The following is a 57,671-nucleotide window of genomic DNA, read 5'->3' on the forward strand; positions in this document are numbered from 1 at the left end:
AATCAAAAAACTCCTAAAAATAAAGTATATTATTAGCTTTTTTTGTATAATTAAATCTTATATAGCATAACAAATATAAATGTCTAAAATTATTGGAAAGATATAATAAAAAATATAAAATATAACCAGTAAGATAGTAATTATAAATTTTGTAACCTTTAACTTCTATTATAGTTCCATTGGAGGGGAATTATTTGAAAAATTTTATTAAAAATGTAGTTGTAGTGGCAGTTGTAGCTTTTATACTTCAGCTTATCTGGGAATATGTACAGTGTGATATATTCTATACGATGGATGAATCAACTAACCATACAAGGTTAATGTTTAGTGCTACATTTGGAGACATGATGATGAGTGTAGTTTTATATGGATTATTGGCTTTTGTAAATAAAGATGTTAATTGGATTTTGAAAAAGTGGAATAGACATGACTATATAATTACTACATTATATGCTTTGTTTTTAAGTTTCTATTTTGAAATAAGTGCACTATATAATAATAGGTGGGGATATAATGAGGAAACAATGCCACTATTCCCCAACACAAATATTGCATTAGTACCTGTTATTCAGCTTATAGTACTCTTTCCTATAATTTTTATAATTAGTAGAAAAATACTAAGGCGGTTAAACAAGTAAAAACATATAATTTTTAAGAGAAAATGGACAGGAGGATTAAAATACCTCTCTGTCCATTTTTTATTTTATTTATATATTGATTTATTTATAGATTTATCAATACTATAGTTTAGAGATTTTAGAAAATGTAAAGGCAAGCTTAATATCAAAAAAAATGAATAATTAAATAGAATCTAAGTTTAAGTATACATTATCATACTTATTATTAAAATAAATCCAAATATTAAGTGTAATTTATTTGTTATTGGGACAAGTCCCTTTTTTGCCTCTTTTATCTTTCTATAGCTTTTTACTGCAAGTGGTATTGTTATAAAGGTTGTAAGTGAAATTATTGGAAGCATTGATAATATTACATATATAGCAACTAGTAAGTATGACAAAATTATAAGGCTAAGATAGAGTTTTTTTCCATTGATAAAACCAATTCTTACTGTAAGGGTTTTTATATTAAGCCTTTTATCTCTTTCATAATCCCTTAACTCATTACTTAGCATTAATACAGGTATTAAAAGACTTACTGGCATTCCTAAAAGTATTGGTCTTAAAGAAAAACTATCTGAAAAAACAACATAACTACCATATACCATCAAAGGTCCCATTAAAATAAAAGATAATACAGTTCCTAGGCCCCTTCTTTTATAAACAATAGGCTCACCTGTGTAGGAATAGCCTCCTATAATTCCCATAATACCTATTAATAATAATTTTCTACTTGATATATAAACTAGATAAATCCCTATAAGTGCAGTTAATCCAAAGCATGCTATTCCTAATAAAAATATAAATATGTCAAATCTTGTTCGCATTTTGCCTAAAAATTTATATTTTACATTACTTTGTTCTCTATACTTGTATTCACATTCAAAGAAGTCATTAATTAAGTTTGTGGCAGTTTGAACTAGAATTCCAGCAATAGTAACTAAAAAAATCTTCCATAAATCCATTGTAACTGAACCAGTTTTAAACAAATATCCATCCATATGTGCTATAATAATTCCTAAGGTTGTTGAATAAATAGCTAAGGTTAAAGATAGAGGTCGGGTTGCTATAAAAACATCTTTAATATTTTTTTTATTTATTAAATTTTTAACTTGTGATTTTGTAATTATGGCCATGTTTACCCTCCGAAATTAAATTTTATGTCGGTTTATAGATAAATTTTTTCATAAATAGATATTCATGTCAAGAAGCACTATAGAATATTTACAGTAATTAGTACAACATTCTATAGATTGACAAAAAATACTAAAACCATATAAAATATTGTTAGTCTTATTTTGGAAAATTTTTAACAAAACTAAAAGGGGATGATCTATATGAAGAAAGCATTAAAAAGACTTTCTATTTTATTCTTACTAGTATCATTATTGGCAGGATGTGCTACAAATCAAGCATCAGAAAAGGAATTAAATTTAAAGATTGGATTAATGCCTGCCGTTGATTCTGCACCAATATTTTTAGCCCAAGAGAAGGGTTATTTTGAGGAAGAAGGATTAAATGTTGATATACAAGTTTTTAATAATGCGGTTAATAGGCAAACAGCCCTTCAAGCTGGGGAATTAGATGGTGCTATGACAGACCTTATATCTTTTATTAATAATATTAATAATGGTTTTGATGTTAAGGTTGTATCTAGTACAGATGGAAGCTTTCCTATTTTAGCAAATGAAGGATATGAAAAGAAAGATGTTAAAAAGGTAGGACTTATGGAAATAAGTGTTTCTAATTATTTAACTGATGAGTTTATAGGAGATAAGTATGAAATAGAAAAGATTTTTATTCCAAAGATTCCTGCAAGGCTAGAAATGGTTAAAAAGGGTAAACTTGATATGGCTGTAATTCCAGAACCTTTAGCATCAATGGGAGAATTAGATGGATTAAAGAAACTAGTTTTTGAAAGTAAAGACGGTTACACACCAGATGCTATGATTTTTACAGGAAAGGCTATTTCTGAAAAACAAGAGGCAATTAAAAGGTTTTATAAAGCATATAACAAGGCTGTAGAAGATATTGCAAAGGATGATTCAGTGGCAAGGGAAGTATTAATAAATAAACTAAATTTAAAGCCAGTAATTAAAGATAAGATTGTTTTACCTGACTATAAAAAGGCAAGGGTTCCAAGTAAGGAGTATATGGAAAAGGTAATTAATTGGGTTGAAAAGGTTCAAGAAATTGAGGTAAAAGTAAGCTATGAAGATATGATTGAGAGGAAGCTGGTTGAATAATGATAGAAATTGAGGATTTAAATATTAGATACGGCAATTTTATTGCTATAGATAATTTAAATCTAAATGTTGAAAAGTATTCAAGTTGTGCAATAATAGGACCTTCAGGATGTGGTAAAACTACACTTTTATATGCAGTTGCTGGGATACTAAAGCCATCTAGTGGATTAATAAAGATAAATGGTGAAAAGATTAAGGGTAATAGGAAATCAACAGGTATTATTCTTCAAAATTATGGGTTACTTCCTTGGAAAACTGTATGGGACAATGTTGCTTTAGGATTAAAAATAAGGAAAGCTAATAGAGAAACAATTAATAAAAAGGTTACTAATATATTAAAAAAATTAGACTTAGAAGATTTAAAGGATAAATATCCAGTCCAATTAAGTGGTGGACAAAGGCAGAGGGTAGCTATTGCTAGGACTCTAACAATTGAACCTGACTTATTACTTATGGATGAGCCCTTTTCTTCTTTAGATGCAATATCAAGGGAAAGCCTTCAGGACTTATTATTAAGGTTATATAAGGAAAATAAAATGACAATGGTAATAGTTACCCATAATATTGAAGAGGCAGTATTTTTAGGACATAAAATAGTTATTATGGCTAAAAGGGAAGGAAAGATTAAAAAGGTAATAGAAAATCCCTATTTTGGAGATGAAGAGTTTAGAAATAGAGTTGATTTTTATAAGATATGTAGAGAAGTTAGGAACCTTATGGAAAAGGATGAAACATAATGAAAGGGATAAAGACTAAAAATTATAGTACATTGTATGGGATGATGGTAATATTAGCGGTATGGTATACTTTGGATTTAATTATAGATTCGTCAATTATCCCAAGTCCCTATGAAACCTTTAAAAGATTTGTAGAGCTAATAAAAAATGGAGAATTACTAATTCATGTAGGGGTTAGTATTTATAGAATTGCTTTTGCAACTATTATTTCTTTAGTTTTAGGTGTGTCATTAGGTTTATTTCTAGGAATGCACGAAAAGTATGATGAATTAGTTTCACCTATTATATATCTTTTATATCCAATTCCTAAAGTTGCTTTTTTACCTGTGTTTATGATTCTATTTGGTATAGGGAATACTTCAAAAATAGTTCTTATTATTGGAATAATCTTTTTTCAAATACTTGTTACAACTAGGGATGCCATCAAAGGGTTAAGTAAAGAACTTTTTTATTCTGTTAAATCCTTAGGTGCAAATAAGATACAGATGTATAGACATTTGATTTTCCCAGCAGTTTTACCTAAGGTCCTTACAGCATTGAGATTAAGTGTAGGAACTAGTATTGCTGTACTTTTCTTTGCTGAAAACTTTGCTACACACTATGGGATAGGGTATTTTATTTTAGACAGATGGACTAGAGTAAGCTATACTGAAATGTTTGCAGGCATCTTAGCAGTAAGCTTACTTGGACTAATATTATTTAAGTTGATAGATTTTATGGAAAAAAGGCTTTGTAAATGGATTGTGTTAGAAAAGGTGAAGGACGGATCTGTTTCTGATAAATGGTAAAAACTGGTGAAAAACAGAACCGTCCCCATTTGCATAAGTTGAAAATAATGTCGAATGCTAGTCGATATACATTTTTTCATAATATTCTTCTAGCATTCTCTTTATGCTAAACATATCCTTTGTACTTAAAATACTGTTTTTCATCATTTCTACCCATTTTTCTCTATTCTCATAATATGTTGGAATAACTTCATTTAATAATACATTATAAAGGGCCTTTAAATCATGAGAATCCTGTTTTTCTACATTTTTGGTTTGGAAACCATCACCAAACTGCCAACCATTTACTCCATGTTCACAGGCTTCAGGCCACCAACCATCTAATATACTTAGGTTTAATACACCATTCATTGCAGCCTTCATACCTGAAGTACCACTTGCTTCCTTTGGTCTTCTAGGATTATTAAGCCATACATCACAACCTCTAGTAAGCATTTTACCTATATTCATATCGTAGTTTTCTAAGAATACTACTGACTTAGGGTACTTTTTAGACATTTTTACTATGTTTTGGACTATTGTTTTCCCTACATCATCTAGTGGATGGGCCTTACCAGAGAATATAATTTGAATTTTTCTTTCTTCTAATAGAGGAGTAATTATTTCCTTATTTTTAAATATAAAATCCCCTCTTTTATATGGAGCAGCCCTCCTTGCAAAGCCTATTAATAACTTATTAGGCTCTAATCTAACACCAGTTTTTTCTCTTACAAATTCAATTAGTTCATTCTTATTTCTACAGTGTGTTTCCCATATATTCTCGCCCTTTTCTGCAGCCTCAATCATCTTTTCATCTACCCAAGTTGGTAGATGCACACCATTTGTTATACCAATAATATCTGATCTTTCATCTACATGTTTCCACATCTTATTTGCTGTATCACAATGAAGTTTAGAAACAGCATTTGATACTCTAGAAAGTCTAAGACCTGCAACTGTCATATTAAATGGAGAACCACCTATTTTAATCATTTGTTCTAAAGTTAGACCATTATTTGCACCCATATACATAAGTCTATCCAAATAGTGGGATTCATTACCTTCAACAACCGGGGTATGGGTAGTAAAGACTATTTCTTTCTTAGTTTTTTCAAATGCCTCTTCAAAAGACATTCCATTATACATTTTTTCTCTTATAAGTTCAAAGCCAGCAAATACAGCATGGCCTTCATTAAAGTGATATACGTCAATATCTATTCCCAATGCCCTTAATGCTCTTATACCTCCAATTCCTAGAACCATTTCTTGAGCAACCCTATCTTCACCAAAGCCACCATAAAGATTACTTGTAATACCTGTATCTTCATTTTCAGGTATGTCTGTATCAAGTAGATATAATTGGTTATTTCCAAACTTATCAACTTTCCAAACTTTACACATTACATCCCTTTGGCGAATTTTTACTGGTACTTTAATACCTGTGTCTTCTAAAAAATCATAATCATAATTCCGATAGGTATCATATGGCTTTCCATCATTTCCGATTAATTGGTCTGTATAGCCTTGTCTCCATTTAATTCCAATACCAACTATAGGATAGTCATAGTCTTTAGCTCCTTTAAGGTAGTCACCAGCTAAAATTCCAAGACCACCAGCATAGATTTTAAAGGAAGATTCTAGGCCATACTCCATGCAGAAGTATGCCACCTTAGGAAGTTTTTTTAACTTTTTCACATATATCCCCCCATTTAATTAATCTACTTATTAAGTTTTACTATTACTTTGCCGTCTTTAGGAAGTAAATAGTTTTCATCATAAACTCTTATATTAAAGTTTTGTCCTTTTTCTTGTTTTATAATAACTTCTTTTTTAGTAACCGTAATTTTTAACAGGTGACCCCTAAATAGGATTTTAAAGGAATATTTATTCCAGTTATCTGGTATAAAAGGCTTAAAGCTTAGTGTATTATTTTTTACTTTCATTCCACCGAAACCTTCAACTATTGCCATCCATGTACCAGCCATACTTGTTATGTGAAGACCATCATCAGTATCCTTGTTTATATTATCTAGGTCTAGTCTTGCAGTTCTTAGGTATAATTCATATGCTTTATCTTTATAACCAATTTCAGAGGCTATAACTGAATGAACACAAGGTGATAGGGAAGATTCATGAACAGTCCTTGGTTCATAGAAATCAAAGTTTCTCTTTTTAGTCTCTATATCGAATCTATCACTTAAAAAGTATAGTCCTTGGATAACATCTGCCTGTTTTATGAAACATGAACGAAGAATCCTATCCCAAGACCAGTTTTGATTAAGGGGAAGTTCATCCTTCGGAATATCTTCTACAACCTTTAATTCTTTATCCATATATCCATCCTGTTGTTCAAAAACATCTAATGATTCAACATATGGATAATACATTTTATTTATAATATCTTTCCATTTATTAAGTTCTTCTTCTGTTAAATTAAGCTTATTAACCAATTTATTGTATTTTTCTGGATATTCTGTCTCTAGCAATTCTTTTACTTTTAAAGTATATTCTAAATTCCATGAAGCCATTGTGTTAGTATACCAATTATTATTAACATTATTTTCATATTCATTTGGTCCAGTTACACCAAGGATCATGTATTTATCTTTACGGGGATTATATGTTACTCTATCAGCCCAATATCTACTAGTTTCTACTAATACTTCAAAACCATAATCTGCTAGATAATTCTTATCACCTGTATATCTTACGTAGTTAAAAATAGCATAGGAAATAGCAGCATTTCTGTGTATTTCTTCAAAGGTTATTTCCCATTCATTATGACATTCTTCACCAGTCATGGTTACCATAGGGTATAGGGCACCCTTCATACCAAGTTTTTTAGCATTTTCCTTTGCTTTTTCTAGATGTTTGTATCTGTAAAGTAAAAGGTTTTTTGCAACTTGTTCTCCACGTGTACTTAAATAGAAATTAAAACAAAAAGCTTCTGTATCCCAATAGGTACTACCACCATATTTTTCACCGGTAAATCCCTTTGGTCCAATATTGAGCCTTGGGTCATCACCTAAGTAAGTTTGGTTTAATTGGAATATATTAAATCTTATGCCTTGCTGGGCTTTAGTATCACCTTCAATTACTATATCGCTCTCTTCCCATAGTTTATCCCATGCTTTAGAATGTTCATGGAATAATTTTTCAAACCCTTTATTGTAGGCATTTTCTACTTTCTCTAATGCCTTATCCTTAATTTTATCAGTTGGATAATCCCTATTAGTTGTTACAGAAATATATTTATAAAGGGTAGTTGTTTTATCTTTTTTAGCTATAAGGGTTATTTTATTACCTACATATTTTTTCTTTTCAATAGTTTCAACATCAACTTCAGTTTTATCATCTTGTATTACAGAATATTTCATTGCAGTTGAGACATAAAAATTAAGCTTTTTAGTTTTAACAGTTAAATATCCTTTATATTTTTCTACCCATTTATCTATTTCTACCCAAAATTTTTCATTATAATTAGAATCTTCATTAGATACATAACCATCTAGATAGGGAATAAAGGTAACTTTTGCATCATGTCCTATAGGGGTAACACTATAGGATATAGCTGCAATCTCCTTATCTGCAATACTTAAAAATCTCTTTACTTCAATTTTCGTTTCACGATTTTTAGAGTCAATAATAGTAAAGGTACGTAAAAGGTATCCATGCTTCATATTAAGGATACGTTTAAAATCTTTAACCTTTGTTTTAGCAAGGTCTACCTTCTCACCATTTATATAAAGATCGATTCCAATAAAATTTGTTGCATTTATGACCTTTGCATAGTATTCTGGATAGCCTACCTTCCACCATCCAACCTTTGTTTTATCTGGATAATAAACTCCTGCAATATATGTTCCTTGAAGGGAGTTACCTGAATAGCTTTCTTCAAAATTTCCCCTAATTCCCATATGACCATTACCTAAACTCATAACACTTTCATAAATACGATTATCTTCTGGATGAAGGCCTTCTTCGATAATGTTCCATTCATCAACTTTAAAATACTGTTTCATAGTAACACCTACCTTATAAATATTTGATATTATTTAATACAACATGAATGCAAACGGTTGCACAACTAATAAAATAAAAATAATTATATACAAAAAATATTAACTCTTTTCTTATATTATAACAGAAAAGTTTGAAAATTTTGATAACAACTAGAAATTTAATGAAAAATTTGATTTTTTCTTCCAGAAGTATTACAATAAAAAGTGAGTAATCACTCAATTATCCCTGGAGGTGAAATTATGGGACCGAGCAAGAAAGCACAAAAAACAAAGGAGCGTATTTTAAAGGCAGCCATTGAAATTTTTTCTGAGAAAGGATATTCGGCTGCAAGAACAAGTGAAATTGCTAAAAAAGCTGGTGTAGCTGAGGGGACAATCTTTAGGTATTTCCCGAAGAAAAAGGATTTACTCCATGAAATAGTTTTAGAAGCTATAGATACTTTCGGTGAGATAATAGCTTTATCATCACTTAAAAAGGTGGTAGAAGAAAATAAAGAAAAATCACTTGAAGAGTTTCTAAAGGCTATAGTATTAGACAGGGTTAAAATTTTTAATAATTATTTTAATCTTGCTAAAGTAGTTTTTTATGAAATGCAGTTTCATGAAGATGTAAGAAAAATGTTTGTTGATAAAATAGCAAAAAAGGCTGTAAATCTAGGTAAGGAGATATTTGGTGAAAGACAAGAAATGGGTGATTTAAAGGATATTGACCTACTTATTGCTGCAAGGTCATTTATGGGAATGGTTTTTATTATGCTTATTCAAAAACAGTTTTTACCTGAAGTAAGTACAACGAATGATTTTGAAAAAGAAATTGAAACAGTAATAGATATATTTTTAAATGGGGTAAAGAAAAGGGATTGATTTATCACTTTGGAGGTGTTTTTATGAATAAGAAAGGAATACTTTTAATTATTGTGACTATATTAATTTTAAGTGGATGTACTAATACAGAAAATAAAAAGCTTGTTTATACAGGTTTTGTTGAAGCTGAAGAAATAAATATTCCCTCTGAAATTGGTGGAGTTATTAAAAGGGTTTTAGTGAAAGAAGGTCAGAATATAGAAAAGGGAACTACTATAGCAGAAATTGATACAACAAGTCTAGAAATACAGTTAAAACAGCTTAAGGCTCAATTAAAGTCTGCTAAAGCACAGCTTGAAGAACTAAAAGAGGGAACAAGAAGTGAAGAAATAGATTTAGCGAGGACAAACCTAGAAAATGCAAAAGTAGTTTTAGATGGAGCTAAAAAGAATTATGAGTATAGATTAGAGAGGCTAGAAAAAATTGAAAAGATGTATAAAGAAAATGGTGCATCAGAACAACAGGTAAAGGATGCTAAGGCCCTAGTAGATGAAGCCTATACAAAAATGAAGAGTGCAGAGAAAAATTATTATTCTGCTAAATCAAGACTAGATTTACTACTAAAGGGACCAAGGGGTCAAAAAATAAAGGCAGCTGAAGGAAAGGTTGAAGGTATTATAGCTCAAATAGAGCTTTTAGAGTATCAAATATCTAAGGGAAAAATAAAGTCTCCTATAAATGGGACTGTGGAAAATATAAATTTTAATAAGGGTGAACTCATACCTAAGGGAGGCAACATAGCAAGTGTTATAGATTTAGATAACCTATGGGTAAAGGTTTATATACCTGAAAAATATCTTCATAGGGTATCACTTGGAGATGAGTTAAATCTTTATTCTAATCATTTAAAAGATGAAGAAATTAAGGGAAAAATTATATATATTTCTAATGAAGCTGAGTTTACTCCTAAAAATGTTGAATCTAAAGAAAATAAAGAGGAAATGGTATTTGAAGTAAAGGTAGAAATAAATGACAAAAAAAGAGTCTTAAAGCCTGGAATGTTAGTGGATGTAAGACTGGATGGTGGTAAGTAATGAAAACTGAATATTCAATCATAACCGAGAATTTAACAAAAAAGTTTGATGATTTTACTGCTGTTGATGGAATAAACCTAAAAATAAGAAAAGGTCAAATTTATGGATTATTGGGACCTAATGGTGCTGGAAAATCTACTACCATAAGAATGATTTGTGGAGTTTTAACTCCAACAAAGGGTAAAGGAGAAGTACTAGGACTAGACCTTTATAGCCAAGCTGAGGATATAAGGCAAAATATAGGATATATGTCCCAACGTTTTAGTCTATATGAAGATTTAACTGTTTTAGAAAATTTATCATTTTATGCTAGTATATATTCATTAACTAGAGGAGAAAAGAAAGAGAGAATAGCAGAACTAATAAAAATGGCAGGTTTAGAGGGAAAAGAAAAGAGGTTAGCAGGGCAATTATCAGGGGGATGGAAGCAAAGACTAGCCTTAGGTTGTGCCCTAATTCATAAACCTAAATTACTTATACTTGATGAACCAACTGCTGGAGTAGACCCAGTATCAAGAAGAATTTTTTGGGAACTAATATATCAACTGGCAAATCAAGGTATTACAATACTTGTTACAACCCATTATATGGATGAAGCTGAAAGCTGTGATGAGGTATCATTTATATTTAAAGGTAAGATTTTAGCAAAGGGAACACCAGAGGAACTTATAGAAAGTAAAAATGCAAATAATTTAGAAGATGTCTTTATAAGTTATGTTGAGGAACAAACAGGGCAGAAGGTTAAAACATCATTTAATGACATGCGATTTATCTGTAACAGGAAAGAAGGTAGAAAAAAATGAGTTTTGGAAGACTAATAACAATAGTCAAAAAAGAGTTTATCCATATTAAAAGGGATAAATCAAGCCTTGGTATAGCAATTATGATGCCCTTAGTTTTTATATTAATATTTGGTTACGCTGTAAATACTGATGTAGAACATATTAAGATGGCTATTCTAGATCAGGATAAAACTTTAGAAAGTAGGGAGCTTATTCAAAAATTTGCAAGCTCTAATTATTTCCAACCTAAAATTTATGTAGATAATATATCAGAAATTGAAAGACTTCTAGATAAGGGAAATGTAAAAACAGGACTTATAATTCCACCTAATTTTTCAAAGGATTTTAAAAGAGGGAAATCCCCTATGGTTCAATTAATCGTAGATGGAACTGATCCTACAATTGCTAGAACTGCACTGCAAAGTGGTGTTTTAACTGGTAAAATGTACTCTATTAAAAAACATGAAAGCATTGCAAATAAGAAGGGAAATATACTACAAGGTATTCAAGAAATAGATGTAAGAACTAGGGTATGGTATAACCCTAACTTAGAGAGTAATAAATTTACTATTCCTGGTCTTATAGGACTTATTATGCAAAATGTAACTGTAATGCTTACGGCATTTGCATTAGTTAGGGAAAAGGAAAGGGGTACAATAGAACAGTTAATAGTAACTCCTATTAGATCAGTGGAGCTTATAATAGGAAAAATGATACCATATATAGTTATAGGTTCAGTAGACTTTCTCATAGCATTATTTTTAGGAACATATTGGTTTAATGTTCCCATAAGGGGAAATATATTACTTTTAATATTATTAGGTTTTGGTTTTGTTATCTGTGCCCTTGCAATAGGTATGCTTATATCTACTGTTGCTAGTAACCAACTTCAGGCAATGCAGATGACAATAATGATTATTCTTCCAAGTGTCTTACTTTCTGGATTTATCTTTCCAAGGGAGTCAATGCCCTTAATAATTCAAAAGGCAGGATACCTAATACCATTAACATATTTTCTTGAAATATTAAGGGGTATTATCCTAAAGGGAATAGGTATAGATTATTTATTGAAAGAGATAATAATTCTTATAATTATGGGAACATTATTGCTTACTATAGCCTCAATAAGGTTTAAGAAAAAATTAGATTAGATAATATAAAATTGAAATTAAAAGAGGCACATTTTGATGTGCCTTTATTTAGTTTCATAAAAAAGAAAACTTTTTGAAATGATTGAACATTATTCCATAATAAGATATAATATTCGTGTGTCGAAATATTTTTCAGGTTATAGTGGTATTTAAAGGGGGAATTCCATGCTCAGTAAATTTATTTCATATTATAAAAAGCATTCAAAGCTTTTTATAATAGATATAATTTGTGCCTTTTTTATAGCAGCCTTTGATTTAGTATTTCCTATAATGTCAAGGGAAGTTGTAGATAATGTAATACCAAGTGGAAAGATTAGAACCCTTTATATTTTTATAGTAGTTTTAGTAATTTTATATATTTTAAGGGCTATATTTAATTATGTAGTTGATTACTGGGGACATGTTATGGGAACCAGAATGGAATATGACATGAGAAGGGATTTATTCACACATTTACAAACACTTGATGTACATTATTTTGACAACACTAAAACTGGATACATAATGTCTAGGATAGTAAATGACCTTAGAGATATATCTGAGCTTGCTCACCATGGACCAGAAGATATCTTTTTATCCTCTATTATGTTAGTAGGTTCCTTTTTAATACTAATAAGAATTGAATGGAGACTTACTCTAGTAATATTTGCCTTTGTGCCTATAATTATATGGTTTGCAATAAAGAAGAATAGAAAAATGCATAAGGCATTTAGAAGTGTAAGAAAGAAGATTGCAAAGGTAAATGCACAGGTGGAAAACAGTATATCTGGAATAAGGGTAGCAAAATCCTTTACAAATGAAATATATGAGAGACAGAAATTTGATGAGGGAAATAGGGAGTTTAAAAATGCTAGGGAATTTGCATTTAAATCTATGGCAGAATTTTTTACAGGGGTTCATTTTTTACTAAATATACTAAATGTAGTTGTACTAGGCTTGGGAGGATATTTTGTATATAAGAATGTTATAAAGGTAGGAGAATTATTGGCATATATTTTATATGTAAACTTTTTTATGCAGCCTATTAGAAGACTTACCTTCTTTGCTCAACAGTATCAGGCTGGTATGACAGGTTTTGAAAGATTTTGTGAAATAATGAGTATAAAACCTAGAATAGTAGATAAGAAAGATGCAGTAGACCTAAAGGATGTAAAGGGTAGAATTGAATTTAAGAATGTTTCTTTCAGCTATAAGGATGATAAAAATACTGTTTTATCAAATATTAATCTTACTGTAGAGGAAGGAAAAACATTGGCCTTAGTTGGACCTTCCGGAGCTGGAAAGACTACCTTATGTCATTTACTACCAAGATTTTATGAGGTAGATGAAGGAGAAATTACAATAGATGACATAAATATTAAAGATATTACTATTAAATCATTGAGAAAAAATGTAGGATTGGTCCAACAGGATGTATTTTTATTTACTGGAACTGTTAAAGAAAATATTTTATATGGAAATCCTAATGCTACAGATGAGGAAATTATTGAAGCTGCTAAAAATGCAGATATACATGATTTTATAATGAGTCTTCCAAATGGATATGATACATATATTGGTGAAAAGGGAATAAAATTATCCGGTGGTCAAAAACAAAGAATTTCTATAGCAAGGGTTTTTCTAAAAAATCCACCTATTTTAATACTAGATGAAGCAACGTCAGCCTTAGATAATGAAACAGAAATTAAGATTCAAAAGGCTCTAGAAAGGCTTTCTAAGGGTAGAACAACTATTGTAATCGCCCATAGGCTATCTACAGTTAAAAATGCAGATGAAATTGTTGTATTAAGTAATAAGGGTATAATTGAAAGGGGTAACCATGAAAAATTAATTGAGGAAGATGGATTATATGCAAAACTGTATAAAGCCCAATTTAAAGGATATATTCCTGATGAAATAGATTAATTTTTGTGTCAAAATCCTCCCTCTTTCATAAGATGATATTGTAGGGAATTATATGAAAGGGGGATAAAGATGTTAGAATATCCACAATTGTACTATGATGTTTATCCTAGAGTTAGATCATGTGTAGATAGACATAATTACCCAGGTAATCCTGATATGTATCCATATCCCAATAGAGAACAATTAGATACAATGGTTAATGAAGTATATGATGAAATGATTGAAGAGTATCCAGAAATTGACAATGATCCAGGTGAAAGAAGACGCCCTAGATCACAGCAAAGACCATTTTTTGGTAGAAGAAGAATATTTAGAGATTTAATAGGTGTACTACTTATACAAGAGCTATTAAGAAGGAGAAGATATCCCTATGGATACTATAGAGGATATCCAGGCTATCCATATGGTTACTTATATGATTATCCAGGATATGATTACTATTAAAAATATGCCCACAAAAGGTGGGCATAAATTTTTTTATATTAACAATTATTTCCTTTACAAACCTTAAGGCATTGGGCACATCCCTTTAAAGCATAGGGCATACATCTATAAAGATGGAATGTATTGTTTTCAAAGGCATTTGCCGGACATGATTTAATGCACTCTTCACATTCTGTACAGTGTTTTTCAGAAGTTTGTAATATAAGAGTATTTTCTGTTTTAAAAGGTGCATTAGTAAATATGGCTGCATATAGAAGACCTGAACCGTATTTTTTGTTTACAACTAATCCATTTCTTCCCCATTCTCCTAAACCAGCTGATACTACAAGGGGTCTAAAATCACCATATATTGATAAAATAGTTTTATAATTAGTTATATATCCTTCTCGTTTTAATTCTTTAGCAATCATATCTTGTACATTTTTGCTAATAAAATAGACTTCTCCTAATTTTTTAGTTAGGGTAATAGGAAAATTAAAAAACCATTTATCTGAATATTCAAAACCCATTATTATTACAGGTTCTGTTCTTCTAATTTTAGTATATCCAACTAATAAAGCCCCATTATTTAGGGCCTTTTTTGTTATATATCTCTGTAAATCTGTAGTATCCAAAAGAACCCCTCCAAAGCTGAAAGTATAAGATAAGTTTTTGTTAAAATAATAAAAATATTCATATATTAATTTTTAGGCCTTTATAGTAAAAATTAAGTTAATTTCTCTATGACTATGGATTAATTGAAGAATTTTTAGTAAAATGTAAATAAGAAAACCTTTTTAAGGATGTGCTGCTATGAAAAATATTGTAAAGTATTTTTCTTTTAGTGACAAAAAATTGTTTTATATTTTTAATGGTACTCTTAAATGTAAGCTTCTTGATATTATTATGCCCTATATAACAAAATTAGGTGGTGCATTTTTTACAATAGTTTCTGTTTTATTATTAATAGTACTTGGAAAAGATAAAGTAAGAATTATTGGTTTTGAGTCTTTAACTTCACTGACGGCAAGTCATCTATTAGTTCAAATTTTAAAACGTACTATTTCAAGGATTAGACCATACGATATCCTTAAGAATATAAATACCTTTAATATAACCCTAGAGGACTATTCATTCCCTTCAGGCCATACTACAGCAATATTTTCAATTGCCATTGTATTATCACTTAATATTCCTAGTTTTATGATACCGGCAATTTTTATAGCAACTCTAGTAGGTTTTTCAAGGATATATCTAGGAGTTCACTATCCATCGGATGTTGTGGTGGGAATAATATTAGGTAGCATGACATCAATATTAACCCATTCTACTTTTGTTAATTATGTAATATAAAAACCAGACAGATAATCTGTCTGGTTTTTATATTACATTTATATTTTGAACCTAAACATTTTCTCTTTAGTTTCTTGGGCTATATTTAGTAATTTTTCAGATGTGGAATAAATTTCTCTAACTGATTCAGTAACTTCTTCAATTAAGGAAGTTGTTTGGCTTATAGAACTTTGAATTTTATTTGAAGTATCTGAGATTTCATCCATGGATGTAGAAGCTTCAGAAATAGATGATGCTTGCTCTTCATTAGAAGAGGATATCTCTTGTATCATATTATCAACTTTTTCAACCTCTTCTGTTACTTCCTCTAGTATTTCATAGGAGTTTTTAGAAATGCCTTCTATTTTATCTAAGACTTTATCAAAGCTTTCTATTTCTCCACTTAGGGTTGAAATTTCAGACTGTATTGAGCCAACAACTGCTTCAATTTCATTTATTGATGATGCTGTATTTTCTGCTAGTTCTCTTATTTCTTCTGCTACAACTGCAAATCCCTTTCCATGTTCACCAGCACGGGAGCTCTCAATCATAGCATTTAATGCTAAAATAGATGTCTGTTCTGCTATTTTGTTTATAGTGTCAACTATAATACCTATTTTATCAAATCTACCCTCAAGATTATTAAAAACCTCTTCAATATTATCGAAGGATTTTTTTAGATTAACAATTTCACTTACTATATTATTAAATGCATTTTTACCTTTATGGGTTGTATCACTTGTATTATTGGAATATGCGGCTATTTCTTGGGAGGATGCTGTAATTTCTTGACCTATTTCATTTAATCTTGACAGTTTATTGTTTATATCTTCTATTAAATTGTTTGTATTAGCCATATCCATATTAATATGCTCAGATTTTTCTGCAATCCCATCCATACTTTCAGTAATAGTATTAATATTTCTTTCTATACTATTTGCAATATTATTTAAACTTTCAGTTGATTTAGTAGTATCTTTTACCATACTTGAGATACTATCTACCATTAAATTAATACCTTGACCTAATGCAGTAATTTCATCACCTTTTTCAATAGGAAGCCTTTTACTTAAATCCCCCTCTGCAATTTTTTCTGTAAATTGGATTAATTCTTTTATTCTACTTAATATTAATTTTCTTACTATTATAACTGTTACAATCGTTAATACTATCATGTTCATAAATGAACTTAGATATATCCCAAGTTTTATACTAAAAAAGCTAAGTTTACTTATGTACTTGTTTATAAAATTTGCTATAAAAGGTGTAAAAAATTGAGCTATTACAATCCAGAAAATAAACTTATATACAATTGATTTTCCAAAGTTTAAATTAGTAAGTTGCTTAAAGCTTTTAATTTTACTTATTTCATCCTTCATTATTTGCCTCCTTTTCAGTAATAGTTAATTTTACCATGTTAACAGTTCCCATTTTATAACCAAAATATCTATTTTTCAAGGGTTTTAGAGGATAATAACAAAAATTTTACATAAAATTTCCCCTAGCATAACACTAGGGGAAAAAATTACATAATATTAAAGTATTTCTATTTAGAAAAAAGGTATGAACTTATATCCTGCCAATTTCCTTTTAACATTTCTTGATATTTACCATAGAATAAATCCTTATGTTCTTCTTCCCACTCAGCAAGTCCTTCTAAGAAGCTTTTAACAGCTTCATTTTCTACTTCCTTAGCAGCATTTTTGTAGAATTCTGCAAAATCATTTTCTATTAAATAGGCTATACGCATAACTGTTAAATCATATAAGTACTCATCATCTAATATTGAATTATCTGCAAATATTTTTGGACTTTTTACATAATGTTCTTCATCTATAACCCATGAAATTACCTCTAAATCCTTTTTAGCATCTAACTCATTAAGTTTTTTCTCAAGTAAGTTGTAATGGTCCTGTTCAATATTAACCAATTCATCAAAAAGTTCTTTTACTGATTCATTTTTTACCTTATCCCTGTAATGACTGTAAAAGTTAACCCCCTGTTTTTCCATCTTTTGAGCAAACTTGAGTATTTGAACTATCTTTTCAACATTACCCATAAAAAACCCCCTTTTTATTATCTTAAGTTTTTTATACCCTAGTAAAACGATAATAAAAGTAAAAATAGATTAATTTTAAAAATAAGTGGTATATATAAGATAAGTTAAAAATTAAAAAGGGGGCGTGGATATGCGTTATAATAAATTTTTAAAAGAAAGAATTTCTGTAAGGGAGTATAAGGATAAAAAAATAGATGACAATTTAAAAGAAAACATAAAAGAAAATATTAATCTTATACACAAGAAATGCCGTGACAATAATATAAAATTAAGCTTTTTAGAAGATGGTAATAAAATATATGAAAAATTAGAAGGTAAAGCAGGATATTCGGGAGTTATGATAAAAAGTCCCTATTATATTGGACTTGAAATAAAAGAAAAAGACTATAAGACACTAATAAGTTCAGCCTATTTTACAGAATCATTAATAACTGAAATAGAAAATTTAGGATTAGGAACATGTTGGATTGATGTTAATGATGTTTCTGATGAAATAAAGAAAGAATTATTTTCATCTATCCATTTAAAATACTTAATTTCTATAGGATATCCTAAACATAAAATAAAACAGATGGACTCACCTAAGGAATTTGATTACTTAGGTAAAAGGTGGATTGTAGGTAAAAGACCTGCAGGTTCTTCTCCAACTAGTAGTAGGCTTTCTGTAGAAGAAATTGTATATAAAGAAAAATGGGGAAATAAAATTGGTACAAATGAACTAGAAAATAGGGGATTATTAGATTTATTCTATTATGTAAGATATACACCATCCCATCTAAATAAGCAACCATGGAGATTTATTTTAGAAAATAATAAAATAGTTTTAAATACTATAGAACCTAAGGATAAGAAAAATTTTATAGACTTAGGGATTATGATGTATTATTTCGAGAATATAGCAAAGGAAATGGGGATTACAGGCAACTGGAAATTATTAGATATAAATAGTGAAAATGTAGAAGATAAGGATTATATTGCTATAGGAGAATTTAAAATTTAGTTTTAAAAGATAAATATGTATGATACAATATAAATTGTTTTAAATTAACCTCAAGTAGGATACTACTTGGGGATTTTTTTGTGTTATTTATCTAATTTAATGGTATAATAAATTTATAATTATTTTAAATGGATAATTATTTTCTTTTAAGAATGGAGTGATTTTAATGGAAACTTTATTAAAGGTTTTAAAAGAGAAGGGATACAAGATAACTCCACAACGTATAGCTATTTACAGGGTATTAAATAACACTAAAGAACATCCAAGTGCAGAAATTATATATAAGAAACTTGAAAAGGAATTTCCAACAATGAGTTTAGCAACTATATATAAAACACTTGAAATATTTAAAAAGTCTGGTTTAGTACAGGAATTAAATGTTGGAGAAAATAGCTTTAGATATGATGCAAATGTAAAGGACCATCCTCATATAATATGTTTAAAATGTAATAAAGTTGATGACTTACCAGAGAATTTATTTACCCATCTTAAAGATGAAGTAGGGAAAGTTTCTGACTATAAGGTCCTTAGTAAGCAATTATATTTTTATGGCTATTGTCCTGTCTGTAAAGGTGAGTAAGGTTTCACTTGTAATAATAAATAAATATATAGTACTTGCTACCTAATTTAATCTTATTTAGTAATATAATGTCGAAACTGGTTGCATAAGATTAGTAACTAATTTAAAATAATAATAGTCACTATACAATATATATGTATAGAAAAAGGGATACACCACAACATGAAGGGGTTGATAGCTTGGTAACTAGAGTGCAAAAGAGAAATGGAACCATCGTTGATTTTGACATCAAAAAGATAGCAGAAGCTATTTTTGCAGCAGCAAAGGCAGTAGGGGGAGATAATAGGGAAGAAGCAGAAAGACTTGCTAATATTGTTAAGGGAATATTAGACGAGTTGTATGGAGCTAGTATTCCTACGGTAGAAGAAATACAAGATGTAGTTGAGAAGGTACTTATAGAAGAGGGACATGCCAAAACTGCTAAGGCTTACATACTTTATAGGCAAAAGCATGAGGAATTAAGGGATGTAAAAAATCTATTTATGGATGCAGAACGAATGATTGAAGAGTATGTATCATTTGAAGATTGGAGAGTTAATGAAAATGCTAATATGGGATTCAGTCTTCAAGGGTTAAATAATCATATTGTTGAGTCTATAACAAAGAAATATTGGTTAAATAAGATATATAGAAAAGAATTAAGGGATGCACATATAAATGGAGATTTACATATACACGATTTAGGACTTTTAGCGCCCTATTGCTGTGGTTGGGATTTAGAGGCCTTACTTCTTCATGGATTTAAAGGAGCAGAAGGTAAAATAGAATCATCACCTGCAAAACATTTTCAATCTTTTCTAGGACAAATAGTAAATTGGCTTTATACACTACAGGGTGAGGCAGCTGGGGCACAGGCTGTAAGTTCCCTTGATACATATGCCGCACCTTTTATTTATTATGATGGTTTAAATTATGAAGAAGTTAAGAGGATAGTTCAAAGCTTTGTATTTAATCTTAATATACCTACAAGGGTTGGTTTCCAAACGCCTTTTACAAATATAACATTAGATATAGCTCCACATCCAATGCTTAAAAATATGCCAGTTATTATTGGTGGTAAGAGAATGGATAAGACATACGGAGAATTCCAAAAAGAGATGGATATGTTTAATAAAGCCTTCTGTGAAGTAATGATGGAAGGTGATGGAGCTGGAAGAAGCTTTAGTTTCCCAATTCCTACAATTAATATAACTAAAGATTTTCCATGGGATTCTAAAATTGCAAACAAGATTATGGAGATGACAAGAAAGTTTGGTACACCTTATTTTGCTAATTTTATTAACAGTGACCTAAATCCAGAAGATATTCGATCAATGTGTTGTAGACTTCGTCTAGATAACAGAGAATTAAGAAAAAGAGGTGGAGGTCTATTTGGTGCTAATCCACTAACAGGGTCAATTAATGTTGTAACACTAAATATGGCTAGAATAGGCTATCTTGCCAAAGATAAAGAGGATTTCAAGAGAAGAGTTAGAAAGCTTATGGAGCTTGCTAAAGAAATATGTGAGGCAAAGCGTACAGTTCTTGAAAGATACATGGAAGCAGGCCTTTATCCATATTCAAAATTCTATCTTCAAGGAATTAAGGATGCAGAGGGAGAATATTTCAAGAATCACTTTAGTACTATAGGATTAAATGGTATGAATGAAGCATGTGTAAATTTAATTGGTAAAGATATTACTACTGAAGAAGGAAATGAATTTGCAGTTGAAATAATGGAATTTATGAATAAAGTTATTCAAATATTCCAAGAGGAAACAGGAAGCCTATGGAACTTAGAAGCATCGCCAGCAGAAGGAGCAGCCTATAGATTTGCAAGATTAGATAAAAGAATGTATCCTAAGATCTACACTCAAGGAGATAAGGAACCATACTATACAAACTCAACTCAACTTCCAGTAGGACATACAAAGGATGTGTTTGAAGCAGTAGAACTACAAGAAAGATTGCAGACACTATATACAGGAGGTACAGTACTTCACGGATTTATTGGAGAAGAGATAGATAGTGTTGAAATAGTAAAACAATTAATTAAGAAAGTATTTGAAAAAAGCCAAATACCATACTTTACTGTAACTCCAACCTATAGTATATGTCCTGATCATGGATACTTAAGGGGTGAACAGTTTAACTGTCCTGAATGTGGTAAAGATACTGAAGTTTGGACGAGAGTTGTAGGGTTCCATAGACCAGTTCAATCATGGAATAAGGGTAAAAAAGAGGAATATAAAGATAGATTAGAGTTTGATGTAAACCATAGTTTAGAAGGCAAAAAGAAAAGACATACTGCTTAAAATATGATAATTACTAATGAGGTGTATATATGTATTTTAAAGGTCACCAAAAATCCTCTTTTATAGATTATCCTGATAAAATAAGCACAGTTTTATTTACTGGTGGGTGTAATTTTAAATGTCCCTATTGTCATAATTCTGATTTAGTTTATAACAAAGGAGAAAAGATAGAGGCTGAATATATATTTAGCTTTTTAGAAAAGAGAAAAAAGTTTATAGACGCTGTCTGTATATCCGGTGGAGAGGCAACCCTTAATAAAGGATTATATGACTTTGTTAAAGAGTTAAAAGATAAAGGCTTTTTAGTAAAACTAGATACAAATGGAACAAATCCTAGATTATTAAAAAGTTTTATAAAAGATAAACTCCTAGATTACATTGCAATGGATATAAAGGCACCATTTAACAAATATAATAAGGTTACAGGGGTTATGGTTGAAATAAATAAAATAAAAGAAAGTATAAGTCTAATAAGGGAATCTGATATAGACTATGAATTTAGAACTACTGTATGTAAAGAGCTTATAACTGAAGATGATATAATAAATATTGCAGAAGAACTAAAAGGCTCAAAACGATATATTATTCAAAACTTTAGAGATGGTGATACGATTTTAGCAGGAAAGGGAAGGTTAACACCCTATAAAAAAGAAGAATTAAAGGATATTGAAAGAAAAATAAAGGATAATTTTATAGAGTTTAAGGTTAGATCATAAAACGCAATTCTAATATATGAATTGCGTTTTTATTATTAATAATATAATTAATATGTTAAACTAATAGGGAAACTAATTATAGAGGTGAAGACTGTGAAAAAGCTAACTAAAGCAGATAAAAGAAATAATTATCTTATACTTGCTAAAAAGTTTCAAGAAGATGGTAATGAAATAAAGGCCTTAAACTTCTACAAAAAGGCATTGGAGTTTGATATTAATGATATTGAAAGATTAAATATTTTATTTAATATAGCCCTTTTACATGATAAGTTAGGCAATAAGAAGGAGGGAATAAAAACATATAAAGAAATACTTAAAATAGATTCAAAACAAGCTGGAGCATATTATGGTATAGCTATAATTTATGATGAGTTGGGTAATAAGGATACTGCTCTAGACTATTATTCTAAAGCAGCAGAAATAGATCCAGAATATGATAGGGCATATTTTTACATGGCTAATATATACGATGAAAGGGAAGATAAACAAAGGGCTATAAAGTATTATAAAAAGGTTATTTCACTGGTACCTGAAGATTATATAGCATATAACAATTTAGGTTCTATATATGAAGAAATAGGAAAATATGATAAGGCATTAGAAATGGTAAAAGAAAGTATAAATATAAATCCTAATTATTATAAAGCATTATTTAATATGGGGGTTATATTAAAACACTTGAAAGATTTAGATGGAGCCCTTAATTATTATACACTAGCTATTAATGCTAATAAAAATTATCCCTATTCATATTTAAATAAGGCTGTTATTTATATAGAGAGTAAAAGATTTGACGAAGCTATAGATGTATTAACAGAGGGGATAAAACACAACCCAGAAGTTGGATTCCTCTATTACAACAGGGCATGTTGTTTTGCTAGAAAGGAAATGAAAAGAAAAGCTATAGATGACCTAAAAATGGCGATAAAATTATACCCTAGATTTAGAGAAAAAATAAAAAAAGACAAAGATTTAAAAGGATTACAAAGTGAAGAAGAATTTAAGAAATTATTATAGGGAGATATATCTCACTGTAATAACCAATGGTTAACAAGAAAAAATAATTTTTTGTAAAATAAAGAAGGAATCTATATAAAAAAATCGAATAATGTAAGATATATGTTAAATTAATTAATAAATTAAAAATATAAAAAATACGAGTTATTATGTAACGGCATTATTTAAAGGGGGGCGTATATGAAGGACGAAAATAATAAAGATAAAAAAGTAGTAAAGGCTAAAAAAGCCTCTAAAGGAAAATCTAAATTAAGGACAAAACTTTTAGTAATTAGTATGCTATCTATTTTAGTTCCACTTATTGTTTTAGGATATTTATCTTACCAAAAATCCTTTGAGATTTTGGAAAATAAATTTCAAGTTACAAATGAGCAAAGAATAACAGAGATTAATAGTGGAATTAATAAATTTTTAGAAGGCTTAGAACAACAGGCATATGTTTTAGCGGACAACTCATCATTCCCTAAAATGTTAGAAGAAACAGATAGCATTGAAGATAACGTTTTACCAAATTCAGAAAATGAAGAATTAAAAGAAGATAATCTAAAAGTCGAATATAATAAACTAGCTATGGAATTATTAAAAAATACTAATGAAAGCAGTAAAATAATACTAAATACATATTTTGGAACAGAAGGGGGACAAATGCACCTATACCCCGAAACAGAACTACCAGATGATTTTGACCCAAGAACAAGACCTTGGTATAAAAAGGCTTTGGAAAACAAGGGACAAGTTATATGGACTGAACCATATGCTGATGCTTCTTCTGGAAATACAACTATTACTGCTGCTAAAGCAGTTGAACATAATGGAAAAATAGTAGGAGTTATAGGTATAGATGTCCTTTTAAATGAGCTTTCTAATGAGGTATCTAAGAAAGTAATAGGTAAAGAAGGTTATGTTTATATTACTAGTAGAGATGGAATTATTTTAGCTCATCCTGATAATAAATTAATAGGAACTAATGATGTAACTAACTATAGCTTCTGGGAAGATATTAAATCTAATAAAAATGGATTTATTGAGTATTTACATGAAAACACTAAAAAATTTGCAAGCTTTGTAACTAATGAAAAGACAGGTTGGAAATTAGTTGCAGCAATGAATGAAGATGAATTACTAAAGGATACAAATGTAATCAAAAACTTTGTTTTAACAGCTATAATTATTGCAATAGTCTTAGCTATTATAATGGCTACAATTGTTGCAAGAAGTATAGCAACACCTTTAAATAGGCTTAAGGAGGCATTTAATCAAGCAGCCTCTGGAGATTTAACTACTAGGGTAAATATAAATAGAAAAGACGAGTTTGGAGAGGTAGCTGAAAGCTTTAACAAGATGGTAGAAGATATTAGTAAACTTATTAAGGATGTTAAAGAAGCTTCAAGAACAGTACTAGATTCTTCAAGTTCTTTAGCAGATACAACAGAACAGACAACAACTGCAACCAATGAAGTTGCAACTACTATAGAAGAAATTGCTAGAGGTGCAAATGACCAAGCAAAGGATACAGAAATAGGGGCAGGTAAAGTTACTGAATTAGCTAGTAATATAGAAAGTGTTGCAAATTCTACAGAAGATATGAGTAAATTATCAGATGAGACTAATAATTTAGTTGATAGTGGATTAAATACAGTTGAATTATTGACTAAAAAGTCTCAAGAAAATAAAGATGCATCAGCTAAAGTAAATAGTATTGTAAAAGAAGTTGACAAAAGGGCTGATGAAATAGGAAAAATAACTGAAACAATAGGTGAAATAGCAGAACAAACTAACTTGTTAGCTCTTAATGCAGCTATTGAGGCTGCAAGGGCAGGAGAAGCAGGAAGCGGTTTTGCAGTAGTGGCAGAAGAGGTTAGAAAACTTGCTGAACAATCTTCAGCTGCTGCAAATGATATAAAAGTACTTATAGAGGGAATACAAGGACAATCTAAAACAGCTGTTGAGGCAATGGGTAAAGCTGGTGTAATAGTTGAAGAGCAAAATGAGGCTGTAGGTGAAACAGAAAGTATATTTAATCAAATATCAAATACTATAAAGATGCTTACTCAAAAGTTTGATGAAGTGAAAAACTATAGTGAAGTTATGACTAATAAAAAGGATGAAATTGTTAAAGTTATTGAAAATATATCAGCTGCATCACAACAAACTTCGGCAGCAACTCAGCAGGTTTCTGCATCAGCAGAAGAACAGTTGGCAGCTATTGAAGAAGTAGATAGATATGCTAATGAGTTAGAGGGACTTGCTAAGAGGCTTCAGGAATCAACAGAAAAGTTTAAAGTAAATTAAAAAGGATATAAATATTAAAACTCCTTCCCATTTATATGGAAGGAGTCTTTTTCATTCTTTAAATTTTCAAGAAAACAAACAAGTTTCTACAAAATTTGACAGACCTTTTTTTATAATATTATAAGTGGTAATGTTGTGGACTGACCAGTTGTTTTTCACTGGAAGGGGGAGAATAATGAAATATAGATTGGAAAATCTGATTGATATAGAGAAATTTAGAAAGCTAATGGAAGAATTTTACAATATATCTAATATTCCCTATGGTCTTATTGACTTAGAAGGAAATGTTGTATGTGGTGCTGGTTGGCAGGATATTTGCACCAAATTCCATAGAGTTAATCCTAAAAGTGCAAAAAGATGTGAGGAAAGTGATGCTTCAATAAAAAATAGAACTAAAAAGCTAGATCTAAATAAAAAATATGGCTTCTATAAATGTAAAAATGGCTTGATAGAGGGTTTTATTCCGATTATCGTTAGAGAAAAGCATATAGGTACTTTATGCTTCGGACAATTCTTTTTTGAAAAGCCTGATGTTGAGCATTTTAAAAAGCAAGCAGAGGAAATGGGATATGATAAAGAAGCTTATCTTAAAGCCCTGTCAAAAGTACCTGTATTAGACAAGGAACAAGTAGAAGGTTACATGAGATATTTTGTCAGATTAGCAGAGATGTTATCTGATATTGGACTCCAGCAATTTAAATTAAAAGATTCAGAGAAATTACTATTACAGTATAATAAAGCCTTAGAGGATTTAGTTGCTGATAAAACAGAAAAATTAGAAGAATTAAGTGAAAAACTTCAGAATGATGAATCTCAACGAAAAACTATTGAAGAAAATCTTAAAGAAACTAATAAGCGTTATGAAAAACTAATGGAAGTTTTACCAGGAGGTATAGTTATTCATAAGGAAGGAGAGATTATTTTTGCTAACTCTTCCTTTGCTAAACTCTTAGGAGAAGAAGATTCAGAAAAATTTAAGGGAAAAAGTGTATTTAGCTTTATACATCCAGATCATTATGGAAAAGCAAAAAATAGAATAAGTAGAAGTAAAAAAGGAGAACCTTTATCATTAAGGGAATACAAATTTGTGAAAGTTAATGGAAAAGTTATAGAAGTTGATGCAATCAGTACTTCATTTCCGTATGATGGAGAAACAGCTATACTGTCTGTTATTAGAGATATCTCATATCGTAAGCAGGTTGAGAAGCTTAAACAAAAGGTTGAAGAAAAAATGAAACTTCTTAAAGAAGTACAGGAATATGATAAAATTAGGACAGAATTTTTTGCTAATTTGTCCCATGAGATACGAACTCCTTTAAATTTAATATATAGTACCTTACAATTACTTGAGTATGATCTAAAAAGGGTTTCTAATGATTTAGAGAAAACAAAGTTTAATAAACGCTTAGGAATAATTAAGCAAAATTGTAACAGGCTTTTAAGATTAACTAATAATATTTTAGATATGACTAAAATAGATTCTGGATATTTTAAATTAAAATTTCAAAATTGTAATATAGTAAAGATTATAGAAGATATAACATTGTCAGTTGCAGAGTTTGGACAAAATAATAACATAGAAATTATTTTTGATACAGATGTTGAGGAAAAAATTATTGCACTTGATACTAATGCAATTGAAAGGATTATGTTAAACTTATTATCAAATGCTGTAAAGTTTACTGGAACTGGTGGTAAAGTTTTAGTTAAAATAACCACTACTGACGATACAGTAATTATATCTGTAAAAGATACAGGAATAGGCATACCAAAGGAAAGGATTAATACTATATTTGACCGTTTTACCCAAGTAGACAAATCCTTTGTAAGGAGTCATGAAGGTAGTGGTATAGGTCTATCTATTGTAAAAGCCTTAGTAGATATGCATGATGGAGAAATAAGTGTAGAAAGTGAATATGGAAAGGGAAGTGAATTTATTGTTAAGCTTCCTGCTAGACAAATAGAGAATGAAAATGGAGAATTAGAAAACTGTAAATCAGATAAAGATTACAAGGATTATATGGAAGTAATTGATGTAGAATTTTCAGATATATATGCATCTTAAATGGCACTTTTTATCGAGGGACATATACGCCCCTCGATTGTTTATTGTCTCCATTTCATAAATTTATTTTCAATAATAGCTACTCCCTGATACATTACTGCTGCTAATATTGCAAGGATAAATACACTCATCATTACTAGATCAAGCCTAAATACCTGTCCACCATACATGATTAAATAGCCTATCCCTGCCTTTGAAACTAAGAACTCTCCAACTATAACTCCAACCCATGAAAGTCCTATATTTATCTTAAGGGAACTTATCATGGAAGGTACACTTGCTGGAAGAATTACTTTCTTTAGAATTTGAACCTTGTTAGCTCCAAAGGTTTTTAACATCTTTATCTTATCTTCATCTACTTCCTTAAAACTATTATATACATTCATTATAGTTACTACTATTGAAACTGCAATGGCCGTAGCAATAATTCCAGTATATCCTGCACCAACCCAAAGGATAATTATTGGTGCAAGGGCTGTTTTAGGCAAACTATTTAAGACAACTAGATAAGGGTCTAATACCTTTGATATAAACTCTGACCACCAAAGTAATATGGCAATTAGTATACCTAAGAGGGTTCCTAAGGTAAAACCAAATATGTTTTCCATTAGAGATATGCCTACATGGTGAAATAAGGAACCATTTGATATATAATTTACAAATAAGTTCCATATCTCGCTTGGATAACTAGTAAGGAAAGTATCTACCCAGTTTAACCTTGCAGCAATTTCCCACAGGGCTAATGCAACAACAAATACTGCTACTTGAGTTATTTTAATATTTCTTTTTCTTCTTTGAAGCCTTTGTATATATTGCTGGTGTTCATATGATACTTTATTATTATTTGACATGGACATCAAGCTCCTTCCATATTTTATTGAAATAGTGTCTAAATTCAGGGGCTTCTCTACACTTCATAGGTGTTCTTACTCCATTAGGACATGTTAATTTAATATCTATAATATCCTTTACAACAGCAGGTCTGTTAGACAATACAACAACCCTATCTGCCATAGATATAGCTTCTGCTATATGCACAAAAGGCATAAAAGTTTATTTTCTTATGAATAGGTAGAGAAATTTTCTAACATAGTAATTTACACTTTAATATTTTTATGTATAATATACATAAACAATTTAGTTTTCTACTATAAATAAAGGAAATTTATAAAAATGGTAGAATTAATTCAAATAGTTTTATTGTAAAATGTAGTTAAGATGATACAAACTAGAGGTGATATTATGTACGATATTACAATAGTTGGAGCAGGACCTGCAGGTTCTACCTTGGCAAAGTTATTAGGTAGTAAATATAAGATACTTGTTATTGAAAAGAGAAATTTAGAATACTACAGTAAAGGTAATAATAGAGAAAAATGTTGTGGAGGGCTTCTTGCTCCTGATGCCCAATATATGATTGCTAAAATGGGATTAGGAATTCCTAAGGATATACTTGTAGATCCTCAACTTTTTGCAGTTAGGACTATTGATCTTAACAATAATATTGAAAGATATTATCAAAGATTTTATTTTAATATGGATAGGGAAAAATTTGACCGATGGTTGGTATCACAGATTCCAAAGGAAGTAGATTTAAGGTTTAATTCAGTATTTAAATCATTTACACCTATAGATAATGGGTATGAAATAAGATTTTCTCATAATAAACAGGAATATGTTGAGAGGACAAAGGTTCTAATTGGGGCAGATGGAGGGAATTCATTAATAAGGGGACAGGCTTTCAGTAATCATTTGTTTCCTAAAAATTACATTTCAATTCAGGAGTGGTATGAAACTAAATCAGAAATGCCCTATTTTACAGCAATTTTTGATAAGAATATTACCGATTTTTACTCTTGGATAATACCTAAAAATGGGTATATTCTCTTAGGTGGTGCATTTGATATAGGAAAGGAAGCTAATGAAAAATTTCAGTTACTTAAAATGAAACTTCAAAAGCGTGAGTTCCAATTTGGAAAAAGAATAAAAAGGGAAGGGGCCTTCATATATAGACCTACATCGTTAAAAGCCTTACTTCATGGTAAAGATAACATTGCATTAGTAGGAGAGGCAGCAGGTTCTATAAGTCCAAGCTCTGCAGAAGGATTCAGTTATGCATTAAAAAGTGCATTATATCTTGCTCAGAGTTTGGAGTCTGGAATTGACGGTTTTCTCAATAGATATAAAAATAAACTGAGAAAATTAAAAGCAAATATTTTATTAAAAAACCTTAAATCCCCTGCAATGTATAATACTTTTTTAAGAAGATTAGCAATGAAGTCGGGTATACAGAGTATAAAAGTTGAGAACTAAAAAGTAAGAAAATATTAAAGGATATTAAGATAAATATTTAGGAGATTAGGTGAAGTATTATAGACTTAGAAAAGAGTTCTATTATAAATTAAAGGCATGGTTCATATTATGCCTTTAATTAAAATTTACTTTCTGTTATAACTTAATATATCTATTTCTAATTTTTCACCATCCCACCAAATCTTATCTATTATCTGATTAAGCAGTCTCTTTTTTTCTTCAAATTCTAATTTATCTACATTACTAGAAAAATTCCTTATTAGCTTTAATAATATTTCAATATTGTATTTTTCTAGTTTGTTTATTTCATTATTTTCATCAAGATTCCCTAACTTTTTTTTAATGGCTGTAATTTTGCTATCAAATTCTTCAATTTGCTTAACTATGTATTTTGTAGCTTTAGAATTTTGACTTTGGGATAATTGTAGTGTTAAATTGTTGATTGCCTTTTCATACTCATGTAATTCCTTTTTGAGCCTATTTTTGATTAATACTTGACCATCTGATTCATTTTTTAAGTTTTCCTTCATTTCATGAAGATACTTAAAAACATCACTTTCTTTATAATTAATCTTTTTTATTTCATTAATTACAAACTTATCAGCTAATTTACCATTTAAATTTTTTATCTTACACTTAGCTCCCCTAGATCTTTCCTTTAATAAACACTTGTAGTAGTAATAAATTTTATTTTTCTTCCTAGAAACAGTTATTCTCATTTTTGAACTACAATTTTTACATCTTAATAAATTTGTTATAAGACCTATTTTACTTGTTCCTGTTCTAGGTGCTTTTTTACTGTTTTTTTCTAATAGGTTTTGTACCCTTATCCAGTCTTTAGAGGGTATTATTCCCCTATGCTTTCCAACAGCAACTATCCATTTAGATTCATCATTTCTAATGATTTTATTTCTTTTTTCATCGTGTTTATTGTAAACCATTAATCCATGGATACCGTCAAACTCTTCTTTATAACTGGCTATATCAGAGCTATTTTCCTGAAAATATTCATATATTAGTTCATCAGCTATAACATAAACTGGATTTGTTAATATTATCTTCAGTACACTTTTATCAAAATACTTATTCCGTTTAGTCCTTATATTATTTTCTAAGGTCCAGCTTTCCAATCGGGTTAGGGAACCAAGCTCAAGGAACTTATAATAAAGGGTTTTAACTACATCTAATTGTTCTGGTATAGGGGATAACTTATACATCTTCTTTTTGCCTTTTCCCTTATCATCTACATATATAGGCTCACTTTTATATCCAGTAGGGGTTTTACCTCCTAACCACCTTCCTGTTCTTGCTAACTGGTGCATATTATCTTTAATCCTCTGTGCTATGGTTTCCCTTTCAAGCTGTGCAAAAACAGAGGTTATATACATCATTGCTCTGCCCATAGGGGTTGAAGTATCAAACTGTTCACGGATAGACACAAAGTCTATGTTGTTTTCGTGAAGCAGTTCAACAAGGTTAGAAAAGTCTGTAATATTTCTGCTTATACGGTCAAGACGATAACATATTAAAATATTAAATTTTTTCTTTGAAATATCCTTAAGCATCTTTTGAAATTTAGGGCGGTCTGCATGTCCTCCAGAATATCCCTCATCTTCATATATTAAAAACCTATCTACATTAAAATGTTTCTCAGCATATTCTTTACACAGTTCTACTTGGTTTTTAATAGATTCACCTTTATCAGTATATTTAGATTTTCTTGAATATATGGCAACAATAGACAATAATTTCACCTCGATATATATGTTTTCATAATTATGATATGGAAATTGAAAGGTAATTATTTAAGGTGTTTTTTTTAACTTAATACATACAATGGATTCTATTACATTTAATGCCAAGTATCTTAAATATATGACAAAATCAAAAGGAATAGGACAAACAAACCCTCTAATATGATTTAGCAGAGGGGGAGATGGAATGAAAAAGAAGGATATTAAGGTTATTGTTAATTTACCCAATGAAGATATAGTTGAGGATATAATGGCAAGGATAATAGCTGAGATAGTTATGGGAAGGGTTAATAGATTTAAAGGAGATAGAACTTCAATAGTTGAGAAGATATTAAAGGAAGGTAAATGTGAAGGGGAGTAAGTGTGATAGTTGGACGTTTGAATTTATGATAAAATATGTATAACTAAAACTGGAAATAAGTAATATTAATGTTTTCAATAGAACAATTAGAAGTAATTAAAGAGTTATATACAAGATTTTTCCTTAATAACATCATTAGTAACCAAGTCTATGAGCAAGATTACAATAGCATTATATTCAACTCTTAATAAGTGTCGATGGCTAAAATTATTGGAGGTAATTCTATGGGATGTACATTTTGTAATATAGAAAGTTTAAATATTATATTAGAAAATAATTTAGCATTTGCGATATATGACAAATATCCTGTAAGTAAAGGACATATGTTGATAATTACTAAAAGACATATTGAAAATTATTTTCAGACTAAGGATGAAGAAAAAATAGCTATAATGGAATTATTAGAGGAATGTAAAAGATACTTGGATAAAAAGTATAAACCTGATGGATATAACATAGGTATAAATTGTGGTAAAGAAGCAGGACAAACTATAATGCATTTGCATGTACATTTAATACCAAGATATAAAGGGGATATAGATGATCCAACTGGAGGAGTTAGGGGAGTTATACCTAGCAAAAGAATATACTAAAACTGTATAATATCTTTTAGATTTAAATTATGAATAAAATTAATCTTCTTTGGAACTATACTCATTAAGTACATTTATTATATTATCAATTAATTTTGAAGTTTTTTCTTTTTGTTTTTCTCTTTCTTCTCTTAACAATTTAAGTTCTTAATTTAATTTACTAATACTATTTTCTAGCTTGTTTATTTTGAAGAATAAACCTTTAATATTTTCATTTAATTCATTTAAGTTTGGTTTAGTTGATTTATGATTAGAAACAACTTTTTCATTTGCAATATTTTTACCAGCATTTGAAGCTAAAGAATTTACAAATTTTTTTCCCTTGCTCAACTTTGCTTTCCTTTTCCTTCATTAAGCATATCAAGGGTAATTTTAGTAGCCTCACGATTCAATTCAGTTTTCATTATTACCACTAACCTTTTACAAGAATTTTCAATACAAAAATACTAGAAAAAGGTTGAATTTATTACTCAAATTCAAAGGAATTAATAAATTTATACAGAAGATTGGAAAGAGGATGAATAAAAAGGGGAATTAGACAAGTAGGCAGATAGTCTGTCACGGTATAAAAGTAATTTATATGTATTTTACCATGAAACAGGTAGATTGGAAAAAATTGAAAAAGATAAGGATATTCTATCAATGGCACTAGTTAATGATAAAATTATTATTTCATTTTTTAATGACTTGAATAATTTTTCAAACATTTATTACTATGATCTGGATAAGAATGAAAAAATTAATTTAACTAATAATGATAATGAACACCTATATTATACATTGTTTAGAAAGAGTATAAAAAATGAGTGTATTTTTAGAGTTATAAATAAAAATGAAATTAAATATTTGGTAATTGAATTTTATCATCAATGAAATTTTAAAATTAAAATCTAAACTTTAGTATACTATATAATTAATAGCATATTAAATATAAAAAAACTGAATAATATTGTTAAAAATAAATATGTTAATTAACAAAATATTTTATACTATCCAAAATACAAGGGGGTAAAAATATGAAAAAATTATATCTTTATATGCTAATTTTATTATTTAATATTGTATTGTTTACTGGTTGTGATAATCTTAACTCAAAAGTAGTTACAGAAGAATCTACAATTCAAACAACTACAGATAATAAAACTAATGAAGAAGTGGATAAGCTCAAAAAAGAAATTTCAAAATTAGAAGAAAATTTAAGAAAAAAACAAGTATTTATTAAACGGTTAGAAGAGGAGAGAGATTACTATGTAAAATCTATTGATTTTATGTTAGAAAAACTAAGTGAAGATGAAATAAAGGAAATTATTGAAAAAGAGTGGTGGTATACACTATCAATAGTATATAGTGAAAATGATGATAAAAAAGACAAAAGACTTTCTGTTCCTAAAAATGGTAAAATTACATTGAATAATTCAAATTTTAATGTAGTATTTAGCGAACATAATAAGCTTTATCATGTAGTAAAAGCGACAGATAAATATGAGAAAATATTTGAAGAAGTTTTAATAGGGAACTGGAGTGATAATATAAAAGTAAAAAATTATGATGACTATTTTGAAGCAGCGGCTTCAGGTACAGTTGTAGACTCAATGTCATATCAATTTAAAAATGTGCCTAAGGGAACGGAAATTAAAATAGAAATTTCAGAGAAATTAAGAAAAAGACTTGAATTAGAAAGTAATATTCTATCAATATCGATTAAATAAAAATAAGGTAAATCCTATTGTGAACGGCAAGTACCTATTTCATCAGCGATTGTCAGTCTAGTTTGATAGTCTAGGGCAGAAAAGGATTCATCTAGTAGTAGAATTTCAGGCTTTAAAGCTAGAGTCCTTATAAGAGCTGCCCTTTGTCTCATACCACCTGATAACTGTCTGGGATAATGATCCTTAAATTCTCCCAAACCATAGGTGTCTAATAGACTTTCAACAAACTTTTTCTTTTCATCGGTTAATTTATTTTGTATCTCTAAACCTATAATGGAATTTTGATAAATGGTTCTCCACTCAAATAAGTGGTCCCTTTGAAACATATATCCTATATCTCCACTAGTTCCTTTTACTTCATTACCATTGACAAATACTTTTCCTTTAGATGGCTTAAGAAGCCCAGCTACTATAGATAATAAGGTAGATTTACCGCAACCACTAGGCCCTATCAAAGCAACTATTTCTCCGTGATATATATCTAAAGATAAGTCTTTTATAGCTTCAGTTTCACCATCAAGGGTATGGTATATCATACTTACATTTTTGATTTCAACAGCTTTCCCTGGGTTCATCGCTATGCCTCCTTAAGGAGATAGTCAGCCTAACTGCATATATTATATTATTCAGGAAGCATGTAAGGTGTGATAGGTGTATGAAAATAAAATTTGTTTTAAAGATTACTTACTAAAATTTATAAAATAGGAAAACGGACCCAAAAATTTATAATATTGCGAAAAGTAATTTACAAATATATCCATAAATAGTATGATTAAGTTAACTGAAGTGAACCTAACAACAACGTTATTCACATAAAGTTAAAAAATTTTATAATTATTATATTTATTTAATTGGAAGGAGGGGAAAAAGATGTTATATCCAAGACCACCAAATGAAAATAATCTCCTATTAAAAAATTACAAATTTTCAAATAGGAAGTTATAAACATGTTGCGTAGAAATATATAGTGATGATAATTTTTAAAATATGAAAGGAGAGGATAAAAAGATGAAAAAATATTAATATTTACATTAATAACAGTTTTACTATTAGGATGTTTTCAAAGTTCATATGCTATTTCAAACAAAAATGAATCTAAACTGGAAAAAGTTCATGGTAAGTCAATTTCAATAGAAAATATAAAACGGAATCTTGGTATCAAAGTTAAATCTACAGAAAAATCAGAAACTAAAGTATCTTATGATTATTTTACCGAATTTAAAAAAGGGGAAAAAATAGGAATTGCTGTTGTAAAAGGTCAACTTGAAATTGAAGGAAATAAATATGATTTTAAAGCTGAGGGAGAAGTGGAAAAAATTCAACTTAAATCAGGTGAATTAATAGAAGGATCACTTGAAGGGAATATAGTAATTGAAGATAGTGAATATAAATTATTAATTGGATTTGCTAATAAAAATAATAAAGTGAGTCTATCTATGAATATATATAATGAGTCTGATTCATCCGTAATGATATTTGGAAAACCTGTTATTTCAGAAAATGATATGAAAGAGATAGAAGAAAAAAGACTTAAAGTAACAGAAAAGAAAAAATCAAATATATCAGAATTTAATTTAATAAATAATGAAGAAACTGTTAATTTGATGTCAACAACACGTACTTTCGATTATGTAAAATCTGAAACAGCATATATGGATAGTTCTAAGATTGATGATGTGTATGGAGTAAGGGTAAAATTGTATCAAGAAGAAAATAATGGGGAATTATTACTTTTAAAGGGTAGATCCTATGCAGAAGATATAGAAGTAGCTTTAAATAATTATGATGGTTTTAGTGAAGCAGTAGAATTGTATGAGGTTAGGGCTGGATTTTATTTTGAAGAAGGACACTCTACTGGTACTCACCCAGCCGAGGATGATGATGGTTCAGATGTATTTGTCTATAGAATACTGTACGATGTTTTAAGTTTATTTGGTATACCAACTAGCACACTTGATGCTGCGCTTAATGATGGTAAAGGTTCTTTAAACGTTGTTGATAGTGTTTTGCAACCTAGTATAGAAATTCAGGCAGGGACAGACTTAGAAATGGATTATGATGATAAAGACGTTGAAATTTTTATAGTTGGGTTAAATGCACATCAAGGAAAAGTTGAAGGTGATTTCTATGCTGAAATGCAATATAAAGAAAGATATCACGTTCCATTGGGAGGTTATGTTTATAACTATTATGAAAGTGAAAGGGCACAAGATTATTTTAATTTAACAGTTGTAGATTAAAAAGAGGGGAAATTATGAGAAAAAATGAAATTTTAATTATAATACTAATTTCTATAATAATCGTATTAAGCATTTTTAACATTTATCAATATAAGAAAAATCTAGAAATTAAAATAGAATATGGTCAACGTATTCGTCATATCGAACAAATTGCTTTAGTAATAGTTCCCAGAAGAGTGTTGGGTGAACTACAAGATAGCAATAATATAGATGAGGTAGGTTTAGCTGAAACAATTGAACATGTAATTACTGCTAAAAGCTTTGCTTATAGTGGAGTAAGAGGTTTTTCTCAAGTAACATCTTTTCTTGATAATACAGAGAAAGACCTAAAAGAACTCAGAAAACTTATTAAGCAAAATGGAAAAGAAAAAGAGATAGATATTTTGATCCAGAAGATAAAGAAGAATCAGGAAAAAAGCTTAAAAACCTATGAAGAAATTGAAAAGTTTTTTGAAGGATATATGAATCCAATACATGAAGAAAAAGAAGAAGAGAAAAAGAATTTGCTATGGTATAAAAATAGTGCAGGGGAGTCAAATGAATTAATCAAAATAATAGAAGAAGGGTTAAAATAGTAGAAAAATACAAGGGGACAGTAACACAAGGGGACTGTCCCTTTGTGTTATTATATGACAAAGGGACGTATGACAAAGGGACGTTTCATTTGTCACATTAAAATTGAATAAATCCAAGCTCAAAAGCCAGAGGATACCAATATTCCTCTGACTTTTTTTAGTTTAGACAGAGACCTTACTTTCAAAAGTATCAAGGTTTTTAATAAAGTATAGTTCTTCAAGTATATGATTGGTAATATACTCTATAATCTCTGGGTTATAGTCAAATTTTGCTAAGGCAGCTAAATATATGACAATGGGACGTTTCATTTGTCATATTTTTTACTTTCAATTTTTATGTAGTCGTATAAAACACTCTAGTAATGTGAGTAGCACTATTTTTTAAAAACAATTTTAAAAGAAAATTAATTGAAAAAATTTATAGTGTTGTACAATAACTAAAATTCTAAAGAAAAATTATTAAATAAGCCAACTTTTACACATTTAATGATTAAAATATGGCTAAATATGCCTAAATATGCCTTGAATATGGTTAAATAAACTTTTAGACAGGAAATTACAGCTTAATCATGTAATTTTAGTATAAGAATCAAAAAGGAGGTGATTATGTGATATATCCAAGAGCACCAAATGAAAAAAACCTACTAACTCAATTGAATGCTACAAGCATGTTTAATAGCAGATTTATAGGGGAGTCAATTAAATTTTATTTTAAATTGGTGCGAATATCAAGATTAGAGTGCAAGAATTACTCTATACCTTTAACACTACGGTGTAAATATAAGTCCTACGGTAATATGTTAAGGGAGAAAACAAAATAAATATTGATCTTTTAGCTGTTAGCCAGCAAAAAAGACATCACGAAACTAGCTCAGTCCAAATCGGTAAAAACTGGGTGTGAGTAAAGGAAATTGTGCAGGCGTCAGCCTATCTATTCACCTTCCTTTTTGGCGAATAGATTTGGTCGTTGCGTAGCAGCGCATCAACCAATCGCACTAATTTTCTTGCAGTTAACACGAGGGCTCTTTTGTGCTGATGTTTTGGTACTTCATGATACTTTTTATGGTAATAAGCATTAAATCCAGATTCATGATTTTTTACCGAAATGGCAGCCTTAACAAGGTAATATCGAAGATATCTGTTACCATAACGTATCATGTTAATTTCATTGGCTTTAAATTTGCCAGATTGATGCTTCTTAGACCAAGTAAGGCCAGCATATTTGGCTATTGAAGCTTGACTTTTAAAACGATGAATATCACCGATTTCGGCTAAAATACCAGAACAGTAAACAGGTCCAATACCTGGTATTGTTTGAATTGTATTTGGTATACCATCAAGAAGTTTAGCTATAGATTTATCTAGTTGCTTGATTTGAGATTTAATACTACGAATTGACTCTATTGAAGTAGCTAAAAGCACATCTATAGAGTTCTCAACACATTTAGATAGCCTATAGGAAGAACGAGCAGCTTTTTGAATGCAATTTGCTACTTTTTCTGAGTCAGAGAATCGATTTTTGCCTTTTTCTTTTAAATAATCTGCAAGAACTTTAATGTCCATGGAACTAATTTCATCAAGGCTATATTTTTCCATAAGTAGTTCCATAATGGCATTGCCCAATGCTGAAGTTTCAACTTCAGTTTTAAATGCACTGCATTTAAAGAACAAATTTTGAAGGAAATATTGCTTTTCTCTAGTAAGATTTTGAACGAGACGAAATCTCATTCTAATGAGCCTTTGAAGAGCAATATATTGTTCTTGCATGATTACAGTTAAAGGTAATTTACCAAAGCGTAGACGGTCAGCTATGATAAAAGCATCAATCTTATCTGTCTTATCCAAATCCACATAAGACTCTTTAAATTTTTTAATAAGTTTTGGATTGATTGTATAAACTTTGGTATCTAGTTTATTTAGTTCAGGGAAAGTGTCTGTGTAGCCAAATAGCTTAACATGAGAACCACTCTCTGTAAAGGGTAAAATGAATGGACTACATTGTTATGAAAAATCAGTTTTGTGTTATTAAAGTTGGAGATTTATATCTCTAAACATATTATACGAGGAGGTATTAAAATGAAAAAAATATCATTGCTTTTAATTGTATTTTTTATTTATACATGTAGTAGTTCACCTTTATCTTTTGCTATAAATGATGATTATACAATAAATATACCAAAAGAAACAAGAGATAGACTTGAAAAAGAAGATACTTATATCCTAAATACAGTAAGAATTATTCCTTCTAAATTAACTGGAAAAATACTTAAAACTGAAAATACAAACTTAAATCGTGATACTACTGATTTAGGAGATATTGAAACTTCTACTTATGCACCAGTACCCACGTATGGAACAGTAAATATTATAGATACTTTAGGGGATGAAAGTGGTTACACTACAACTACAGATAAATCTTTTACTAGCTTCAAAACGTTTAAATATGCTTCAATTAAAATAATAGAGAAAATACCCGGAATAGGCGATGTTTATAAGATAGGTTCAGATATTTACAGTGCACTTAAAGCAATTTATTCTGATTTAAGTACAATAAATAGAAGTAAACAAGTAGATGTTGAAACAAGATATGCTTATAGATACTTTTGGCATGATCTGTATGTGTATGATTATAGCGATTCATGGAAGTGGGTAGGAGAGAGTTTAAGTAAGTATTATTATAAACATTATGCAATGTTTGCTTATTTGGATTCAGTAGGAGAGTTTAGATGGAAAGCATATAGTTTTTCACATAACAATGGTTTTCCTCCTGAAGAAATAGCTAAAGCTCCTAATTATATGGATTACTCTAGTTTAGCAGATATAGCTTATGAATGTTGGATATATGACAAAACTTATAGAGAAAGTTATTAAGTCTAAAGGAATATTAGTTTATAAAGGTTAAAAAATAGATATAACAGCATAATAAATTTTAGAAATTTATTATGCTGTTATATTATAAAAGAGGAGAAGATAATATGGAAAAGAGAAATTTAAGTTATGGCAGTTCAGTAATAATATTAGCGTTTCTATTTGTTGTTATAAACACTATTAGTGGTTGTGAACAAGCTCCTAGTTTTTCTAAGAATGTTAAAGATATTAAATTTATGCTAAAAGAGAAAAAGTCTGAAATAGATTATGAGAATTATGTAAATGTTAAAATGAAACCAAGTAAGATTTTATTTAATAAAACAACAGAAGAACAGGTTCTTGATAATAAACTATGTAACATTGTTTATACGGTAATAGTTGAAAATATTAGTAGTGAAAATATAAAAATAAACCTTAAATTGTTTATACCTGACGAGTTATCTTCTACAATAGTATACGGTGCAACTACTTTAGGTCCAAGGAAGAAAGATGTTATTTTGAAACCAGGTGAAAGAATAAACATTGGTATGGGAACGCTTATAAAGCATTTAAATAATTTAAGTGAAAAAGAAAAAGAATTATTTGATGATTATAAAGATATTCTATATATAGAATTATTAATTAATGATAAAAAATCATATGCTAAGATAAGTGCATTAAAGTGATGTCAATATAGATGACAAAGGGACGTTTCATTTGTCACATTAAAATTGAATAAATTCAAGCTCAAAAGCCAGAGGATACCAATATTCCTCTGACTTTTTTTAGTTTAGACAGAGACCTTACTTTCAAAAGTATCAAGGTTTTTAATAAAGTATAGTTCTTCAAGTATATGATTAGTAATATACTCTATAATCTCTGGGTTATAGTCAAATTTTGCTATGGCAGCTAAATAGGAGGAAAAAATATCATTAAGTTTTTTATTTATGTACTTTATATTGGTACTATTTGATTGAATTTGACTTTTATACATTTTTATTAAATCTTCTTGTAAACTTAAATCTCGAATATCAAAAGAATTTGATTGTAATAGCTCTCCTAAAGAAACATTTAATTCTTTACAGATTCTCAGCAATAATTCTAACTTAAAAACATCATTTCTCCCATTTTCAATATTATTAACAAGCCCTGTTGATACATCAAGACGTTTTGCTAATTCAGGTGTGGATAGTTTTTTTGCTTTTCTATATTTTCTGATTTTTTTACCCATTTCTACATATACATTAAGCATGTCCTTCACCTCCTTGATAAAAATTATTGACAGGAATAAGGTTTTTATACGGGAGATTTAGGTAGGTTAGATAAATACAATTAATATCTGTTTGAATTTTATTGAATAAAAATTTAAAAAAGCTCTGATATACTAGTAGTATTAAAAGATTTTATATTAAATTTAGTAAAAAATTCTCCTAAACAAAATATGTAAATATTTATAACGAATAATAGCATAAAAATAGTTAGGTCAAAAAGTCGTCGACCTCCAGTAGTGCAAAAAGCCTTGGGGATCGACGACTTTTTGTTTTTGAAGATAAAAGTAGCTGTAATATAGTGTTTTGAAGGGATTAAAGGGTATTTATAAGGAAGAAAGTTATAGAAAAAAGTGGAAAAAACTAAATTGACAAAAAATAGTAAACCTGATAAAATCAATATATGTAATGGTTACTAGACTACCTATAAGGAATTGAAACAATACAGGATATAGGACAATGTATCAGTTTGATAGTGAGTTACTAGACTACCTATAAGGAATTGAAACTCAACACTATTCGCAGGAATATTGCTGTGTTTTCTACCTGTTACTAGACTACCTATAAGGAATTGAAACTATCACTAAAAAACCAAAAACCTCCTAGGTCTATTTTGGTTACTAGACTACCTATAAGGAATTGAAACTAACCTGTCTTTCATCTTCGTCTAGTCTAGATATTGCGTTACTAGACTACCTATAAGGAATTGAAACCTCTACATGCTAAATCTTCGAAACTAATTCCCAACGTTACTAGACTACCTATAAGGAATTGAAACTGTTCCTTCAACAATAAATGTGAATGTTGAGGTGAGTTACTAGACTACCTATAAGGAATTGAAACCATCTTTTAAATACTTACATAAATTAATTACTTTTTGGTTACTAGACTACCTATAAGGAATTGAAACGAAAGAAGTTTCACAAGCTAGCCGAACATTGTAGTTTCGTTACTAGACTACCTATAAGGAATTGAAACTCCCTTTGTGTTTTTATCCATGTAGAAATTGTTGTTGGTTACTAGACTACCTATAAGGAATTGAAACCGATATTTCAGAGTTGGAGGACTCCGAGATTTACAAGGTTACTAGACTACCTATAAGGAATTGAAACTTAAAATTGATGAATTACCTTTTATAAATTACACTATGTTACTAGACTACCTATAAGGAATTGAAACTCATAGATTGCTTTTTCTTCATCAGGTAACATATCAGTTACTAGACTACCTATAAGGAATTGAAACTGGCTAAGATATATGCTCCAAATAAAGATTACACCGGCGTTACTAGACTACCTATAAGGAATTGAAACTGAACAGTTCGCAAAATTAGTAAGTAAAGCTGTCTTAGTTACTAGACTACCTATAAGGAATTGAAACATAAAAAAATAGATGAAGTGTTCGATATATATAGTAATGTTACTAGACTACCTATAAGGAATTGAAACCATCTTCCCAGTGAGTCATAACTTTCCTAAATCCCTCTGTTACTAGACTACCTATAAGGAATTGAAACAATCCATATTTTTCTACCAAATAATCAGCTGTTACATCTGTTACTAGACTACCTATAAGGAATTGAAACTAATAAATAATAGGCTTGTAAATATGAAAATATAGCAGTTACTAGACTACCTATAAGGAATTGAAACCTTTCAAACTGGAATATGCTATCCGTTTTACCTTCCGTTACTAGACTACCTATAAGGAATTGAAACTCATCACTCAACCCCCTCTGTTTTTTCTAATAAGTCATGTTACTAGACTACCTATAAGGAATTGAAACTCATATAGCTCTAAATTATCAATAGCAACACCAACAAGTTACTAGACTACCTATAAGGAATTGAAACATCAAAGAAAAATTGAAGTAAGGAGGTTTTATATGTATGTTACTAGACTACCTATAAGGAATTGAAACGATGAAGCTTTTGAAGGATGGGATCAACTGGATCCTGCGTTACTAGACTACCTATGAGGAATTGAAACATAAAGATGGGTAAACTACCCCTCAATTTTTATAATGTTACTAGAGTACCTATGAGAAACGTAAGTAATTGAAAATTGAAAATATAAAATGAAAAATAGGACAAAAAATGTGAAATATAAAGAAAGGAGAATAGGTACAAAAAAATATTTTAAGAAGTAATTTTAAATTCTAAATTTTAAACTTTAAATTTTACATTCCAGTAGGACTGACTATAAGGAACGTAAAATCAATTTTAAGTTCTGAATTGTGAATTTTAAATTTAAAGATGAAGGAAAGAGTATGTTTTAGTTAAAAAGCACTTCACGTAAGGAATTGAAAATCTAGAATAAAAACTAAAAAAAGTTTAGAAAGAAATATGGGCTACTCAAACTATAATAACCATTAAGTGTTGTATAGTTTGAGTAGTTTTTTTATTTAATAATTAATATTTTTACACTAATAATAAGGGTATTTAATCGAATATAGATAAAATAAAAGGTTGCTTGTTTAATTAAAGTTAAGTTAATATTGAATAAATTGGGGGAGGAAAATGAATGAGAATATTCAAATTATAGCTCCTTATAAAGAACTAAAACATATATCAGATGAAGTACTTCAAGAGTTAAATATTAATATTGATACTACTATTGGAGATTTATGGAATGGTGTGAAAGAGGCAAAGCTGGCTAGAAAAAACAAAAAAGAAATTGTAATTAGTCGTGGTGGTACTGCACAATTAATAAAGGAAAATGTTGATATATCAGTAGTAGAAATAAAAGTTACAGGGTATGATCTTTTAAGAGTTTTAAGTAAATATATAGGGAGCAGGAAACGTATAGCAGTAGTAGGATATAGTAATGTTATAAGTGGTGCCAGAACAATAGGAGATATTTTAGGTTTAAATATTTATTATTTTGTTATTGAAAAGAAAGAAGATGCTTATAGCAAAATAAGAAAAGCGGCTCAGCTAGGAATAGATGTAGTCATTGGAGATACAATTTCAGTTAAAACAGCTAAAAAATTAGGTTTAAACTATGACTTAATAGTTTCAGGAAAAGAAGCTGTGATTAATGCTATTAGTGAAGCAATAGAATTGTACAAATTTACAATAAAAGAAAGAAGAAAAAAGAAGCAGCTACAAACTATATTAAATTTTGCACATGAAGGAATTATTGCAGTAGATAAAAAAGGGATTATTGGTGTTTATAATGCAGCAGCTGAAAAAATTCTTGGTATCCCTGCATCTGAAGTTATAGGAAAAAAGATTAATGAAGCCATTCCTAATACCAAACTACCTTATATATTAAAAACAGGAAAAATGGAGTTAGGCAGCATTCAGAAAATCGATAAAACCTATATAGCAACTAATCGCGTACCAATTATAATAGAAAATAAAATCCTTGGAGCAGTAGCTACCTTTCAAGATATAACCAAAATACAGGAATTAGAACAGAAGATTAGACAACAACTTTCTGAACGTGGACTAATTGCTAAACATACATTTAAAGACATTAAAGGTAAAAGTAAAATAATTAAAGATACTATAAAGTTAGCTAAAAAGTATAGTCTAATCAATTCAACTGTACTTATACAGGGTGAAAGCGGTACAGGAAAAGAATTGTTTGCCCAAGCAATTCATAATGAAAGTGATAGAAAAAATGGCCCTTTTGTTGCAATTAACTGTGCTGCACTTCCAAGTAATCTATTAGAAAGTGAACTTTTTGGTTATCAGGAAGGAGCTTTTACAGGAGCTAGAAAAGGAGGAAAACAGGGTCTATTTGAATTAGCCCATAATGGAACAATATTTCTTGATGAAATAAGTGAAATGGATATTAGGTTGCAGTCTAGAATATTAAGAGTTATTCAAGAAAAAGAAGTAATGCGAATAGGTGATGACAAGGTAATACCTGTTGATGTTCGTATAATTGCGGCAACTAATAAGGATTTAAGGCAGGAGGTTATAAATGATAACTTTAGAGAAGACTTATACTATAGACTTAATGTACTTAATTTAAAAATACCTCCATTAAGAGAGAGAAAAGAGGATATAAGATTATTAGTAAAAGTTTTTTTGGAGAAATTTAAGAAAAAATATAATTCAAAGATTGAAAGAATAGATTCTGAAGTATTGACAATTTTAGAAAATTATGACTGGCCCGGAAATGTTAGAGAACTGCAGAATGTAATTGAGAAAATAGTTGTAATTTGTGAATCTAAGCTAGCTAAAAAAGATAATGTAAATATGGCTTTAAGAGAATTAAATTCACATAGGAAAATCTCACAAAATATTGAAAAGGAATTATTAAGAGGCACATTAAGAGAGATTGAAAAAAGAATAATTGAAAGGATTTTAAAGGAAGAGGGATATAATAAAACTAAAACTGCTAAAAGGTTGGGAATAGATAGAGGAACTATAAACCGAAAATTAAAATAGACTGCTGTATAATGCATCGAAGGTGATGTATTATACAGCAGTTTTTTTATTTGAGAAAATAAAAAATTAAGAAAAATACAGATTTAATAAGTTGGCATATTATTTGCTGATTTATATAAGTAGAATGAATCTAAAGGGGGGATTTTATTGAAGTTTAAAGCAGTTATAGCAAACTTCAAAGACAATGTAGCTACTGCAATATCCAATATTAAAAAAGGAGAAACAGTATCAGTAAAGATAGACAAAGAATTATTAGAAATAACTTCAAATGAAAATATTCCTTTTGGACATAAGCTATCTTTAACTGATATTCCAAAGGGAGAAGATGTAATAAAGTATGGAGAAGTAATAGGAAGAGCAACTAGGAATATTAGAAAAGGTGACTATGTACATATTCACAATGTAGAAAGTAAAAGAGGAAGAGGAGATTTAGTTAGATAAGGAAAAGGGGGATTGATTATGAAAATTATGGGCTATAGACGACCAAATGGAAAAATAGGTATAAGAAATCACATCGTTGTTCTTCCAACATCGGTTTGTGCTAGTGAGACAGCTACAAGAATTAGCAATCTTGTAGAAGGTACAGTGGCGTTAACACATCAACATGGTTGTTGTCAGGTTGGGGCTGATCATCAACAGACCGTGCGTACTCTAATAGGTTTAGGAAATAACCCAAATGTTGGTGCTGTTTTAGTTGTAGGATTAGGTTGTGAAGGTGTTGAGCCAACATTTATAGCTGAAGAGATAGGAAAAACTGGAAAACCTGTAGAGATGATAACTATACAAGGATGTGGTGGAACATTAAAAACAATTGAGAAGGGTACACGCATTCTTAAGAATATGGCTCAAAAGATACTAAATATGCCTAGAGAAGAAGTAGATATTAGTGAAATAACATTGGGAATAGAATGCGGTGGCACAGATACAACTTCAGGTATAGCAGCTAATCCTGCGGCAGGTACAGCTTCTGATATGCTTTTAAACTATGGAGGAACAGCTATGCTTTCAGAAACTACAGAATTAATTGGTGCAGAACACATTTTGGCCAAAAGAGCAGTTAATGATAAGGTAGCTCAGAAACTATTAGATATAGTTAAAAAAACTGAGGAAAGAGCTATGAGTTTAGGTGTGGATATTAGAGGAAGTCAACCAACACCAGGTAATATAGAGGGTGGTGTAACGACGATAGAAGAAAAATCCCTAGGGTGTATATATAAAGCAGGTTCAGCCCCAATACAAGGGGTTCTTAAATACGGAGAACCACCAGAGGATAAAGGTTTTTATGTAATGGATACACCTGGTCAAGATATAGAGTCAATTACTGGAATGTTAGCAGGTGGAGCACAAGTTATTATATTTACAACAGGAAGAGGTACACCTACAGGGGCACCTATTGCTCCGGTTATCAAAATTACAGGTAATAGTAATACCTTTAAGAACATGATTGATAATATTGATATTAATGCAGGTAAGGTTATAGATCAAGGTGTATCTATTAAACAAGTAGGAAAAGAAATATTTAATGAAATAGTAAGTGTATGTAATGGGAAATTAACAAAAGCTGAAATACTTAAACATAGAGAGTTTGGCATTTATAAAATTGCTCCAACATTTTAAATTAATATAATTCTATCTTTAACTTAATTAATTACTAGGGAGGTTATTTATATGAAAATTAAAGAGTCTATTGAAAGAATTCCAGGGGGAATGATGGTTATACCGTTAGTATTGGGAGCATTTATGAATACTTTCTTTCCTCAAGTTCTAGAAATTGGAGGCTTTACAACTGCAATATCAAAAGGAGCAGGTGCTCTAATAGGGGTTTTCTTAGTATGTATGGGAGCAGGAATTACTTTTAAAGCTGCACCAAAGGCCTTAAAGAAAGGGGCAGTTATAACACTTTCAAAGTTTTTAGTTGGTGTTGCTATTGGTTTAATGGTAGCCAAATTATTTGGTGAAAACGGGTTGTTTGGACTTTCAGCTTTAGCTATAATTTCAGCAATGACTAATACAAATGGGGGACTTTATGCAGCTTTAACAGGAGAATTTGGTGATGAGACAGATATTGGAGCTATTGCGGTAATTTCTGTAAATGATGGTCCGTTCTTAACAATGATAGCATTGGGAACTGCTGGAATAGCAAGTATTCCTTTAAAAGCTTTAATTGCTGTAATATTACCAATTATTGTAGGAATGATTCTGGGAAATTTAGACCCTAAAATGAAAGAGTTTTTAACTAAAGGAGGTCCTGTATTAATTCCTTTCTTTGCTTTTGCATTAGGGGCAGGTATTAATTTCCAAATGCTTATTAAAGCAGGATTACCTGGAGTATTATTAGGTGTAATGACAACAGTAGTAGGAGGAATATTTAATGTATTAGCAGATAAGGCAACTGGTGGATCTGGAATTGCAGGAGCTGCAGCCTCTAGTACAGCAGGGAATGCAGTTGCTACACCTGCTGCAGTAGCTATGGCAGATCCATCATTAAAAGCTATAGCAGCTATAGCTACTCCACAAGTAGCAGCATCTACGATTACTACTGCATTTCTAACTCCAATCCTAACAACTTATGTAGTAAAACGAAGACAGAAAAAATTACAAAAACAACCACAATAAATTAAATAGGGAGGAGTTTACAATATGAGTGTTAAAATAGCTGTAATAGCAGATGATCTTACAGGTTCAAACGATACAGGAGTTCAATTTGCTAAAAAAGGTTTAAAAACGGGAGTAATAATAGATATTAATAGTCTTAGTAAAGGATTAAAAAAAATAGATGTTCTTGTAATTGATACAGAAAGTCGTTTTGATTCTAGAGATGTAGCTTATGAAAAAGTATCAAAGGCTGCCAGTATCTTAAAGAAAAATAATGTTAGCTATATATACAAAAAATTAGATTCTACTCTAAGGGGAAATATTGGAGGTGAGATAGAAGCAACATTAAAAGCAAGTAATAGTAAACTAGCCATTGTTGTACCTGCTTTACCTCAAAACGGTAGAACTACAATAGGTTCAATACATATGGTTAATAATATACCACTAGAAAAAACAGAAATAGCAAAAGATCCTATAACACCAGTAAAACACTCATATATACCAGAAATTATCTCACAACAAACAAATAAAAAAATAGGTACAATAAATCTTCAAACCGTATTAAAAGGTCCTAAATATATAAAAAATGAAATAAGAAGTTTAAGGAAAAGGGGAATAGAAATTGTTGTAATTGATGCTATAAATGATAACAATTTAGTAGATATAGCTAAATCTATTAAGTTATTAGATGAAAAAGTAGTAATAGTTGGTTCTGCAGGATTAGCTGAATTTCTTCCTGAAGTTCTACAACTGTCAGATAACAGAAAAGAAAGGGAAGGTAGTGTAATAATTATTGCAGGTAGTGTTAGTGATATTACAAGAAAACAGATTAATTACGCTACAAAAGAACTAGATATAGATGTTATAGATATAAATATTGATAAAGTTTTTGAAGATTGGAGTAGTGAAAAGATAAGAATATTAGAATTAGTTAAAGAGTCTATTAAAAGTAACAAAGACGTTATAATCAGATCAGCTAAAAGTAGAAAACAGGTAGAATATGCAAGAAAAATTGGATTAAAAAAAGGATTAAACAATTATGAAGTTAGTGAAAAAATAGCACAGTTTCTAGGTGAAATTGGTAAAGAAATTTGTAAAAGCTTAGAAATTAAGGGGCTTATGTTAACAGGAGGAGATATTGCAATAAAAACTGCAAAACTTATGGAAGCAACAGGAACGATAATAGGAGATGAAATATTGCCAGCAATTCCCTATGGTTATTTTATAAGCAAACAATTTGGTGATATTCCAATTGTTACGAAGGCTGGAGCCTTTGGACCAGAAAATACAATAATAAAAGTTATTGAATTTTTAAAGAAAGGTTGATATAAAATGTCTGCTGATAATTCTATTATAGGTGTAACAATGGGGGATCCAGCTGGTATAGGACCTGAAATTATATTAAAGAGCTACAAGAATAAATATTTAAAAACTTATAATTTAGTTATAATAGGTAATGTAGATGTAATGGAAAAAGTAAAAAATAAAATAGGAATTAAAGGTATTGATGTCAATAAAATTAATAATATTTCTAAAGCAAAATTCAAGAAGAATACTGTAAATGTATTACATCTAAATAATGTCGAAATTAAAGAATTAGTCCCAGGCAAAGTTCAAAGTATGGCAGGGAATGCAGCTTATGAATATGTAGTTAAAGCAGTGGAACTGGCAACAAATAATAAAATAGATGCTATTGCAACAGCACCTCTTAACAAAGAAGCTATGCATAAGGCAGGTCATAAATACCCTGGTCATACAGAAATCCTTGCTACATTGACGAATACTAAAGACTATGCAATGCTTTTATACGATAAAAAATTAAAGGTTATACATGTTTCAACACATATTTCTTTAAGAGAAGCAATTTATACGTTAAACAAGGATAGAATTGTAAAGGTTATAAAAGTTGCTCACAATACAATGGAAAGGTTAGGATATAAAAACCCTAGAATAGGAGTAGCAGGTATTAATCCCCATGCAGGAGAAAATGGTCTGTTTGGAAATGAAGAAAAGAGAGAAATAATACCTGCTATAGATATGGCTAGGGAAGATGGAATTAATGTAGATGGTCCAGTTTCTCCTGATACTATATTTGTGAAAGCTAAAAATGGTGAGTATGATATTGTTGTTGCAATGTATCATGATCAAGGACATATACCACTCAAATTATTAGGATTTAATACAGGAGTTAATATAACGGCAGGTCTTCCAATTATACGCACTTCAGTAGACCATGGAACAGCATTTGGGAAAGCTTGGAAGGGAACAGCTAATGAATTTAGTATGGTGCAAGCTATTAATTTAGCCTATAAATTAGCTTCTTCATGTAAGTAAATTAACAGTCGTCGACCTCCAGTAGTGCAAAAGCCCCTGGAGATCGACGACTCTTTGTTTTTGAAGGTAAAAATAGCTGTAATATAGTGTTTTGAAGGGATTAAAGGGTATTTATAAGGAAGAAAGTTATAGAAAAAAGTGGTAAAAACCAAATTGACAAAAAATAGTAAACCTGATAAAATCAATATATGTAATGGGTTACTAGAGTACCTATAAGGAATTGAAACAGGTATTAAAATCAGTATTTAAGTAAGAAAGAGAGAAGTTACTAGAGTACCTATAAGGAATTGAAACTCTTTAGTTGCTTTGTTACCAAAATAATATCCTATCACGTTACTAGAGTACCTATAAGGAATTGAAACGTTTCTATCCGTACCACCCTTTCAAGTAGTTCATCAAGGTTACTAGAGTACCTATAAGGAATTGAAACCTTTAAATTCGTTTTCTTCAAGTTTTGAATCTAACTGTTACTAGAGTACCTATAAGGAATTGAAACCTGGTAAGTTGTTTGCTCCCTTAATATACTCAAAACTGTTACTAGAGTACCTATAAGGAATTGAAACCCCACTATTTTAATTAAAGAAGTAAGTATTTTTCCTGGTTACTAGAGTACCTATAAGGAATTGAAACTTTAAAAATTCTGTACTACTTGATGTTTTACTACCATGGTTACTAGAGTACCTATAAGGAATTGAAACCATCAATAGACTAATTGAAAAAATGCCAGAAATAGAAGTTACTAGAGTACCTATAAGGAATTGAAACTATGATACTTGTTCTGCTAAAACACTAATAAGTAACTGTTACTAGAGTACCTATAAGGAATTGAAACCAGTACCCGGAAGTGATATAACCATTAAACAAGAAAAAGTTACTAGAGTACCTATAAGGAATTGAAACACAAAGATTTTTCAGACAAAATACTATGGGAATTAAGGTTACTAGAGTACCTATAAGGAATTGAAACACTCTACTTGCTGTTGTAATTCTTTTTTCTGTTCGTTACTAGAGTACCTATAAGGAATTGAAACTGATGTAGATAATAGAGATGCTACAAATATGTATTTATGTTACTAGAGTACCTATAAGGAATTGAAACATACATTCTATTTCTTTAATCGGTAATATTTCAGTACCGTTACTAGAGTACCTATAAGGAATTGAAACATGTAATACCAGTAATGAAAGAAGGAGATAAGGTAGGGTTACTAGAGTACCTATAAGGAATTGAAACTCTTGCAACCTCTTTCATTTTCTCACAATTTAAACAGTTACTAGAGTACCTATAAGGAATTGAAACTTGCCCCTGCCCTTTTTAGAATTAATAATGTTTTGTAAGTTACTAGAGTACCTATAAGGAATTGAAACGAAAATGTAAATCAATAAATTCTTTTAGTAGAACAGCGTTACTAGAGTACCTATAAGGAATTGAAACGATTTCGTTTACATGGGCGACTGGTTAGTAATCGACAGTTACTAGACTACCTATAAGGAATTGAAACTATAGAAAAGTCAAAAGAAAAACTAAAAACCAGTAATGTTACTAGACTACCTATAAGGAATTGAAACTACTAGAGCTGTTGTCTGAACTGCTTGAGAAGCTGTAGTTACTAGACTACCTATGAGGAATTGAAACTGTTCATCTAAATAAGGTATTTGTCCTGTCTTTAGCGTTACTAGAGTACCTATAAGGAACGTAAAATCAATTTTAAGTTGTGAATTGTAAATTTTAAATTGAAAATACATATCGAAGTTTTTACTGTTGAGGAATTACAACTTCCTCAACTTTTTTTGTCTTAAAAAGAGGAATTTTAAGGATATAAATAGAAAATATAGTAATATCAGCAAAAGCTTGGAGGGGAAATATGAGATTAGAAGTTGATTTTACATTTAAGGATAAATTAATTTTACCAATCCATTATAATCACATAGTACAAGGATTTATTTACAATAACATTTCTGATGCTGCATTTCGTAAATTTCTCCATGATAAAGGATACAAATATGAAAAGAGAAATTTCAAATTATTTACATTCTCCAGAATAATGGGAAAATTTAAAATGAATAAAAAGGAATCTACCATTACTTTCTTTTCACCAATAAAACTTGTCGTTTCTTCAATTTTAGATGATTTTGTTAATGACTTTGTTACTACTCTAATGAAAAAGGAAGATCTTAGACTAAGAAATACACCCATCAATTTTGATAAGATGGAAGTTCATGATTATAATAATCAATCAGATGAAGTACATATTAGTATGCTTTCACCTATGACAACCTATAGTACCGTTGAAATACACAGAAAGAAAAAAACTATTTATCATAAACCAGGTGATGATATCTTTTCTGATTTAATTTATAAAAATCTTAAGAAGAAATATAAATCTATATATGGAGGGGAAGCACCAGAAGGAGAGTTTTTAATAAAACCTGTAGATGAGAATAAAATGAAGCTTATATCAGCTAAATACAGAGGTTTTATCATAAAAGGTTGGCTAGGTGAATACATATTAAAGGGTGATCCAGAGTTAATAAAACTTGCATACGATACAGGACTAGGTAGCAAAAATGCCCAAGGTTTTGGGTGTTTTAAAATTAAAAATAGAAGGGAGGGAAGTTGATGCAAGAAGGTATTTTACAAATAGGAAAAGCAGTATATGATAAAGAAAATTTTTTAAATAACATTGTCGAAAAAATTGATATAAAAGATAAAAAGGGTAATCCCAAATATATAATACAGATAAATTTTGACACAAAAAGTCAGAAAATTGAAATAAAACTACGTGAAGAAGCAAATACAAAATCACCTCAAAATCTCCTTTGGATAGGCACAGCAGATGGGCCTAGTTCTCCTCAGTGGTACACAACAGGAAATAAACCTACTTATTTAATATCCCAAGTAATACCTAACTTAGTAAATATGGAAATAGAGGGTTTAAGTAACGATTTAAAAAGTATCTTTGATAATTTTTTCTACGATATGGGAGAACTAGATAAAAGAAAAAAAAGATATAGATATGTAATCGATTTAAGTAAACTATCTACTGATTTAAAGTCTAATGAAGAAATTCTAAAAGAATGTGATGGAGATGTAAAAAAGGCTATAAAAAAGGTAGAAAAAGAGATAAATGATTATATCAAGAAAGAACTAGGAATTAAGCCAAAAGAAGTAGCTCTTTATTTCTTATCAATAGATAATGTACCTATAAGTGATAATAAGGAATATAGAAAAAGGGTAAAAAAAGAGAAACTTAAGGCGTTTGAACAGGGAGAAAAAGGGGTTTGCTCTATATGTAGCAGTAAAGAAGGATTAAGTTCTGATACCAGTAAATTACAACTTAAATTTTATACCACTACTAATCTTAACTTTCCATCAGGGTTTTCAAAGAAAAACTATTCAAAAAATATGCTCTTATGTAAAGAATGTATGTTACAGTTGATAGCTGGAGAACAATTTATAATGGATAAGCTAAAAACTAATATAGGTGGCCTGCAGATATATTTAATTCCCCATTTCTTATATGATTCTAGTTTAACAAGAAATGATATGGAACTAATTTCAGAAAGAATTATGGATACCTTTACTACTTCAAAAAAAGTAGAGGGAATAGTAGAACTAGAAGGGGAAATATGGGATACTATTGATTTAAGTGGTAAAGAAAACTATTATCTTTTAAATATTTTATTTTATAAAAGTTCACAACAGGCTGTTAAAGTACAAAAACTAATAAAAGATGTACATCCATCTAGATTTAGTACAATTATTAATAATTCTCATATAGTTAGAAATGACTTTAAAAAATTAATATCAAACAAACTATCTATTCCTTTTGGTTTAGAGAGTGTTTATTATCTAATACCAGTAAAAATTAAACAGGGTGAGATAAAAGAATATAGGAAGCTTTTAACTATTTATGAAGCAATATTTAAAAAGCTTCCAATTAAAAAAGATATGCTTCTTAAATCTCAAATTAAATTAATGAGAATTCATTACTTTGAAAATCAAAGACAATATAATGTAAAAAAAGCTAAACTACATAATGCAATGATACAGTCAAACATGTTTTTTAAATTCTTAGAAAATATAGGATGTTTAGAAAGGGGGAGAGTGATGGATACAGATAAGTTAAACATTGAAGATGATATGAAAAATTACATAGAAGAAATGAGATATAACGAAGAAGAAGCTGCTATGTTTTTATTAGGTTGTTTGGTAGGTAAGGTAGGTAATAAGCAATATACTGATAGAAGTGGTAAGAAACCAATTCTTAATAAACTAAATTTTAATGGTATGGATATATCTAAAACAAAGAGATTATCCTCTGAAATAGTAAGTAAATTAAGACAAAATAAAATATTAAAATATAACGAAAAACTATATGCAGCCCATAAACAGTTATTTGATAAGAATATAAAAAATTGGAGTTTAAACAAGCATGACAATTTGTATTATATACTTTCAGGATATTCTTATGTTACTTCAAAAACAATGTTAAGAGAAGGGGGAAGCAAAGATGAATAATAGTGAAATACTATTTTTGTATGATGCCAAAATGACTAATCCAAATGGGGACCCTGATGAGGAAAATAGACCAAGGATGGATTATGAAAGGGACATAAATTTAGTTTCAGATTTAAGACTTAAAAGATATATAAGAGATTACTTAGAAATGCAAGGAGAAAGGATATTTGTAACAAAGCTTGAGGATAAATCTGTAAAACCTGAAAAAATAATAGATAAGCTAAAGAAGGATTTAGGTAAGAAAAAATTGACAAAGGAAGAAATATTAAAGGAGCTTATAGATGTAAGATTATTTGGTGCAACAATGCCAATAGAAAGGGATACTAAGACATTTACAGGACCAGTTCAATTTAATTGGGGGTACTCTTTAAATAAGGTTGAGCTTATTGAAGCTGCAATTACTTCACATTTTTCTACAGATAGTAAAAACCAGCAAGGGGCCATGGGTAGAGATTATAGAGTGAAATATTCTTTTATAGCTTTTTCAGGAGTTATTAGCGGAAATAGGGCAAAACATACACTATTGACTGAAGATGATGTTAATAAATTAGATAAAGCCATGGTTAAATCTATACCTTTACTATCCACTAGAAGTAAGGTTGGACAATATCCAAGATTATATATGAGAGTAGAGTATAAGGATAATGAAACAATATTGGGAGATATGAGAAGTACAATTGAATTAATTGAGAAAAATGAAAGCCCTAGGGATATTTCAGAGATAAAAATTGATGTTACTAAATTAGTAAAACATCTTGAAGATAATAAAGATAGAATAGAGTCTATATATTATTTTGCAGATCCTAATTTAGAAATATATCAAGAAGGGGAAGAAAAAGAATTTAAAGATATATTTAATAGTTTTAACCTTGTGGAAGTTAGGTGATAAACATGAAAAAGGATATTCTAATATTTGATGTAGAAGGATATGCAGCCCATTTTAGAAAGTTTTATACAAATTCATCTTCACTATCATATAGTGTTCCTCCAAGAACAGTAATATCTGGTATAATAGCAGCTATTATGGGAATTGAAAGGGATACTTACTATGATGATTTTAGTAAAGCAAATCTAGAAATAGCAGTAAGAAAAAATAAAAAAACTAGAAAAATTATGCAGACAGTTAACTACATGAAAATCACATCAAACAAGCATTTTCAAATACCTGAAGAACATACACAAATACCTTTTGAAATTATATTAGGTGAAAAGGGATGTGTAAGCTATAGGTTTTATGTTTCTCATCATGATAAAACTTTTTTAGACCAATTAGAAAAAAGAATAAAAGAGAAGAGATATTATTACTCTCCCTATCTAGGTACAGCTTCCTTTTCTTGTAGTTTTAAATATATAGACAGAGTTAAGGGAGATGAAAAACAAACAGATTCTGAAATTTATATTGCTACAGTAGTTCCATTTAATTCTATTATCGAAAGGGGTATAAAATTAAGTAAAATAAATACTACACAAGTATTATTAATGAAAGAAAAAATGCCTTCAGAATTTACAGGAGATAGAGAAATAAAATCTGTAGAATCCTATGTATATGACGAAAATACTAATCCATTACCAGTTATCTTAAAAGAAAATTATATAAACCTTAATTATAATGGAGAAAGTGAAAATATAGTTTTTATGTAGAGGTGTTTAATATGGAATTTAAATCCCATCCAAATAAAAAATTGATAAGACACCTAAAGGAAGTAGAAGATTATGCTAGTAAATTTTTAAAAGATAATGAACAAAGAATAAAAACATCTTTAAGCATTATATGTAAGTGTCATGATTTTGGAAAATATACTACATATTTTCAAGAACACTTATTTGAAAATTACAGTGGTGATTTATCAAACCATGGATTTATTTCAGCACTTTTTGGGGGATTTGTGGGATTAAAAGTATTTGGGGAGGATAATTATCTTCCCCTTATCTTATATAGTGTAATACTCCATCATCACGGTAACTTAGATGATATATATGCTGATTTACCAAATAGATTAAGGTTTAACAGACAATCATTAAAGGTAGAATTAAAAATTAAACTTGATGCTGTAGATAAACAATTGGATAACATGAATGAAAACTTTCAGATTATTTATTCAGAATTAGAAGAACTAGGTATACATGAGTATTTTAAAGAGTTTATTAAAAATAGACCTTATGAAGAAATATTAAGGAGTTTATTAAAAATTGCTAAATTAATAGAAAGAAACAAAATAAATAAAGATAAATTATATTCAACACATCAATTATT

General features: G+C 29.5%; 52 protein-coding genes and 2 CRISPR repeat arrays (1 of these 54 only partly in view). Of the genes, 38 read left to right on the plus strand and 14 right to left on the minus strand.

Features of this window, described 5'->3' with window-relative positions; translation table 11 throughout:
• Positions 1-194 precede the first annotated feature (194 nt).
• Positions 195-638, plus strand: coding sequence for a hypothetical protein (locus BET03_RS09265; RefSeq protein WP_120169631.1), 444 nt, complete (start codon positions 195-197; stop codon positions 636-638).
• Between the two features lie 179 nt (positions 639-817).
• Here the strand turns inward: BET03_RS09265 and BET03_RS09270 are convergent, their stop codons facing one another.
• Positions 818-1,753 (minus strand): prenyltransferase, encoded by a 936-nt coding sequence (locus BET03_RS09270; protein WP_120169633.1) that lies wholly within the window; start codon positions 1,751-1,753, stop codon positions 818-820.
• 201 nt (positions 1,754-1,954) lie between these two features.
• Between BET03_RS09270 and BET03_RS09275 the strand changes: the two genes are divergently transcribed.
• From BET03_RS09275 to BET03_RS09285, 3 genes are read left to right on the plus strand one after another with little or no spacing between them, the layout of a single operon-like run.
• On the plus strand, positions 1,955-2,863 hold the full coding sequence (locus tag BET03_RS09275) for an ABC transporter substrate-binding protein (RefSeq protein WP_120169635.1): 909 nt from the start codon (positions 1,955-1,957) through the stop codon (positions 2,861-2,863).
• The gene (locus tag BET03_RS09280; RefSeq protein WP_120169637.1) at positions 2,863-3,600 is read left to right on the plus strand and encodes an ABC transporter ATP-binding protein; all 738 of its coding nucleotides are present in this window, start codon (positions 2,863-2,865) and stop codon (positions 3,598-3,600) included. The genes BET03_RS09275 and BET03_RS09280 overlap by 1 nt, the downstream gene beginning before the upstream one ends.
• On the plus strand, positions 3,600-4,388 hold the full coding sequence (locus tag BET03_RS09285; protein WP_120169639.1) for an ABC transporter permease: 789 nt from the start codon (positions 3,600-3,602) through the stop codon (positions 4,386-4,388). Before BET03_RS09280 ends, BET03_RS09285 begins: the two co-directional genes overlap by 1 nt.
• A 57-nt stretch (positions 4,389-4,445) precedes the next feature.
• Here BET03_RS09285 and glgP read toward each other — a convergent pair whose 3' ends face one another.
• Positions 4,446-6,062, minus strand: coding sequence for an alpha-glucan family phosphorylase (gene glgP / locus BET03_RS09290; protein WP_279230376.1), 1,617 nt, complete (start codon positions 6,060-6,062; stop codon positions 4,446-4,448).
• Positions 6,063-6,085: 23 nt separating this feature from the next.
• Positions 6,086-8,389, minus strand: a complete 2,304-nt coding sequence (locus BET03_RS09295) for a glycoside hydrolase family 65 protein (protein WP_120169641.1) — start codon at positions 8,387-8,389, stop codon at positions 6,086-6,088.
• 240 nt (positions 8,390-8,629) lie between these two features.
• On the opposite strand from BET03_RS09295, the gene BET03_RS09300 reads away from it, so the two are divergent.
• From BET03_RS09300 to BET03_RS09325, 6 genes are all read left to right on the plus strand, one after another.
• Positions 8,630-9,253: a TetR/AcrR family transcriptional regulator gene (locus BET03_RS09300; RefSeq protein WP_120169643.1), complete on the plus strand. Its 624-nt coding sequence runs from the start codon at positions 8,630-8,632 to the stop codon at positions 9,251-9,253.
• Between the two features lie 23 nt (positions 9,254-9,276).
• A complete protein-coding gene (locus BET03_RS09305; RefSeq protein WP_120169645.1) occupies positions 9,277-10,287 on the plus strand; it encodes an HlyD family secretion protein in 1,011 nt (336 codons plus the stop codon).
• On the plus strand, positions 10,287-11,090 hold the full coding sequence (locus BET03_RS09310) for an ABC transporter ATP-binding protein (protein ID WP_120169647.1): 804 nt from the start codon (positions 10,287-10,289) through the stop codon (positions 11,088-11,090). The genes BET03_RS09305 and BET03_RS09310 overlap by 1 nt, the downstream gene beginning before the upstream one ends.
• Positions 11,087-12,220, plus strand: a complete 1,134-nt coding sequence (locus BET03_RS09315; RefSeq protein WP_120169649.1) for an ABC transporter permease — start codon at positions 11,087-11,089, stop codon at positions 12,218-12,220. Before BET03_RS09310 ends, BET03_RS09315 begins: the two co-directional genes overlap by 4 nt.
• A 165-nt stretch (positions 12,221-12,385) precedes the next feature.
• On the plus strand, positions 12,386-14,125 hold the full coding sequence (locus BET03_RS09320; protein WP_120169651.1) for an ABC transporter ATP-binding protein: 1,740 nt from the start codon (positions 12,386-12,388) through the stop codon (positions 14,123-14,125).
• A 69-nt stretch (positions 14,126-14,194) separates the two neighbouring features.
• Complete coding sequence (locus tag BET03_RS09325; RefSeq protein ID WP_120169653.1) at positions 14,195-14,569, plus strand: hypothetical protein; 375 nt, start codon at positions 14,195-14,197, stop codon at positions 14,567-14,569.
• 38 nt (positions 14,570-14,607) lie between these two features.
• Here the strand turns inward: BET03_RS09325 and BET03_RS09330 are convergent, their stop codons facing one another.
• Positions 14,608-15,183 (minus strand): 4Fe-4S ferredoxin, encoded by a 576-nt coding sequence (locus BET03_RS09330; protein ID WP_120169655.1) that lies wholly within the window; start codon positions 15,181-15,183, stop codon positions 14,608-14,610.
• Positions 15,184-15,361: 178 nt separating this feature from the next.
• On the opposite strand from BET03_RS09330, the gene BET03_RS09335 reads away from it, so the two are divergent.
• Positions 15,362-15,901: a phosphatase PAP2 family protein gene (locus BET03_RS09335; RefSeq protein WP_120169657.1), complete on the plus strand. Its 540-nt coding sequence runs from the start codon at positions 15,362-15,364 to the stop codon at positions 15,899-15,901.
• A 38-nt stretch (positions 15,902-15,939) separates the two neighbouring features.
• Here BET03_RS09335 and BET03_RS09340 read toward each other — a convergent pair whose 3' ends face one another.
• Positions 15,940-17,259, minus strand: coding sequence for a methyl-accepting chemotaxis protein (locus tag BET03_RS09340; protein ID WP_120169659.1), 1,320 nt, complete (start codon positions 17,257-17,259; stop codon positions 15,940-15,942).
• A 167-nt stretch (positions 17,260-17,426) separates the two neighbouring features.
• Entirely contained in the window at positions 17,427-17,939 is a 513-nt protein-coding gene (locus BET03_RS09345) for a ferritin family protein (RefSeq protein ID WP_120169661.1), read from the minus strand.
• Between the two features lie 130 nt (positions 17,940-18,069).
• Between BET03_RS09345 and BET03_RS09350 the strand changes: the two genes are divergently transcribed.
• The 7 genes from BET03_RS09350 to BET03_RS09380 all read left to right on the plus strand — a co-directional run bounded on the left by BET03_RS09350 (position 18,070) and on the right by BET03_RS09380 (position 27,903).
• Complete coding sequence (locus tag BET03_RS09350; protein ID WP_120169663.1) at positions 18,070-18,939, plus strand: nitroreductase family protein; 870 nt, start codon at positions 18,070-18,072, stop codon at positions 18,937-18,939.
• A gap of 166 nt (positions 18,940-19,105) precedes the next feature.
• On the plus strand, positions 19,106-19,519 hold the full coding sequence (gene perR, locus BET03_RS09355) for a transcriptional regulator PerR (RefSeq protein WP_120169665.1): 414 nt from the start codon (positions 19,106-19,108) through the stop codon (positions 19,517-19,519).
• A gap of 134 nt (positions 19,520-19,653) precedes the next feature.
• On the plus strand, positions 19,654-21,813 hold the full coding sequence (locus BET03_RS09360; protein WP_183108810.1) for a ribonucleoside triphosphate reductase: 2,160 nt from the start codon (positions 19,654-19,656) through the stop codon (positions 21,811-21,813).
• Between the two features lie 29 nt (positions 21,814-21,842).
• A complete protein-coding gene (locus BET03_RS09365) occupies positions 21,843-22,529 on the plus strand; it encodes an anaerobic ribonucleoside-triphosphate reductase activating protein (protein WP_120169669.1) in 687 nt (228 codons plus the stop codon).
• 93 nt (positions 22,530-22,622) lie between these two features.
• A complete protein-coding gene (locus tag BET03_RS09370) occupies positions 22,623-23,546 on the plus strand; it encodes a tetratricopeptide repeat protein (RefSeq protein WP_120169671.1) in 924 nt (307 codons plus the stop codon).
• A 180-nt stretch (positions 23,547-23,726) separates the two neighbouring features.
• Entirely contained in the window at positions 23,727-25,838 is a 2,112-nt protein-coding gene (locus tag BET03_RS09375; protein WP_120169673.1) for a methyl-accepting chemotaxis protein, read from the plus strand.
• Positions 25,839-26,013: 175 nt separating this feature from the next.
• Positions 26,014-27,903 (plus strand): MASE3 domain-containing sensor histidine kinase, encoded by a 1,890-nt coding sequence (locus tag BET03_RS09380; RefSeq protein ID WP_183108811.1) that lies wholly within the window; start codon positions 26,014-26,016, stop codon positions 27,901-27,903.
• 41 nt (positions 27,904-27,944) lie between these two features.
• Here BET03_RS09380 and BET03_RS09385 read toward each other — a convergent pair whose 3' ends face one another.
• Together BET03_RS09385 and BET03_RS09390 are read right to left on the minus strand one after the other, a co-directional pair.
• The gene (locus tag BET03_RS09385; RefSeq protein ID WP_120169678.1) at positions 27,945-28,760 is read right to left on the minus strand and encodes an ABC transporter permease; all 816 of its coding nucleotides are present in this window, start codon (positions 28,758-28,760) and stop codon (positions 27,945-27,947) included.
• The gene (locus tag BET03_RS09390; RefSeq protein ID WP_279230377.1) at positions 28,744-28,941 is read right to left on the minus strand and encodes a sulfonate/nitrate/taurine transporter ATP-binding protein; all 198 of its coding nucleotides are present in this window, start codon (positions 28,939-28,941) and stop codon (positions 28,744-28,746) included. Before BET03_RS09390 ends, BET03_RS09385 begins: the two co-directional genes overlap by 17 nt.
• 180 nt (positions 28,942-29,121) lie before the next feature.
• Between BET03_RS09390 and BET03_RS09395 the strand changes: the two genes are divergently transcribed.
• Positions 29,122-30,216, plus strand: coding sequence for an FAD-binding protein (locus BET03_RS09395; protein WP_243096908.1), 1,095 nt, complete (start codon positions 29,122-29,124; stop codon positions 30,214-30,216).
• 125 nt (positions 30,217-30,341) lie between these two features.
• On the opposite strand, the gene BET03_RS09400 is transcribed toward BET03_RS09395, so the two are convergent.
• Positions 30,342-31,961, minus strand: a complete 1,620-nt coding sequence (locus BET03_RS09400) for a recombinase family protein (protein ID WP_243096909.1) — start codon at positions 31,959-31,961, stop codon at positions 30,342-30,344.
• A gap of 196 nt (positions 31,962-32,157) precedes the next feature.
• Here BET03_RS09400 and BET03_RS13670 point away from each other — a divergent pair, with 196 nt between their 5' ends.
• Positions 32,158-32,331 (plus strand): hypothetical protein, encoded by a 174-nt coding sequence (locus BET03_RS13670; RefSeq protein WP_183108812.1) that lies wholly within the window; start codon positions 32,158-32,160, stop codon positions 32,329-32,331.
• A 224-nt stretch (positions 32,332-32,555) separates the two neighbouring features.
• On the plus strand, positions 32,556-32,924 hold the full coding sequence (locus tag BET03_RS09405) for an HIT family protein (protein WP_120169684.1): 369 nt from the start codon (positions 32,556-32,558) through the stop codon (positions 32,922-32,924).
• A gap of 147 nt (positions 32,925-33,071) precedes the next feature.
• On the opposite strand, the gene BET03_RS09410 is transcribed toward BET03_RS09405, so the two are convergent.
• On the minus strand, positions 33,072-33,254 hold the full coding sequence (locus BET03_RS09410; RefSeq protein WP_120169686.1) for a hypothetical protein: 183 nt from the start codon (positions 33,252-33,254) through the stop codon (positions 33,072-33,074).
• A gap of 276 nt (positions 33,255-33,530) precedes the next feature.
• Here BET03_RS09410 and BET03_RS09415 point away from each other — a divergent pair, with 276 nt between their 5' ends.
• Entirely contained in the window at positions 33,531-33,797 is a 267-nt protein-coding gene (locus BET03_RS09415) for a hypothetical protein (RefSeq protein ID WP_147417152.1), read from the plus strand.
• A 143-nt stretch (positions 33,798-33,940) separates the two neighbouring features.
• Positions 33,941-34,633 (plus strand): hypothetical protein, encoded by a 693-nt coding sequence (locus BET03_RS09420; protein ID WP_120169690.1) that lies wholly within the window; start codon positions 33,941-33,943, stop codon positions 34,631-34,633.
• A 14-nt stretch (positions 34,634-34,647) separates the two neighbouring features.
• Here BET03_RS09420 and BET03_RS09425 read toward each other — a convergent pair whose 3' ends face one another.
• Complete coding sequence (locus BET03_RS09425) at positions 34,648-35,208, minus strand: ABC transporter ATP-binding protein (protein WP_120169692.1); 561 nt, start codon at positions 35,206-35,208, stop codon at positions 34,648-34,650.
• A 732-nt stretch (positions 35,209-35,940) separates the two neighbouring features.
• Here BET03_RS09425 and BET03_RS13845 point away from each other — a divergent pair.
• Both BET03_RS13845 and BET03_RS09435 read left to right on the plus strand, forming a co-directional pair.
• Positions 35,941-36,873 carry a hypothetical protein gene (locus tag BET03_RS13845; protein ID WP_243096910.1) on the plus strand — a complete coding sequence of 311 codons (933 nt, stop codon included), beginning with the start codon at positions 35,941-35,943 and terminating at the stop codon, positions 36,871-36,873.
• A gap of 14 nt (positions 36,874-36,887) precedes the next feature.
• Complete coding sequence (locus BET03_RS09435; RefSeq protein WP_120169694.1) at positions 36,888-37,448, plus strand: hypothetical protein; 561 nt, start codon at positions 36,888-36,890, stop codon at positions 37,446-37,448.
• A 162-nt stretch (positions 37,449-37,610) separates the two neighbouring features.
• Here BET03_RS09435 and BET03_RS13675 read toward each other — a convergent pair whose 3' ends face one another.
• Both BET03_RS13675 and BET03_RS09445 read right to left on the minus strand, forming a co-directional pair.
• Complete coding sequence (locus tag BET03_RS13675) at positions 37,611-37,757, minus strand: hypothetical protein (protein WP_183108813.1); 147 nt, start codon at positions 37,755-37,757, stop codon at positions 37,611-37,613.
• A 618-nt stretch (positions 37,758-38,375) separates the two neighbouring features.
• Entirely contained in the window at positions 38,376-39,434 is a 1,059-nt protein-coding gene (locus BET03_RS09445; RefSeq protein ID WP_279230380.1) for an IS110 family RNA-guided transposase, read from the minus strand.
• A 90-nt stretch (positions 39,435-39,524) separates the two neighbouring features.
• Here BET03_RS09445 and BET03_RS09450 point away from each other — a divergent pair, with 90 nt between their 5' ends.
• Complete coding sequence (locus BET03_RS09450) at positions 39,525-40,319, plus strand: hypothetical protein (RefSeq protein WP_120169698.1); 795 nt, start codon at positions 39,525-39,527, stop codon at positions 40,317-40,319.
• 104 nt (positions 40,320-40,423) lie between these two features.
• On the plus strand, positions 40,424-40,981 hold the full coding sequence (locus BET03_RS09455) for a hypothetical protein (protein ID WP_120169700.1): 558 nt from the start codon (positions 40,424-40,426) through the stop codon (positions 40,979-40,981).
• A gap of 104 nt (positions 40,982-41,085) precedes the next feature.
• On the opposite strand, the gene BET03_RS09460 is transcribed toward BET03_RS09455, so the two are convergent.
• Positions 41,086-41,547, minus strand: a complete 462-nt coding sequence (locus BET03_RS09460) for a helix-turn-helix domain-containing protein (protein ID WP_120169702.1) — start codon at positions 41,545-41,547, stop codon at positions 41,086-41,088.
• 427 nt (positions 41,548-41,974) lie between these two features.
• A CRISPR array of direct repeats spans positions 41,975-43,552; the repeat unit is 30 nt; unit sequence GTTACTAGACTACCTATAAGGAATTGAAAC.
• Between the two features lie 530 nt (positions 43,553-44,082).
• Between BET03_RS09460 and BET03_RS09465 the strand changes: the two genes are divergently transcribed.
• The 11 genes from BET03_RS09465 to cas3 all read left to right on the plus strand — a co-directional run.
• Complete coding sequence (locus BET03_RS09465) at positions 44,083-45,966, plus strand: sigma 54-interacting transcriptional regulator (protein WP_120169704.1); 1,884 nt, start codon at positions 44,083-44,085, stop codon at positions 45,964-45,966.
• A gap of 147 nt (positions 45,967-46,113) precedes the next feature.
• Positions 46,114-46,407, plus strand: a complete 294-nt coding sequence (locus tag BET03_RS09470) for a UxaA family hydrolase (protein WP_120169706.1) — start codon at positions 46,114-46,116, stop codon at positions 46,405-46,407.
• An 18-nt stretch (positions 46,408-46,425) separates the two neighbouring features.
• Positions 46,426-47,583 carry a UxaA family hydrolase gene (locus BET03_RS09475; RefSeq protein ID WP_120169708.1) on the plus strand — a complete coding sequence of 386 codons (1,158 nt, stop codon included), beginning with the start codon at positions 46,426-46,428 and terminating at the stop codon, positions 47,581-47,583.
• Positions 47,584-47,634: 51 nt separating this feature from the next.
• Positions 47,635-48,582, plus strand: coding sequence for a 2-keto-3-deoxygluconate permease (locus BET03_RS09480; RefSeq protein WP_120169710.1), 948 nt, complete (start codon positions 47,635-47,637; stop codon positions 48,580-48,582).
• A gap of 24 nt (positions 48,583-48,606) precedes the next feature.
• Positions 48,607-49,887: a four-carbon acid sugar kinase family protein gene (locus BET03_RS09485; RefSeq protein WP_120169712.1), complete on the plus strand. Its 1,281-nt coding sequence runs from the start codon at positions 48,607-48,609 to the stop codon at positions 49,885-49,887.
• 6 nt (positions 49,888-49,893) lie between these two features.
• Entirely contained in the window at positions 49,894-50,895 is a 1,002-nt protein-coding gene (pdxA, locus tag BET03_RS09490) for a 4-hydroxythreonine-4-phosphate dehydrogenase PdxA (RefSeq protein ID WP_120169714.1), read from the plus strand.
• A 197-nt stretch (positions 50,896-51,092) separates the two neighbouring features.
• A CRISPR array of direct repeats spans positions 51,093-52,597; the repeat unit is 30 nt; unit sequence GTTACTAGAGTACCTATAAGGAATTGAAAC.
• A gap of 163 nt (positions 52,598-52,760) precedes the next feature.
• Positions 52,761-53,516 carry a CRISPR-associated endoribonuclease Cas6 gene (gene cas6 / locus BET03_RS09495; RefSeq protein WP_120169716.1) on the plus strand — a complete coding sequence of 252 codons (756 nt, stop codon included), beginning with the start codon at positions 52,761-52,763 and terminating at the stop codon, positions 53,514-53,516.
• Positions 53,516-55,417, plus strand: a complete 1,902-nt coding sequence (locus BET03_RS09500; protein ID WP_120169718.1) for a TIGR02556 family CRISPR-associated protein — start codon at positions 53,516-53,518, stop codon at positions 55,415-55,417. Before cas6 ends, BET03_RS09500 begins: the two co-directional genes overlap by 1 nt.
• Entirely contained in the window at positions 55,410-56,303 is an 894-nt protein-coding gene (gene cas7b / locus BET03_RS09505; protein ID WP_120169720.1) for a type I-B CRISPR-associated protein Cas7/Csh2, read from the plus strand. Before BET03_RS09500 ends, cas7b begins: the two co-directional genes overlap by 8 nt.
• Before the next feature lie 5 nt (positions 56,304-56,308).
• Entirely contained in the window at positions 56,309-57,058 is a 750-nt protein-coding gene (cas5b, locus tag BET03_RS09510) for a type I-B CRISPR-associated protein Cas5b (protein ID WP_120169722.1), read from the plus strand.
• A gap of 11 nt (positions 57,059-57,069) precedes the next feature.
• On the plus strand, positions 57,070-57,671 hold the 5' portion of the coding sequence (cas3, locus tag BET03_RS09515) for a CRISPR-associated helicase Cas3' (protein ID WP_120169724.1). Its footprint extends 1,699 nt past the window's final position; the window shows 602 of its 2,301 coding nt (coding positions 1-602); it begins with the start codon at positions 57,070-57,072; the stop codon falls past the right edge of the window.

Source organism: Thermohalobacter berrensis, assembly GCF_003609645.1.
In the GTDB taxonomy this organism is placed as follows: domain Bacteria; phylum Bacillota; class Clostridia; order Tissierellales; family Thermohalobacteraceae; genus Thermohalobacter; species Thermohalobacter berrensis.

Excerpts from the sequence above, each read along its gene's own strand:
- BET03_RS09280 (WP_120169637.1), top strand. The coding sequence starts at position 2,863 with ATGATAGAAATTGAGGATTTAAATATTAGATACGGCAATTTTATTGCT.
- BET03_RS09285 (WP_120169639.1), top strand. The coding sequence starts at position 3,600 with ATGAAAGGGATAAAGACTAAAAATTATAGTACATTGTATGGGATGATG.
- BET03_RS09315 (WP_120169649.1), top strand. The coding sequence starts at position 11,087 with ATGAGTTTTGGAAGACTAATAACAATAGTCAAAAAAGAGTTTATCCAT.
- BET03_RS09480 (WP_120169710.1), top strand. The coding sequence starts at position 47,635 with ATGAAAATTAAAGAGTCTATTGAAAGAATTCCAGGGGGAATGATGGTT.
- BET03_RS09305 (WP_120169645.1), top strand. The coding sequence starts at position 9,277 with ATGAATAAGAAAGGAATACTTTTAATTATTGTGACTATATTAATTTTA.
- pdxA (WP_120169714.1), top strand. The coding sequence starts at position 49,894 with ATGTCTGCTGATAATTCTATTATAGGTGTAACAATGGGGGATCCAGCT.
- BET03_RS09340 (WP_120169659.1), bottom strand. The coding sequence starts at position 17,259 with ATGAAGGATGAAATAAGTAAAATTAAAAGCTTTAAGCAACTTACTAAT.
- BET03_RS09465 (WP_120169704.1), top strand. The coding sequence starts at position 44,083 with ATGAATGAGAATATTCAAATTATAGCTCCTTATAAAGAACTAAAACAT.
- cas7b (WP_120169720.1), top strand. The coding sequence starts at position 55,410 with ATGAATAATAGTGAAATACTATTTTTGTATGATGCCAAAATGACTAAT.
- BET03_RS09385 (WP_120169678.1), bottom strand. The coding sequence starts at position 28,760 with ATGTCCATGTCAAATAATAATAAAGTATCATATGAACACCAGCAATAT.
- BET03_RS09360 (WP_183108810.1), top strand. The coding sequence starts at position 19,654 with ATGTATAGAAAAAGGGATACACCACAACATGAAGGGGTTGATAGCTTG.
- BET03_RS09425 (WP_120169692.1), bottom strand. The coding sequence starts at position 35,208 with ATGAACCCAGGGAAAGCTGTTGAAATCAAAAATGTAAGTATGATATAC.
- cas6 (WP_120169716.1), top strand. The coding sequence starts at position 52,761 with ATGAGATTAGAAGTTGATTTTACATTTAAGGATAAATTAATTTTACCA.
- BET03_RS09320 (WP_120169651.1), top strand. The coding sequence starts at position 12,386 with ATGCTCAGTAAATTTATTTCATATTATAAAAAGCATTCAAAGCTTTTT.
- BET03_RS09485 (WP_120169712.1), top strand. The coding sequence starts at position 48,607 with ATGAGTGTTAAAATAGCTGTAATAGCAGATGATCTTACAGGTTCAAAC.
- BET03_RS09310 (WP_120169647.1), top strand. The coding sequence starts at position 10,287 with ATGAAAACTGAATATTCAATCATAACCGAGAATTTAACAAAAAAGTTT.
- BET03_RS09420 (WP_120169690.1), top strand. The coding sequence starts at position 33,941 with ATGAAAAAATTATATCTTTATATGCTAATTTTATTATTTAATATTGTA.
- BET03_RS09405 (WP_120169684.1), top strand. The coding sequence starts at position 32,556 with ATGGGATGTACATTTTGTAATATAGAAAGTTTAAATATTATATTAGAA.
- BET03_RS09450 (WP_120169698.1), top strand. The coding sequence starts at position 39,525 with ATGAAAAAAATATCATTGCTTTTAATTGTATTTTTTATTTATACATGT.
- BET03_RS09300 (WP_120169643.1), top strand. The coding sequence starts at position 8,630 with ATGGGACCGAGCAAGAAAGCACAAAAAACAAAGGAGCGTATTTTAAAG.
- BET03_RS09380 (WP_183108811.1), top strand. The coding sequence starts at position 26,014 with ATGAAATATAGATTGGAAAATCTGATTGATATAGAGAAATTTAGAAAG.
- BET03_RS09375 (WP_120169673.1), top strand. The coding sequence starts at position 23,727 with ATGAAGGACGAAAATAATAAAGATAAAAAAGTAGTAAAGGCTAAAAAA.
- BET03_RS09270 (WP_120169633.1), bottom strand. The coding sequence starts at position 1,753 with ATGGCCATAATTACAAAATCACAAGTTAAAAATTTAATAAATAAAAAA.
- BET03_RS09325 (WP_120169653.1), top strand. The coding sequence starts at position 14,195 with ATGTTAGAATATCCACAATTGTACTATGATGTTTATCCTAGAGTTAGA.
- BET03_RS09500 (WP_120169718.1), top strand. The coding sequence starts at position 53,516 with ATGCAAGAAGGTATTTTACAAATAGGAAAAGCAGTATATGATAAAGAA.
- BET03_RS09335 (WP_120169657.1), top strand. The coding sequence starts at position 15,362 with ATGAAAAATATTGTAAAGTATTTTTCTTTTAGTGACAAAAAATTGTTT.
- BET03_RS13670 (WP_183108812.1), top strand. The coding sequence starts at position 32,158 with ATGAAAAAGAAGGATATTAAGGTTATTGTTAATTTACCCAATGAAGAT.
- BET03_RS09345 (WP_120169661.1), bottom strand. The coding sequence starts at position 17,939 with ATGGGTAATGTTGAAAAGATAGTTCAAATACTCAAGTTTGCTCAAAAG.
- BET03_RS09275 (WP_120169635.1), top strand. The coding sequence starts at position 1,955 with ATGAAGAAAGCATTAAAAAGACTTTCTATTTTATTCTTACTAGTATCA.
- BET03_RS09460 (WP_120169702.1), bottom strand. The coding sequence starts at position 41,547 with ATGCTTAATGTATATGTAGAAATGGGTAAAAAAATCAGAAAATATAGA.
- perR (WP_120169665.1), top strand. The coding sequence starts at position 19,106 with ATGGAAACTTTATTAAAGGTTTTAAAAGAGAAGGGATACAAGATAACT.
- BET03_RS09350 (WP_120169663.1), top strand. The coding sequence starts at position 18,070 with ATGCGTTATAATAAATTTTTAAAAGAAAGAATTTCTGTAAGGGAGTAT.
- BET03_RS09475 (WP_120169708.1), top strand. The coding sequence starts at position 46,426 with ATGAAAATTATGGGCTATAGACGACCAAATGGAAAAATAGGTATAAGA.
- BET03_RS09455 (WP_120169700.1), top strand. The coding sequence starts at position 40,424 with ATGGAAAAGAGAAATTTAAGTTATGGCAGTTCAGTAATAATATTAGCG.
- BET03_RS09295 (WP_120169641.1), bottom strand. The coding sequence starts at position 8,389 with ATGAAACAGTATTTTAAAGTTGATGAATGGAACATTATCGAAGAAGGC.
- BET03_RS13675 (WP_183108813.1), bottom strand. The coding sequence starts at position 37,757 with ATGAAACGTCCCATTGTCATATATTTAGCTGCCTTAGCAAAATTTGAC.
- BET03_RS09435 (WP_120169694.1), top strand. The coding sequence starts at position 36,888 with ATGAGAAAAAATGAAATTTTAATTATAATACTAATTTCTATAATAATC.
- cas5b (WP_120169722.1), top strand. The coding sequence starts at position 56,309 with ATGAAAAAGGATATTCTAATATTTGATGTAGAAGGATATGCAGCCCAT.
- BET03_RS09365 (WP_120169669.1), top strand. The coding sequence starts at position 21,843 with ATGTATTTTAAAGGTCACCAAAAATCCTCTTTTATAGATTATCCTGAT.
- BET03_RS09395 (WP_243096908.1), top strand. The coding sequence starts at position 29,122 with ATGATACAAACTAGAGGTGATATTATGTACGATATTACAATAGTTGGA.